The following is a 55,083-nucleotide window of genomic DNA, read 5'->3' on the forward strand; positions in this document are numbered from 1 at the left end:
CCCCCGTTGCTTTTGAAACCCCGCATGTTGCACCCTTTGCCCGTCACCCTTTTCACAGGCACCCTGCCCAAAGACAGCCCATGAAGTTTTCGTCGATCACCCTCCAGCGCTGGATGCTGCTGACCGCTCTGGCGGGCATCGGCATGCTGGTTTTTGGCTTTTACTTGCAGCATGTGGTCGGCTTGAACCCTTGTCCCATGTGCATCGTGCAGCGCTATGCCCTGATCGGTGTGGTGGTGCTGGGCCTGATCGGCTGGCGTTTGCAGGGCAAGGGCCTGGCCTTGGTGGCGCTGCTGCTGGCGCTGGACGCTGGTTTTGGCGGTTTCACCGCGGCGCGCCAAAGCTGGCTGCAGTGGTACCCGCCTGAAATCGTGACCTGCGGCCGCGACTTTTACGGCATGGTCGAAAACTTTCCCCTTAACCGCGCCATTCCCATGATCTTCAAGGGCAGTGGCGATTGCACCAAAGTCGACTGGACCTTTTTGGGTGGCTCAATCGCCAACTGGTCTTTCGTGGTATTTGTGGTTTTCGGGCTGCTGGGTGTGTGGGTCGCGTTCAAGTCGCTCAAGCCACGTCTTTGAGCGGCCGTGTCGGGCTCAAGCTTTCGGCTCAGAGTTTTTTCACCAGCACCTTGCTCTTGCGGTCCCAGTTGTATTTGCGCTTGCGGGCTTCGGGCAGCCAGTCCGGGTCGACTTGATCAAACCCCCGTTTGATGAACCAGTGCATGGTGCGCGTGGTTAGCACGAAGATGCTTTTCAGGCCCATGGCACGGGCCCGTTGCTCGATGCGCTTGAGCACTTTTTCGCCATCGCCCTGACCTTGAGACTGGGGTGATACCGTCAGTGCCGCCATCTCGGCGGTCTTGGCTTCGGGGTAGGGGTACAGCGCTGCGCAGGCAAAGATCACGCCGTCGTGGTCGATGATGGTGTAGTGGTCAATGTCGCGCTCGATTTCGGTGCGGTCACGCTTGACCAGTGTGCCGTCTTGCTCGAAGGGCTCGATCAGTTGCAAGATGCCGCCCACGTCGTCTGCGGTGGCTTCGCGCAGCTCTTCGAGCTTTTCATCAACCACCATGGTGCCGATGCCGTCGTGCACATAAATTTCCAACAGCAACGCGCCATCCACTGCAAACGACAGGATGTGTGAGCGCTCCACGCCCTCTTCGCAGGCCTTCACGCAATGCTGCAGGTAAAAAGCCAAATCGGTCGGCTGCGTCGGGTTGGGGGATGCGGCCAAAATCTGCTTGGCCGTGGCCAAAGGCAGCTCGGTGTCGATCGGGTTGTCGTCGCTGGCCGGTTCATGGGGGTTGATGCGAATGCCCGGAATTTCGGTCAAAAAGATCAGCTTGTCGGCTTGCAACTCGGCGGCCACGCTGGTGGCCACTTCTTCCATGGCCAGGTTGAAAGCCTCGCCCGTGGGCGAAAAGCCAAACGGCGACAGCAGCACCATTGCGCCCATGTCGAGCGTGCGCATGATGCCGTTCACATCCACTTTGCGCACTAGGCCCGAGTGCTGAAAATCCACGCCGTCCACGATGCCCACCGGGCGTGCCGTGATGAAGTTGCCGGAAATCACCCGCACCGTCGAGCCCGCCATGGGCGTGTTGGGCAGGCCCTGGCTGAAAGCCGCTTCGATCTCGTAGCGCAGCTGGCCGGCGGCCTCTTGGGCACAGTCCAGGGCCACGCTGTCGGTGATGCGAATGCCATGCGAGTATTGCGGCGTGTGGCCTTTGGCGGCCAGTTGCTCGTTCACCTGGGGCCGAAAACCGTGCACCAGCACGATCTTGACGCCCATGCTCTGGATCAGTGCCAGATCTTGTGCCAAGTTGTGCAGCTTGCCCGCCGCAATGGCCTCGCCCGCAATGCCCACGACAAAGGTTTTGCCCCGGTGCATATGGATGTAAGGCGCCACCGACCGGAACCAGGGCACGAAAGTGAAGTTGAAGACTGTTGGCATGGGCGGTGGTGTCAAGGCTTGAGCAAATGAAGTTGGCCGGGCGGCAGCAGACGCGTAAAGTCGCGGTCGAATGTGCAGAGTGTCTCACCGGATTGCATCACCATGGCCGCAATCCAGGCGTCGGTGATCAAGTTCCCACTGGCTTGTTGCGTCAGACACACTTGGCGCAGGTTGGCCCAAGTGGCCCCATGGGGCTGGAACTGCAAACCAGGGCAACTGAGCAAGCTGTCCACAAAGTCGATCAGGTCTTGCAGCGGATCGATTTCCCGAAAAATTTTGGGGTTCGTGGTGATGCGCAAAAAACCGGTCACCACGGTGCCCAGCAGCATCAGGCTGGCGCGACCGCTGGCGGCTTGAATCACCGCATCGTCCAGCCAGGCGCGGGCAGGCAAGTGATGGGGGTGGTCGGGCCTGAACGCCGCCACCAGCACGTTCACGTCAGGCGTCATGACAGTTTTTGCACATTCATGCCCGCGTCCATCGCGTCGTACAGAGATTGGTTGCTGCTCGGGTCAATGCCCGGTTGCAGGCCACCACGGGCTTTGGAAACTGGCAACTTGGGAATCACGATGGGTGCCGTCGGCATGTCTTGCCGCACATAAGTTGACAGCAGCTCGCGCACCTTGGCGCTCAGCGAGGTGCCTTCCTGGATCGCCTTGATGCGCGCTTGTTTGACAAGGTTTTCGTCCAACGAAATGGTCAAATTGGTCATGATGAAACTCCCCGGAAAAGTTCACGTGAATGAGTGTAGCACGTGAATGTGTGACGTGGGATAATCGGGCGGTGACTGAGCCAGCAACACCCACCCCCCTCCAAATCGAGTTCCCCGAAGGCCTGCCGGTCTCTGCCCGCCGGGGTGAAATCATGGCCGCCATGGACCAGCACCAGGTCATCATCGTGTGCGGTGAAACCGGCTCGGGCAAGACCACGCAGCTGCCCAAAATCGCGCTTTCGCTCGGTCGTGGGCGGCTGAACGCCAAGCCTGGCGAGCGCGCCCGCATGATTGGTCACACCCAACCGCGCCGCATTGCCGCCAGCTCGGTGGCCAAGCGCATTGCCGAAGAATTGAAGACCCCGCTGGGCGAGGTGGTCGGCTTCAAGGTGCGCTTTCAGGACCGTTTGAGCAAAAACGCTTCGGTCAAGCTGATGACTGACGGCATTTTGCTGGCCGAAACCCAGACCGATCCGCTGCTGCAGGCCTACGACACCATCATCATCGACGAGGCGCACGAACGCAGCCTGAACATCGACTTTTTGCTGGGCTACCTCCGCCAAATTTTGCCGCGCCGCCCTGACCTCAAGATTGTGGTGACCTCGGCCACGATCGACGCCGACCGCTTTGCCAAGCACTTTGCCTCCCGCCACGGCCCGGCCCCGGTCATCATGGTCTCGGGCCGCACCTTTCCGGTGGAGCAGCGCTACCGCCCGTTTGAAGAATCGCGTGAATACGGCCTGAATGACGCCATTGCCGATGGTGTGGACGAGCTTTGGCTGGGCGGGGCGGGGGGCGACATCCTGATCTTTTTGCCCGGTGAACGCGAAATCCGCGAAGCCGCCGACCACCTGCGCAAACACCTGTCGCACCAGCCGCTGACACGCAACGCCGAAGTGCTGCCGCTGTTTGCCCGCCTGTCGCAGGCCGAGCAAGACCAGATTTTTGAAGCATCGAATGGCCGCCGCATCGTGCTGGCCACCAACGTGGCCGAAACCTCGCTCACAGTGCCTGGCATTCGCTACGTGATCGACGCCGGCACCGCCCGCGTCAAGCGCTACAGCCTGCGCAGCAAGGTCGAGCAGCTCATGGTCGAGCCGATCAGCCAGGCTGCTGCCAACCAGCGCGCAGGCCGCTGCGGCCGGGTGGCCGACGGCATTTGCATTCGCCTGTACGACGACAAGGACTTTGCGGGCCGCCCGCGCTTCACCGACCCGGAAATCTTGCGTTCCTCGCTGGCTGGCGTGATCTTGCGCATGAAGTCGCTGCACCTGGGTGTGGTCGAAGACTTTCCGTTCATCGAAGCGCCCTCCAAACGCGCCATCACTGACGGCTACCAGCTGCTGGCCGAGCTGGGCGCGGTAGACGACGACAACGAGCTCACGCCGATCGGCAAAGAGCTGGCCCGCTTGCCGCTCGACCCGCGTGTGGGCCGCATGATTTTGGAAGCGCGGCACCGCGAAGCGCTGGACGAAGTGCTCATCATCGCCAGTGCCATGTCGGTGCAGGATGTGCGCGACCGCCCCATGGACTTGCAGGCCCAGGCCGACCAGCAGCACGCCAAGTTTGACGACGACAAAAGTGAATTCACCGGCCACCTGAAGCTGTGGAAATGGCTTCACGATGCCCGTGGCGGCCATGATGCGGCCCACAAACTCAGCAACCGCCAATACGAACAACTGCTGCGCCAAAACTTTGTCAACATTCGCCGCGTGCGCGAGTGGCGCGACACGCACACCCAACTGCTCACGGTGGTGGCCGAGCACCGCTGGCGCATCAACACCCAGCCTGCGAGTTACGAGCAACTGCACCTGTCCATGCTGGCGGGCCTGCTGGGCAACGTGGGCTACAAGCTTGAGGACGAAGACGTCTATCTGGGCGCACGCGGCATCAAGTTTTACAAGCACCCTGGCGCACACCTGTCCAAAAAGCCGGGCCGCTGGATCGTGGTGGCCGAACTGGTGGAAACCACACGCCTGTTTGGCCGGGGCATTGCCGCCATCGAGCCGCAGTGGCTGGAGCAAGTTGGCGCGCACCTTTTAAAGAAGCAGCTGCTCGACCCGCATTGGGAAAAGAAAACGGCCGAAGTGGTGGCGCTGGAGCGGGCCACGCTGTATGGCCTGGTGGTCTACAGCGGGCGGCGCACGCCCTACAGCCGGGTGGACATGCACGGCGCGCGTGAGATCTTCATTCGCGAAGCGCTGGTGGGCGATCAGTGGGAGACCAAGCTGCCTTTTTTGGCGGCCAACCACAAGATGATCGCCAAAGTCGAAGAGCTGGAGCACAAGTCGCGCAGGCAAGACGTGCTGGTGGACGACGAGCTGATTTATGCCTTTTACGACCAGCAGATTCCGCCCGATGTGTGCAGCGGTCGCCTGCTGGAAAACTGGTACCGCAACGAGAGTGTCAAGCAACCGCGCCTGTTGTTGCTGACCCGCGAAGAACTGATGCGCCACGAAGCCGCAGGCATCACCACGCTGGCCTTTCCCAAGCAAATCCGTTTGGGCGGCACCGACTGCAGCGCCACTTATTTGCACCAACCGGGCGACGCCCGCGATGGCGTCACCGTGACGGTGCCGCTGTTTGTGTTGAACCAAGTCAGCGAAGACCGTTGCGAATGGCTGGTGCCCGGCTTGCTCAAAGACAAGATCCAGGCTTTGCTAAAAAGTCTGCCGCAGCGCCCGCGCAGCCGTTTTGTGCCGCTGCCCGAATCGGCCACGCGCATGGCCACCGAGCTGTCGGTGCCCGAGCTGTTTGGCGCCGGCGCATTGACCGATGTGCTGCTCAAAAAAGTGCGTGACGAAACCAGCCTCGACATCAAGCGAGGGGACTTCAAACACGAGATGCTCAGCCCGCATTTGTTCATGAACCTGTGCGTGGTGGATGAACACGGCCGCCAACTGGGCATGGGCCGCAACCTGGGTGCCCTGAAGGGCGAGCTGGGCGCCAAAGCCCGCGGCGCCTTCCAGGCGCTGGCGCAGCTGAAGGTGGCTGCAGCGCCCCCGTCTGCTGCTGTCGCAGCCAGCGCTTCGACCAACGCGCCAACTGTCGTACCAGACGCCAATCGCAACAACGCCGCCCCAGCCAAAGCCGCTGCCGCCCCAAAACCCTTGGCTCTGCAGCGCTACACCAGCTGGACTTTTGGCGAACTGCCCGAGCTGATGGAAATCAGCAAAGGTGGCCAGACCTTGATCGGTTTTCCGGCCTTGGTGGACATGGGCGACGCCGTCAGCATCGAGGTGTTTGACGAACCCGATGTGGCGGCCAGCAAAAACCGCGCGGGCCTCCGCCGCCTGTTTGCGCTGCAGATCAAGGACGCGCTCAAGTACCTTGAGAAAAACATCCCCGATGTGCAAAAAATGGCCGTGACCTACATGCTCGTCGGGCGGTTGTCTGACGGGACAGGCGGTGGCACCGCCGACGAGCTGAAAAACCAGATCATCGACGTGGCACTCGACCGTGCCTTTTTGCTCGACCCGCTGCCTAACGACGAGATCACTTTCAAGCGCCGCATCGAAGAAGGCCGGGGCCGCCTGACTTTGATCGCCAACGAAGTGGCCCGGCTGGCGGGCGCCATCTTGCTGGAATTTGGCACGGCCACCCGCAAGATCAAAGACACCAAAAACGCACCTGAAGCCACCGCAGACTGTACCCAGCAACTGCAACGCCTGATGCCCAAAAACTTCTTGGCCGCCACCCCGTGGCTGCAGCTGCAGCACTGCGCCCGCTACCTCAAAGCCGTGACCCTGCGCCTGGATAAATACCGCGCCGATCCCACCCGCGACGCCCTGCGCATGGCCGAACTCAAGCCGCAAGAACAACGCTATTGGCGTCTGGTGGCCGAACGCAAAGGCGCCCAAGACGCCCGCATGCTGGAGTTCCGCTGGCTATTGGAAGAACTGCGCGTAAGCTTCTTTGCGCAAGAACTGCGCACGCCGCAGCCGGTCAGCATCAAGCGGCTGGAGAAGGCTTGGGGGCAGTTGAATTATTGAGTGATGGGACACTGTGTCGGCGCCGGTCCAACGTGGTCCACGGGGGTGCGGCGTCAACAAACTCAGCTCTGCATCGGCTTTGCCACCAGCTTCACCCCCAGCGCCGTGCAAACGCGTGCAATCGTGTCAAAGCGCGGATGCGATGTGGGCCGCAGAGCTTTATAAAGCGCTTCTCGGGTCAGGCCCGAGGCGCGGGCCACTTCGGTCATGCCGCGTGCACGGGCGATGGTGCCCAGTGCGTGGGTCAGCTCGCCGGGGTCATTTTCTTCCAGCACCAGCGTCAGGTAGTTGGCCACATCCTCGTCGGTCTTGATGTATTCGGCCATGTCGAAGTCGGGCAGGTCGGCAGCTTTGATTTTTTTGGTCATGGTCAATCACTCCGTGAGGGTTAGGCTCAATGCAATGGCGCGGGCGATGTCGTCAGATTGTGTGGACTTGTCTCCACCACCCAGCATCACGATCAATACGCCGCCTTGCTTCACGTAATACATGCGCCAGCCAGGGCCAAAAAATTCGCGCATTTCACTAACGCCTTCCCCCACAGGGGCCACATCGCCCAGCAGGCCACGTTGGACTTTTTCAAGCCTACGGGCCAATCGGATGCGTGTCATGTCGTCCCTGCGGCTGGCCAGCCACTCATCAAACTCGGGCATGCGTTTAATCGTGTACATAATGATTGTAATCAGTTGTTCACACTTCGCAAGTGTATTGGGTATTCAATTGCTTCTAGCAGGGATCTAGGCGTGGGCCATATTGATGTAGCTATTAAATACTATTTTTAATTAATTCAATTAAAAATAGATTTTTTTGGAGTGAGTCATGGCGTTGGTTCTGAACACCAGTGCGTCTACCTTGCGCAAACGGGAGATCGGCGAAAAGCGTCTCAGTGGCCTATCGGTTATGCCCATGGCTGGGTCGTCATGAAACCCGCCGTGAACCGCTGTGGTGCCCCACTCAGGCAAACTACCCACCTTCGTTCACCTTCCCAGCCGCTGATCGACCTTTTGTCGACCGTTGGGGCGCCTCAATTCCCCTGGAACCACAGCATGGAAATCAAAGTCAATTTTCTCGACAAACTGCGCCTGGAGGCCAAGTTTGACGACTTCACCGTGCTGGCCGATCAGCCCATTCGCTACAAGGGCGATGGCTCGGCGCCGGGGCCCTTTGATTATTTTTTGGCGTCCTCGGCTTTGTGTGCAGCGTATTTTGTGAAGCTGTATTGCGAGACGCGCGGCATTGCCACCGAGCACATCCGCCTGTCGCAAAACAATATCGTGGACCCTGACAACCGTTACCTGCAGACCATCAAGATTCAGGTGGAGTTGCCGGCCGACATGTCCGACAAAGACCGCCAAGGCATCTTGCGGTCCATCGACCGCTGCACGGTCAAAAAAGCCATTCAAGCCGGGCCGGTGTTTGTGGTGGAGGCGGTGGACAACCTGGATGCCGATGCGCAGGCCTTGCTCACCCTCAACCCCGATGCGCAAGCGCAGACCCGCATCGCGGGCAAGGACTTGCCGCTTGAGCAGACCATCGCCAACATGACGGCGGTGTTGGCTAACTTGGGCATCAAGATCGAGATCGCGTCTTGGCGCAACCTGGTGCCCAACGTCTGGTCGCTGCACATCCGCGACGCGCATTCACCGATGTGCTTCACCAACGGCAAGGGCTCGAGCAAAGAGAGCGCCTTGGCCTCGGCGCTGGGTGAATACATCGAGCGGCTGAACAACAACCATTTTTACGCGGGCGTGTTTTTTGGCGAAGACATCGCGCAAGCCGACTTCGTACACGACCCCCGGGAGCGTTGGTTCCAGCCGGGCAAGCGCGACGCGCTGCCCAAAGGCTTGTTGGACGCGCACTGCTTGAGCATTTACAACCCCGATGGCGAGCTGCGCGCCTCGCACCTGTTCGACACTAACTCGGGCAACACCCAGCGCGGAATTTGTGCGCTGCCCTATGTGCGCCAGTCCGACGGTGAGGTGGTGTACTTCCCCTCCAACCTGGTAGAAAACCTGTTTGTGAGCAACGGCATGAGCGCGGGCAACACCTTGGTTGAAGCGCAGGTGCAGTGCCTGTCCGAAATTTTTGAGCGGGCCGTCAAGCGCGAGATTCTGGAAGGCGAAATGGCCTTGCCCGATGTGCCACCAGCTGTGTTGGCCCAATACCCCGGTATCGTGGCTGGCATCGAGGCTTTGGAGGCGCAGGGCTTCCCGGTCTTGGTCAAAGACGCATCGCTGGGCGGTGTGTACCCGGTGATGTGCGTGACCCTGATGAACCCACGCACGGGCGGTGTGTTCGCCTCCTTTGGCGCCCACCCCAGGCTGGAGGTGGCACTGGAGCGCAGCCTGACCGAGCTGCTGCAGGGGCGCAGTTTTGAGGGCTTGAACGACTTGCCCGCGCCCACCTTCATCAGCAACGCCGTGACCGAGCCCAACAACTTTGTGGAGCACTTTATCGACTCCAGCGGCATCGTGTCGTGGCGGTTTTTCAGCGCCCAGGCCGACCACGAATTTGTGGAGTGGGACTTTGCCGGACAAGGCGAAGACGCCACCGCGCAAGAGGCCGCTACGCTGTTCGGCATCTTGCAGGCCATGGGCAAAGAGGCCTATGTGACAGTGCACGACCAACTGGGCGCCACCGCTTGCCGCATCTTGGTGCCAGGCTATTCCGAGGTGTACCCGGTCGACGACCTGATTTGGGACAACACCAACAAAGCGCTCTTGTTCCGCGCCGATGTGCTCAACCTGCACCGTTTGGACGACGAGGCTTTAGAGGCTTTGTTGGACCGATTGGAGAACAACGAGCTCGACGACTACCTCGACATCGCCACGCTGATCGGCATCGAGTTTGACGACAACACGGTGTGGGGCCAGTTGACGGTGATGGAGCTGAAGCTTTTGATCCACCTGGCTTTGCAGCAGCTGGAAGAGGCCCACGAACTGGTGGGCGCTTTCTTGCAATACAACGACAACACGGTGGAGCGCCGCTTGTTTTACCAAGCCTTGAACGTGGTGCTCGAGGTGACGCTGGGCGAGGATTTGGCCTTGGCGGATTACGCCGTCAACTTTCGGCGCATGTTCGGCGATGAGCGCATGGACGCGGCTATGGGCTCGGTGGACGGCAGCGTGCGTTTTCATGGCCTCACGCCCACCAGCCTCAAGCTGGAAACCCTGGACCGGCATCAGCGCTTGCTTGACAGTTACAAAAAACTGCACTCGGCGCGGGCGGGTGTGGCCGCGAAGCGGGCCTTGGTTTGAACCTGCCAAGCTGGCAGCGGCCAGTCGGGTTAAAACCTCACTGTCATGCGCTCACCATTTGCCCGATGCGCCGCCACCGCCAAACCCGCCGCCGCCCCCCTTGAAACCACCACCGGGCCCACCCCCCAGACCACCGCGCCCGCCAAAACGGGCGCGCAGCATTCCGGCAATGCCGACCCAGGTGGTCAGTAGGGTGATAAAGGCCGCCGTCAATGCCAAGGACAGGATGCCCAGCATGAACCAGGTGAAAGCGCCGACGATGGCAGCGGTCATGACCGCGCCGGGAAATCGCCCCAGCACGGCTCGCAACACAAAGCCGAGCAGTGCGCCCGCCACAATGATCCAGGTGATGTCACTGAAAGGGTCAGCAGACTGGCCCACGGAGGGTGCGGGCAGGGGCTCACCATCGACCACGCCCATCATGCGCTGCACCCCTGCCGCGATGCCGCCTGCAAAGTTTTGCTGCCGAAAACTGGGCGTGATGACTTCTTCGATGATGCGTTTGCTGGTGGCATCGGTCAGCGCGCCTTCCAGCCCGTAGCCCACCTCAATGCGCACGGCCCGGTCGTTTTTAGCCACCACCAAAATCGCACCGTCGTCCACTTTTTTGCGGCCCAGTTTCCATTGTTCGGCCACGCGCAGTGCGTATTGCTCGATGGTTTCGGGCTGTGTGCTGGGCACGAGCAACACCGCCAGTTGGCTGCCTTTGCGGGCTTCAAATGCGGCCAATTCTTGCTCGATGTTTTTTTGCTGCTCTTCGCTCAGAGTGTTGGTCTGGTCAATGACATGGCCGGTCAAGGGCGGCACAGCCACTGGTTGCGGCACAGCTTGTGCCAACTTGGGTGGGGGTGGGGGCGGGGTCTGCGCGCTGCAAAGCGGCCCACCCAGCAATGCGCTGAGCAGTAACAAACCGTGAGCGGCCTGCCGCCAATAGATCACTTTGGTGCACCTAGGGCAGGTGCCATGGGTTTGGTCGCAGGCCCAAATTCAACGACAGGGGGTTTCGAAATGGCTTGTTCGTTTTCTACCGTGAAGTTGGGCTTTTCCTTGTAGCCCAGCGCCCAGGCGGTCAGGTTGGAGGGGAAAGAATGCACCGTCACGTTGTAATTTTTCACCGCTGTGATGTAACGGTTGCGTGCCACGGCAATGCGATTTTCTGTGCCTTCGAGTTGGGCTTGCAGGTCAATGAATCCCTGGTTGGCGCGCAGGGCGGGGTAGTTTTCTGCCACCACCAGTAAGCGAGACAATGAGCCCGACAGGTCTTTTTGGGCCTGCTGAAATTTCTGGAAGGCTTGCGGGTCGTTCACCAATTCGGGCGTGGCCTGAATCGACGTGGCTTTGGCCCGCGCCTCCACAACGGCTTGCAGGGTGTTTCGCTCAAAGTCGGCCTGACCTTGCACCACGTTCACCAGATTGGGAATCAAGTCGGCACGGCGTTGGTATTGGCTGAGCACCTCGGACCAACTGGCCTTGATCTGCTCGCTGCCACTTTGAAAGCGGTTGTAGCCACAACCCGTCAGGCTCAGGGTGGCGGCCACCAAAAGCAGGGCGATCCATCGGTGCAATGCAGATGTCATGACTGATCTTTCGGGGTGAGTAACAGGCTTTCAATAACTGGCCCTCGATCAGGGTATGCAATTCAAAGTCAAAACACTGTGCGCTAACAGACATGCTCAGGGATACGATCAGGGACACGCTCAAGAATACTGTCAAGACCACGCGCAGGGACATGGTCAGTTGGAGCACAGACACGAGGGGCTTGCGTTTGAACAATGGCGCTTTCCATAGCACTTGAGTTCAAGCCATGAAAACAGACAAACAACTGCAAAAAGACGTGATGGCCGAGCTGTCATGGGAGCCTTCCATCAATGCGGCACACATCGGGGTCGAGGTCGAGCAAGGCGTGGTGACGCTGTCCGGGCATGTCGACAACCTCACCCAGAAGTGGACGGCCGAGCGTGTGGTCAAACGTGTCGGAGGTGTGCGTGCCGTAGCGTTTGACCTGGCGGTGAATCTGGCCGACTCTGACAAACGCAACGACACCGACATTGCCCTGTCAGCCATCAACACCTTGGATTACGCCAGCTCGATCCCCAAGGGGATGATTCACGTCACTGTTGAGGATGGTGTGGTGACCATGCGCGGAGAGGTCTCCTGGGATTTCGAACGTCAGGCTGCCGAGTCCATGCTTCGGGGGCTGCACGGGGTGCGCAATGTGATCAACCTGGTCTCGATCAAACCCAGGGTGAGCCTGACCGCTGTCAAAGCTGAAATCGAGGCCGCCCTCAAGCGCCGTGCTTACCTGGACGCACAAGAGATCAATGTCACGGTAGAGGGCGACGCCATCACCCTCGGTGGCAAAGTGCACAGCTGGACCGAAAAGAACCTGGCCATCCATTCCGCATGGAGCACACCGGGCGTGCGTTCGGTGATCGACAAGACAGTGATTGTTTGAGCGCCCTGTTGGCTGAGGCTTCGGCCAACAGCGGGGCTGGTTCGCTTCTAAGTGGGAGGTTTAGTTTGTTAATCGTGCAGGCTTGACCAGCTCGATTTCGAACTTGGCTTCATACGGTGGCACATGGCACTCCACGATATCGTCTGGGGCCACAGCCAACTGCACCCCCACCACATCGGCATGCACGGGCAAACGGGTGGTGCATCGGTTTGCCAAGCACACCAGCTTGATGCAGGCAGGTTTTTTTTGCAATAAATATGGCAAGACCTTCAGCACCGAATGGCCGGTGTACAACACATCGTCGACCAACAAAACGGTGTGGCCCGTCAAGTCCAGTGCGGCATGTTGCGCTTGCTCGGTCAGCAGGGTGTCGGGGTGCAGTAAGCGCAAGTCGTCTGCATAGCGTTTAACGAGCAGGTCCAGCCGAAGTGGAGGTTTGAGGCCATGCAAACGCACCATGCGCTCCGTCAGCATGTCGCCCAAGGGTGCGCCTCGCCGCAACACGCCGACTACGGCCACAGGCTTGTCGCCAGGGAGCAATGCCATCGTTTGCCTGGCCATGTTGTCCATCACCACATTCAACTCGGCGGTGTTGTAAAGGCAGATCCTTGATTCGGTGGAGGTGTTCATGCGCGCAGGCCCTTTGAGCATGGGGTGTTGAGGTGCCGCGACATCGGGCACTTGGTCTTTTTACAAAAATTCTTGCCGTGCTTGTTTGATCTGTGTCGTGAAAAAGGCTGGTTGAGCTGGCGTGGTGAGAGCAGGGCTGATGCCCAAGTGACCTGGGTCAGTTCGTTGTCACTTTAGGATCGGGGCATCGAAAGGCGTTTGATGTCCCAAGCTCTGTCTGCATCGTTTAGGCGTTTGGCCTTGTCGAACCTTCTGGCCCAGTTGGCTGAGCAACTGAGCCTGGCCGCAGTGCCCATCGTGGCTGTGCTGCTGCTGAAGGCCGGGCCGGGCGAGATCGGATTTCTCGCGGCCATTCAGTCACTGCCGTTTTTGCTGTTGTCCATGCCTTTGGGTTTGTTGGCCGATCGCACCTCGCGCACGCGCTTGATGGCATGGGCAGAGGCTCTGCGCGCACTGGCCTTGCTGTTGTTGTTGGCACTCATCCTCTCAGGCCATGTGTCGATCACGGCCTTGGCGGTCATTGGTTTTTTGGCGGCGGTGGGCACGGTGGCTTTCAGCGTGGCGGCACCTTCGCTCGTGCCTGCGTTGGTGCAGGTCGATGGTTTGGCGCAGGCCAACGGCCGACTGGAGCTGGCGCGCAGTGCGGCGTTTGCCGCAGGGCCAGCCCTGGCTGGGGCCTTGATCGCTTGGACCGGCGCGTCAGCGGCGTTTGTCTTGTCGGGCATGCTGTCGGTGGCGGCGGTACTTTGTTTGCGGGGTATCCGTGAGCCTGTGCGTGCGGCGATGCCCGCGCGCCATCCTTTGCTGGAGCTGCAGGATGGGGCCAGATGGGTATGGCAAAGTGATTTGCTGCGGCCCATCGTGTATTGCTCAATCGCCTGGAACATCTCGTGGTTCATGCTGCAGGCAGCCTATGTGCCGTATGCGATCAATGAGCTGGGGCTGGACGCCAGTGGCGTGGGCGTCACGCTGGCCTGCTATGGCGTGGGCATGATCGTGGGGGCCTTGCTGGCGCCGCGGGTGGTGGGCTGGTTGCCGTTTGGCCAGGCGATTTTGCTGGGGCCGTATTGCTCGGTGTTGGCATCGTTCACGATGGCCATGACCTTGTTCTGGCCACACGGCTGGCTGGCCGCGCTGTCGTACTTTTTGTTCGGTGCGGGGCCGATCATTTGGACCATCACATCGACCACCTTGCGCCAGACCGTCACGCCACGCGCCATGATCGGGCGGGTCACGTCCATCAACATCGTGGTCAGCACAGGTGCCCGTCCGCTGGGTGCAGCGCTGGGCGGCGTGTTGGGGGTGAACTTTCCGGCCTCGGTCAGCCTGTGGTGTGTGGTGTTGGGCTTTTGCCTGCAGGCGTTGTTTATTGGCGCGTCCAAGGTGCGCACCCTCAAGCGCCTGCCCGATCCGCTGCCAGACTGAGCTGCGGGGGCAGCGCAGACCCGGCGATCAGCGCGGCAGCGTCATCAAGGGGATGTCTTTGGCCACCGCCAGTTTGTCCAGCTGCGCTCGTGTTTGGCTGGCTAAAAAGGCCTCAATGGCTTGGCGGGTGCTTGGCTTGAAAAGGTCTTTGACCGGATGCGAAAGCTGGACGCCAGCGGCTTCGCACAGGCTGGCGGCAAAGTGTGGCTCGAGTGCAGCCACAGCCACGCGGCCGTTTTTGCAGGCGTACATGCGGTAACCCGCGTGCGCGCCGCCCACCGCACCTTCGGGTGTGGTCATGCGCAGCTGGCGGGGCAGTGCCAGCCAGGCAGCGGCATCCGACAAGGCCACCTCGTGGCGTGAGCCTTTGCCCGTGGTCTTGAGCGAGATCAGCGCCTTGAGTGTGGCTTCGCTGGCCATGAGCGCGCCGCCCATGTCGGCAAACAAACTCGGGGGCAAGTCCATGCCGGTGACCAGGCCCACCTCGGCCTGGTAGGTCAGATCATGGCCAGGAATTTCGGCCAGCGCACCTGGGGCGCCCACCACTTCGATCAGGCTGAGCGCGGGGTATGGCTTGTGCAGGGCTTTCCAGTTCAGGCCGAGTTTGGTCAGGGCCGATGGCCGAAAAGAGGTCAGCAAAATGTCGGTGGTGGGCAGCAGTTTGTGCAGGGCCGCCTGGCCAGCTGCTGTCTTGAGGTCCAGGGTTTTGTGCTTGATGCCTTGGTGCATCAAGTCGTAACCGCTGGGCGTGTAATGCTGCATCGGGTCGCCGCTGGGCGGGTTGATCTTGGTGCAGCTAGCGCCCATCTGTGCCAGTCGCATCAGGGCCGCAGGGCCGGGCAGGTTCAGGGCCAGGCTGACGATGCGCACACCGCGCAGGGGTTTGGAGGGTGACATGCAAGGGCCTTTGAGTCAGGACGTCACCGCGCTGTGCCGTGACGTTTCAAACCGCATTATGGGCAAGGCCCTGACGCCGCTCTGTCGCCAGGGTGGCGGGGGAGGGGTGTCGAGGTGGATGGGTCTGATGGCTTCGTCGAGGAAGCGCTTCATTCACCAAAATTCAGCGGCAAGCCCACATAGTTTTCGGCCATGGTGCGCGAGCCCGCTTCGCTGTGGATCAGGTAGTCCAGTTCAGCGTCCTGAAATTTCTGACCGATGTCGCCGTTCTCAGGAAAGTGGTGCATCAAGCTGGTGAACCACCAGCTGAAGCGTTCGGCACGCCAGATGCGGCGCAGGCAGCGTTCTGAATAGTTGTCGATGCCGGCTTCGGTTTTGTTTTGGTAAAACTCGATCAAAGCGTTGGACAGGTATTTCACATCGGTCGCCGCCAGGTTCAGGCCTTTGGCGCCAGTGGGTGGCACGATGTGGGCGGCGTCACCGGCCAGGAACATGCGGCCAAAGCGCATGGGCTCGGTGACAAAGCTGCGCAGTGGGGCAATGCTTTTCTCGATGCTCGGCCCCGTCACCAGATGTTCGCGGGCTTCGGGGTCCAGCCGATGGCGCAACTCAGCCCAGAAGGCATCGTCAGACCATTGCTCGACTTTGTCGGTCAATGGCACTTGCAGGTAATAGCGGCTGCGTGTGGCGCTGCGCTGCGAGCACAGGGCAAAGCCCCGGGTGCTGTTGGCGTAAATCAGTTCGTGGTGCACGGGCGGTGTGTCTGACAAAACGCCGAGCCAGCCGAAGGGGTAGACCTTTTCATATTCCTTGATCGCACTTTGCGGGGCACTTGCGCGGCACACGCCATGAAAGCCGTCGCAGCCTGCAATGAAATCACAATCGATGGTGTGCTGCTGGCCATCTTTTTCATAGCTGACGCGGGGCTTGGCGGTGTCAAACCCATGCACTTGCACGTTGTGGGCTTCGTAGACCGTTGGCAAGCCCGCCGCTTGGCGTGCGTCCATCAGGTCGCGGGTCACCTCCGTCTGGCCATAGACCATGACGTTTTTCCCACCTGTGAGTTGGTTCATGTCGATGCGGTGGCGTGCGCCCTTGAACAGCAGGTCAAAGCCGCCGTGGACCAGGCCTTCCTTGTGCATGCGTCCACCCACTCCGGCTTCGTCGAGCAAGTCCATGCTGACTTGTTCGAGCACGCCTGCACGTATGCGCGAGAGCACGTAATCGCCACTTTGGCGCTCCACGATGACGGCATCAATGCCCGCTTTGTGCAGCAGTTGCCCGAGCAACAGGCCTGAGGGGCCAGCGCCAACTATGGCGACCTGGGTGCGGGTGGTGGTCATGGGCGGGTTCCTGGTTGCGTTCATTTTCAATACTGCAAGCTTAGGCGCGTAGCTTTAAACGTGGCAAAAGTTTGTTCGAGTTTGTGCGATTGATCAATAACTTGTGCGATCATCGCGCAAATTGATGCAGCTTGAAAGATCCGACCATGCCCATTGCCAAAGCAGATTTCATTGAAGGCCTGGCCAAAGGCTTAGCTGTGCTGGAGGCTTTTGACACCGATCGCCAACGGCTGAACGCCACCCTGGCTGCTCAGCGCACCGGCATCACCCGCGCTGCGGCTCGGCGGCATTTGCTGACGCTGGCCGAGCTGGGTTATCTGGAGACCGATGGCAGCCATTACTGGTTGTCGGCCAGGGTGCTGCGATTTGCCGGCAGTTACATGGCGACCTCGCGGCTACCGCGTTCGTTGCAGCCCACCCTCAACCGCCTTGCGCAGCAAACGCAGGCAGCTTTCAGCGCCGTGGTGCTGGACGGAGGGGAGGGCGTGATCGTGGCGCGCAGTGCGGGCTCAGCCGATCCGGTGCGGCATCTGGCGTATGGCTTGCACCTGGGAGCACGTTTGCCCGCGCACACCACCTCCACAGGGCGGGTGCTTTTGGCCAATTTGCCCAAGGCCGAATTCAACACTTGGCTCAAGGGGCGCACGTTGGCCCGTATCACGCCGCAGACCGAAGTGGGCACCGGCAAATTCAAGGCCTTGATTGATCAGGTGCGGCGCGACGACCACTGCCTGGCCCGCGATGCACACGAGTTGGGCATCCACGCCCTGGCTGTGCCCTTGCGCAACATGCAAGGCCAAACACTGGCTGCGCTGAATGTGGTGGGCAGTGCCGATCAATTGTCCGATGCGGCCGTGCAGCGCAAGTGGTTGCCCTTGCTGCTGGATGCCGCACGCGAGTTGCGGCCTTTGTTGTGAACTGGTAAAGCCGCTTCAAGTTTGCATGCGCAAATTGAACTGCCTGACACCCAATTCGTCCATTTGTCGCTGCTCGTGTCCCTGATGGCCAGTCCAAATTCCCCCACCCGTGGCCACCCCAAATTCCCCCAGGCAGCGCAGCCAGATTATGACGTTTCCAGATTGACGACCAAGCGTGCCGCCGCCTCCTTGAGCCTGTAGCTCTTGCCCTCAAACTCCAGCATCACGCAGCGGTGCATCAACCTGTCAAGAATCGTGCTGGCCATGGTCATATCCCCCAGATATTTGCCCCAGTCCTGCACCACCCTGTTGGATGTCACTACTAAGGCGCGGCGCAGCTTGTAGCGCTGGTGCACGATGGCCTGCAACACCTCTGCCGCCTCCGCCGTGATACGCCTGGCCAGAAACAAATCGTCCACGATCAGCAAATCCGGCTTCACCCACTCTCGCAGCATGCACGCCCTGTCCTGGCTGCCCGCCAGCGCATACCGCGCAAACTCGGTGTCCGCTTCCAAATACCGCACCTCATAGCCCTGCAGCGTCGCCTGGTATGCCAGCGCCTTGGCCACATGGCTCTTGCCTGTGCCCGGTTTGCCCACGATCAAGGCGTTGGCCCCCTCGGTGATGAACTTCAAGGTGTGCAACTCAAAGCACGCGGCGCGGGGTATCTTGGGGTTAAAGCGCCAGTCCAAGTCCGCCAATGAGGCCCGCTCATCGAGCCCCGAGCGCTTGTATCGGCGATCCAGCAGCACCGACCTGCGCCGCTCCAACTCGTCTTGCAGCAAGGCGGCAAAGGTCTCCAGGAACGGCTCCTGGCTGGCCTAGGCCTGCATGGCCCGGGTGGTCAGCGTTTGCTGCATGCCCGACAAGCGCAGCTGGCGCAAAGCGTTGTCGATCTCGGTCATGTTCATGCCTGACCTCCTGCTGTGTCATCCATGGCTTTGGCCACCACCGCGCTGGCGACCAGGGCCGCGTGGGTGAATAAATCCGCATACTCCTCGGCCTGGCGAATGAGCTCATGCTGCTGGGCCAGAGAGTCTTCGTGGACAAGGCCACAGGTAACACCACCACCACCGCCACCGCCACCACCACCGGCATGGTTATTGGTTGATGCCTCGTGCATGGCCGCCATGGCGTCTGCAAACAAACGCTCGGCCAAGGCCTTGACATGTTTGTAGCTGTAGACCCCTTGCTCCAAGGCCTGGGCGCAGGCGCTGTCAACGCAGACCGCCGGGTAGCGTTTGGTCAAACCCACGATGCCCCAGAGCTTTCTTTGGCCCACCCGACCCTCGGCTGTAAACATCAGCTCACACAGTCGGCTGGCATGCTCTCCAATTTGCCCTGCTTGGCGCAAGATTTGTCGTGTCTCGCGCGACGGGTTGAACACCCGCTCGTCTACGGGCAACACCACAGAGCCTGGCCGCTCGGCTTTGGCATGGGTGCGTAGTAAAGCGCCTTGCAGATCTCGGATCTCGATACGCCGCTCAAAGATGCGCACCAGCACTTTGGAGCCTATGGCCGCAGGGCGTGCGGCGTAGCTGCTGTGATCGACCCGCACGCAACTGTCATCGCACACGGTACGGGCCTGCTGACTGAAGTACTGCATGCCCAGCAGGGGCAGGGGCAAGAGGTGCGCGCGTTCGGCCTCGAACATGGCCTGCACCTGTTGGCGCTCAGTTCCGTGGATGCGTTTAGAGGCCCAATTTGTTTCCCAATGCTCTAGGAACTCGTTCTGTGCCTCAATTGTTTCAAAGCGCTTGCCCTTCAAGGCGGTGGCCTGGGTGTGGCCGATGGCGTGCTCGACTGTGCCCTTGCGGTTAGGGTCGCGCACGCGGGCCGGGTCGGCCAGGACGCCGTAGTGCGCCAAGGTGGCTGCGTACACGGGGTTCAACTCAGGCTCGTACAGGTCGGGCTTGAGCATGCCCTCCTTGAGATTGTCTAAAACGACGTACTGGGTGCAGCCGCCAAAGTAGCGAAACGCCTGCTCGTGCAACTGAGCCCAAACGTGTTGGCCGGACTTCCAGACCACTCGGCGGAAACTGCGCCGGGAGTGGCGCAATGTGGCGACAAACAAGCGGGGCTTCTTGTAGCGCTCGGTGCCTGGCACCAGCGTGGGTGCCCCTTCACCGTAATCGACCTGCATCTCTTCGCCAGGCACAAAGGACAGGCGGTCAAACTGTTCGGGCTCTTTGTGGCGCAGCTTGGCGGCAAAGCGTTTGACGGAGTTGTAGGCGGCGGTGAAACCGTGCGAGTCGACCAAGTCCTGGTAGATGGCTGTGGCGTTGCGGCGAAGGCGCAGTTGGGCCTCAATGAACTCACGGTGGACTTCGCACAGGCTGGTAGAAATGGACGCGGGAGCCGGTGGCCAGGGTGGGGGAGTTTGAGTGGCTACAAGCCCAGCATCGGTATTGGGGTCCGGGTCTGAGCCGGCAGCCACCCCGGGGGAATTTGAAATCTCGGCCAGCCAGCGGGTGCGATAACTTCGCACGGTTTTGCGGTCGATGCCGGTGATGCGGGCGATCTCGCGCCGGGGGGTGTTGCGCTCTAGCAGGGTGTAGACGGTAGCGCGTTGGTTGGGTTTCAAGACATTCACTCCTTGGCCTTCCTTCGAGGAGGGCCAGAACATGCGTCCTGCCAACAGGTGCCGACGGTGTCGGCTTTGAACCCCTGTCCCCGATCAATTCAGGTGGGGGATTTTGAAGTGGCCATAAGTGGGGGAATTTGGGTGGCCATCAGGGCTCGTGTTGTTGCTGGTCACGCCGGACAGCCTGCAGGTCTTGCTCTTCCAGGGCGCGCATTTTCTGCAATTCAATTTCAGCGAGAACGCGTTTTTTGCGAAAACTCACCACCAGAGTTTCAGCCCTGCTGATGTCTAGCACCACACGTTGCTGCAGGTTGAGCAGCTGGGCCATGAATTGACGCTGGTTCATGCTGGCTTGCATGCCCTGGAACTCGCTCTGGGGTTGTTGTTCTTTCAGGCGGTATTCGTCGTTGTTGCCGCCGACCGAAAACTGACCATCGGGGTGCGGGCCGAATCGTGGTCGGTTTGCAGGGTGCGCTGGATTTCGAGCGTGGTGGCGAATTGGCGAAAACCTGAACGAGCTCTATGCGTACATAACCCGCAGGCTTTTCCACATCAATGCCCACAATGATTTGACTGCGCTCGAAGAAGTCAAAACCCTGATCAAGGACATCTCGCAGGCTTGGCAAACCCTGCCCAGTTTGCTGTCTGAAACCAGCCGCAGGGCGCATTACGCCAACTGACCGGGAGGCTGGGCTGTGTGGTCTGCCCGACAGGGATCGAACCTGTGACCCACAGCTTAGAAGGCTGTTGCTCTATCCAACTGAGCTACGGGCAGATGCGAGAAACAAAAAAGGCCCTGAGGGGCCTTTTTCATGGGTGCGTTCCAGAGAACTTTTTTGCTTGGAAACCCTGATGCGAACCTTGAGGGTAATGGTCGGAGCGGCGGGATTCGAACTCGCGACCCTCTGCTCCCAAAGCAGATGCGCTACCAGGCTGCGCTACGCTCCGACAATCAATATTCTAACCCTCAAACCGATGCTTTTCTGGCTGAGTGGAAAAAAGTCTGTTGCCCCTTTTCAGCGTTTTTTGTACTGACCAGCACCAAATAGAGCTTGTCGGGCTTTGTCGTCGGTCAAAGGCTTTCGGGCATCGGCCAGTACCAGCAGGGCTTTTTGAACAGCAGGGCGTTCGCCCATCCGGTCGAACCAGATTTTCAGGTTGGGGTAGTCTGCCCAGTCAATACCCTGGTTTTGCCAACTGCGCAACCAAGGGAAGATGGCCATGTCGGCAATCGAGTAGTCACCCCCTGCAATCCATTGACGAGCCTTGAGTTGCCTGTCTAAAACGCCGTACAGCCGTTTCGCTTCGTTGGTGTAACGGGTGACGGCGTAGTCGATTTTTTCGGGCGCATAGATCCGGAAGTGGTGGGCTTGACCCAGCATTGGGCCAAGGCCGCCCATCTGAAACATGAGCCATTGCAGCACCTCATATTTGGCGCGGTCGGATTCAGGCAAAAAACGCCCGGTTTTGGCCGCCAGGTAAAGCATGATCGCGCCCGACTCGAACAGTGAAATCGGTTGCCCATCGGGCCCTTCGGAGTCGACCAGTGCCGGAACCTTGTTGTTGGGACTGATTTTGAGAAACTTTGGTTTGAATTGATCGCCTTGGCCAATGTTCACGGCATGCACCTTGTAGGGCAGACCGCACTCCTCCAGGAGGATGTGGATTTTGTGACCGTTGGGGGTGGGCCAGGTGTACAGGTCGATCATGGCGTGCGTTTCTATGGTTGGGGCTGGGTGGTAAAGCATCTAAAAAAACGGCCTGCGTTGAGCAGGCCGTTTTGATGGGGCATGGGGCTTTAGCTGCCGCGTGTGACGGGCATGTTGACTTCGCCCGGAATGGCCAGTTGCTTGGCCAGTTCCAGTTTGGCCAGCGAGTTGCGGTGCACTTCGTCCGGACCATCGGCCAGACGCAAGGTGCGCTGATGCGCGTAAGCATAAGCCAGCGGGAAGTCTTGCGATACGCCGCCGCCGCCATGCGCCTGGATGGCCCAGTCGATGATTTGGCAGGCCATGTTGGGGGCCACGATCTTGATCATGGCAATCTCGGCCTTGGCCACTTTGTTGCCCGCAGTGTCCATCATGTAAGCGGCTTTGAGCGTCAGCAAGCGGGCTTGCTCGATCATGCAACGCGACTCGGCGATGCGCTCTTGCCAGACTGTTTGGCGAGCCACTTCACGGCCAAAAGCCACGCGGGTGTTGAGGCGATGGCACATCAATTCCAGCGCGCGCTCGGCGATGCCGATGGTGCGCATGCAGTGGTGAATGCGGCCAGGGCCAAGGCGACCTTGTGCAATTTCAAAGCCGCGACCTTCGCCGAGCAAAATGTTTTCGGCTGGAACGCGCACATTCTTGAGCACAACTTCCATGTGGCCGTGCGGGGCATCATCGTAGCCAAACACCGACAGCGCACGCACGACGGTAATGCCAGGCGCATTGGCGGGCACCACGATCATGGATTGCTGTTGGTGGCGACCGGCATCGGGATTGGTCTTGCCCATCACGATGTACACCAAGCAGCGTGGGTCACCGGCACCAGACGACCACCACTTGCGGCCGTTGATGACGTAGTCACTGCTTTCACGCCGAATTTCACACTCGATGTTGGTGGCATCTGACGAGGCCACATCGGGCTCGGTCATCAGGAATGCCGAGCGGATTTCGCCGCGCAGCAGGGGCTCCAGCCACTCGTCTTTCAGTTGTTCGCTGGCGTAACGCTCGAGCGTTTCCATGTTGCCGGTGTCAGGCGCCGAGCAGTTGAAAATTTCTGCTGCAAACGGCACTCGGCCCATGATTTCGCACAGGGGGGCGTATTCGAGGTTGGACAATCCCTGTGGTGCACGCGTTGACTTGGGCAAAAACAGGTTCCAAAGTCCGGCAGCTCTGGCCTTGGGTTTGAGCTCTTCGACAATTTTGGTCGGGACCCAGGCGTTGCCCTTGGCACGGTTTTCGGCAATTTCCTCAAAGAACCTCGCTTCGTTGGGATAAATGTGTTCGTCCATGAAAGCCAGCAAGCGGGCCTGCATGTCTTTGACCTTGGGGGTGTATTCAAAATCCATGGTCTGTCTCCTTGAGTTGAGGGTGATATTCTTGAGGGGGAAAAGGGGTCAGGCTTTGCAGGCAAAGCGCCAGGCCAGTTCGGCCATGGGCTTGGCACCAGCGCCCGATGTTTTCGCCTGGTCGCTGGATGCTGTGCCGTCTTCGACACGTTTGGCGATGCCTTGCAAAATGGCCGCAATGCGGAACATGTTGTAGGCGAGGTAAAAGTTCCAGTCTTTGGCCAATGCCTCGGGTGTGGTGAAGCCTGTGCGTTCGCAATAGCGGGCGATGTATTGCGCCTCGGATGGAATGCCCAAAGCCACCAAATTCAGCCCGCCAATGCCTCGGAAGGTGCCCGGACTGATGTGCCAGGCCATGCAGTGGTAGCTGAAGTCGGCCAGTGGGTGGCCCAAAGTGGACAACTCCCAGTCGAGCACGGCCAGCACGCGTGCTTCAGTCGGGTGGAACATGAGGTTGTCCAAGCGGTAGTCGCCATGCACGATGCTCACCAAAGAGTCGTCTTTTGCGCTGTCCGGAATGTTTTGCGGCAGCCACGAGATCAACTGGTCCATCTCCGGGATCGGCTGTGTCATGGAGGCTACATATTGCTTGCTCCAGCGGCCGATCTGGCGTTCGATGTAATTGCCGGGTTTGCCGAAGCTGGCCAAGCCACACTCGGCAAAATTGACTTTGTGCAACGCAGCCAGCACCCGGTTCATCTCGTCATAGATGGCGTCGCGCTCAGCCTGACGCATGCCGGGCAAGGATTGGTCCCAAAGGACGCGGCCTTGCACAAACTCCATGACGTAAAAGGCGCGGCCAATGATGGATTCGTCTTCGCACAACACATGCATTTCGGCCACAGGCACATCGGTGCCGTGCAGGCCCTTCATGACGGCAAATTCGCGCTCAATGGCGTGGGCTGAAGGCAGCAGTTTGGCCACTGGGCCGGGCTTGGCCCGCATCACGTATTGACGCGATGGGGTGATGAGTTTGTAGGTGGGGTTGGACTGCCCGCCCTTGAACATTTCCACGCTCAATGGGCCGGAAAATCCAGGCAATCTGGTGTTGAGCCAGTTTTCCAGGGCAGAAATGTCGAAGGCGTGGGTGCCGGTGACAGGCCGAGTCCCCACGAAATGGTCAAAAGCACTCATGAGGTCACCCGAAGGATTTTTTTGCCCGCTGTCGTCAGCGGGGATGGCTGTAGGCGGTGGCGTGTCAGTGGTCGGCGTTCACTATGAGCAGCAACGAATCGCGGTCCAGCACCACCAGGCCACCGGGCTCGATGCGGATGATTTGTTCGCGCTCCATTTGCTTGAGTTCCTGGTTGACCCGCTGGCGCGAAGCCCCCAGCAGTTGCGCCAACTCTTCTTGCGCCAATTGCAAGCTGATGCGTATCGCTTTGGCATCCGACAAACTCGGCACACCATAACTGCGCAACAAGTGGTTCAGCTGTTTGGCCAGTCGCGCACGCAAGGGCAGCGTGTTGAGGTCTTCCACCAAGCCGTAAAGTTGCCGAATCCGACGGGACTGCAGGCGCAGCATGGCTTCGTAAAACTCGACATGCTGTGACAGAATTTTCTTGAAGTCGGCTTTGGCCACATTCAAGGTGGTGGTGTCCCCGTGTGCATAGCAATCGTGCGTGCGCCTGTCTCCGTCGAAGATCGACACATCGCCGAACCAGATGCCTGGCTCCACGTAGGTCAGCGTGATCTGTTTGCCCGACACCGAGGTCGAGCTCACGCGCACGGCGCCCTTGGCACAGGCGATCCATTGCTCGGGCGGATCCCCCCGAGCAGCGAGCATATCGCCGTCCTTGTGACGTTTGACGTAAGCGCATCGAAGTATGTCGTGACGAAGTGAAGGGGAAAGGGTTGAGAACCAGCGACCACCATTGATCGCTTCTCTTTCCTCCATTGTCAGAATCGGTTCGTCCATGCTCTGTCCTTTGAGTGACTGGTGATCGGATTTTTGTCGCCTGGGGGACCAGTCGGCTTATTCGTATTGGGGTTTTTGCTTGTTCAAAAACGCGGCAATGCCAACGCCAGCGTTGTTGTGGTGCAGGTTTTTAACAAATTGATCGCGCTCACGTGCCAGCTGGGCATTCAGCGTGCTGCCATCGGCGTCCGACAACAATTCCTTGATGCTGGCCAGCGCGTTGGGCGCCCGGGCGTTGAGTTGCTCACACAATTGCAAAGCTTGCTGCAGAGCTTGTCCGGCATCAGCGAGGCGGTTGACCACGCCCAATTGCTGTAAGCGTTCTGCCCCGATGCGCTCACCGCACATCAGCAACTCGGTGGCCAGTTGGCGCGGCACCGAGCGTGAAAGGCTCCAGCTGGCGCCCCCGTCGGGGGACAGCGCGATGCTGCTGTAGGCCATGACGAACACGCTGTTGCGAGCGGCCACGATCATGTCGCAGGCCAGCGCCAGCGAAAAACCAGCACCGGCCGCAGGCCCTTCCACGGCGGCGATCACGGGCTTTGGAAAGGTGCGGATCGCTTCGATCCAGTTGTGCAGGCCTTCAATGCTTTGCGCCTGGTGCTCAGGGGGCAGTTGACGGTTGTTTTGCAAGCGTTGCAAGTTGCCGCCTGCGCTGAAAATGCTGTTCGCACCGGTGATGACCACGCTGCGCACATCCGGACTGGACTCGGCCACGCTCAAGGCTTCGACCCCTGCAGCGTACATTTCTGGGCCTAAGGCGTTGCGAAACTCGGGGTTGCTCAAGGTCAGGATCAGGGTCTGGCCTTCGCTGGTGCTGATCAGTTGTGCAGTCATTTATTCAATCAGTTGGGGACAGAGCTGAAGATCTGTCCCACAAAGTCATTAAATCGGAACAGAGCTGAAGATCTGTCCCACAAAGTCATCAAATCGGGACAGCGCTGAAGATCTGTCCCGCAAAGTCATCATTCTTCGGTGTGCATCAAGGACAAGCCAATCGCCCCACGGCGGCGCAACCAAGGGCTGGGGCGGTAACGCATGTCGCCATACACCGTCTGCAGGTTGAACAGAACCTCGAGCACGTTGGTGGGGCCATAGTGGTTGCCCATGGCCAATGGGCCCAGCGGGTAGGCCAGGCCCAGGGTGACTGCAGTTTCCAGGTCTTCTGGTGAGCAAATGCGTTGCTGGCAAATGTCGGATGCGATGTTGACGATGGTGGCGACCACGCGTTGGGTGACAAAGCCACCGCTGTCGCGGATCACTGAGACGGCTTTGCCATCGCGCGCAAACAGGGCATGTGCGGCGTCCCGCATGTCGCTTCGGGTGGCCGGGTTGGTGGCCAGCACGCGTCGCTTGGTGGCAGCATCGTCAATCAGCATGTCGATGCCCACGGTGCGTGCCGGGTCCAGCCGTTCGACCACGGCCACGGTGGTGATGTCAAAGCCCAGCGGGGCGACGAGGGTGAGCGCATGGGGGGAGGGCGATGCACCGCTTTCGATGTGTGCACCCAGCTCTTTGAGCAGTTGCAACAGATCCATGCGGCGCGCGGCGCGTGGCGAGACCCACACAGGCGGCATGTTGTCCACCACGGGCACTGCCGGTTCGGCAGGCAACTGGGCCACGCCATCGGTGTATTTGTAAAAGCCTTCGCCGACTTTTTTGCCCACGATCCCACCTGCTAATCGCTGCGCGGTGATCACATTGGGACGGTAGCGCGGTTCTTCGTAATATTGGTGGTAAATCGCTTCGATGACATGGTGCGAAACATCCAGTGCCGTCAGGTCAAACAGCTCGAAAGGGCCAAGCTTGAATCCGACCTGATCGCGCAGGATGCGGTCGATGGTGGCGAAATCGGCAATGCCCTCGCTCACGATGCGCAGGGCTTCCGTGCCATAGCCGCGACCGGCATGGTTGACGATGAAGCCCGGCGTGTCTTGCGCCTGCACAGGGGTGTGGCCCATCTGGCGGGCAAAGTCTGACAAACGCTGGCAAACCGCGGCCTCGGTTTTGAGTCCGGCGATGACCTCAACCACTTTCATCAGGGGCACAGGGTTGAAAAAGTGGTAACCCGCAAATTGCTGAGGGCGCTGAAGCGCTGCTGCAATCGCGGTGACCGAGAGCGAAGACGTGTTGGTCACCAGCACAGCTGTGGGGGCCAGGATTTTTTCCAGATCCGTGAACAGGCTTTTCTTGACGTCGAGCTTTTCCACAATGGCTTCGACCACCAATTCACAGTCAGCCAGGTCTTGCATGCTGGAAGCACCCAGTAAACGGCTTTTGTGACCTGACACGGCTTCGGCAGTCAGTCGGCCTTTTTCCTGCAATTTGTCCCATTGCAGAAAGACAGCATCGTGCGCTTTCTGGATGGCTTCAGCCTGGGTGTCATAAAGCCAGACTTGGCTGCCCGCTTGGGCTGCAATTTGGGCGATGCCCCGGCCCATGGCGCCGGCGCCAATGATGGCCACTTTGGAAAATGCGAGAGTCATATTGCGTCAAACAAATGGGGAATAAATGGCAAGTCAACCAATCGGTGCAGGATTGGCTTTGGCCGGTCTAAGAGCGCCTCGCCCCTGAAAGATCAAGAATGATTATCGCCTCAGTTCGTGCGTGCAAGTGGGCGCCGAAAGCGGGCGAGTAGCGCAGACGCAGTGCTTATTCGGGGGTGTGAGGAGCATATGGCGGTGCATAAAGCGACTGGTTGTGAGCACGCTCAGCGCCGAACCTGCAGGGCGCCCGGGTTGACGATGTTGGTGGGAGTTCCTTTGATGAAGTTCACCACGTTGTCAAAAGCAGCACTGAAGTAAAGTTCGTAGCTGTTCTTTTCGACGTACCCGATGTGGGGCGTGCAGATGCAGTTTTCCAGGCGCAGCAGCGCAGAGCCTTGCAAAATGGGTTCGGATTCGAACACGTCAATGGCCGCCAAACCGGGCCGGCCACGGTTCAGGGCGCCAATCAAGGCATTGGGCTCGATCAATTCAGCGCGGGACGTGTTCACGAACAGCGCCGACGGCTTCATGCGGCCCAGGTCTTCGGTGGTGACGATGCCCAGGGTGGTGTCGCTGAAGCGCAGATGAAGCGATAACACATCGGATTGTTCAAAAAATGAGGCCCGACTGGGGGCAGTTCGGTAGCCACTCTGGCTGGCTTTGGTGCGAGATTCATCGCTGCCCCAAACCACGACATCCATGCCAAAGGCCTTGCCGTACCCCGCCACCAACTGCCCAATTTTTCCGAACCCCCAGATGCCCAGGGTTTTGCCGTGGAGGACGGTGCCCAAGCCAAAGTTGGTGGGCATGGAGCCCGCCTTCAATCCCGATTGCTGCCAAGCACCGTGCTTGAGGTTGCCAATGTACTGCGGCAGTCGCCTAACGGAAGCCATGATCAAGGCCCAGGTCAGTTCGGCAGGCGCTATGGGCGAGCCCACACCCTCTGCGACAGCCACACCACGTTCTGTGCACGCCGCCAAATCGATGTGACCGCCCACGCGGCCCGTTTGGGCAATCAGTTTCAAGCGAGGGAGTTTTTCGATCACAGCACGCGTCAGATGGGTGCGTTCACGGATCAAAACGATGATGTCTGCGTCCTTCAAACGCACAGACAACTGGCCAATGCCTTTCACGGTATTGGTATAAACCTTGGCCGGAAAATTCTCGAGTTTGGCTGCGCAGTCGAGTTTACGCACAGCGTCTTGGTAGTCGTCAAGGATCACAATGTTCATTCCTCCATTGTGCCTTGGCGCGGCGACCAAGCGGGGTCGCCGGGGCTGCATTTCAGATCAAATTCGGACTTGGGCGGCCTCAAGTGCCGCCAGTCGGTCCAGTTCGGCGCAGACATCGGCCATGCGGCCTGAAATGACCATGCGCCCAGCCCCTTGGGTGCGTTGACCGTTTTCGCTGACCCGCAAGACGCGCAAGGCGGGCTTGGCAGAAGCAGCCTGGAAACGGTGCGGTGGGGTGATGGTTTTTTGACCCAAGGCTGCGCAAGCTGGCCTGCGCGTGGCCCAGATTGGGCGCAAGTAGGCGTTAGAGCGTTGCGCTTTGGCGACCGGAGTCAACGTGCGAGTGGCACGGGTGAAGCCTTGAAAAAGACCTGAAAGAGCGAGCAGAGCGATTCCCATGTGAAACCTTTCAAAAGCATGGAGGTTGGACACAGGCAGGATTGCTGAAAAGGCTTGTTGCATCAGGGCTGACAAAAATGATTCCGTCAGCGCCCGCCACCTGGTGCAACAAGCAGGTGCGTTACATCAAAAGCGTGTTGCGGATCAGTCCCACGGCCAGGCCTTCGATGTCAAAAGGCTCGTCTGGGTTGACCACAATGGTTTGGTAATCGGGGTTTTCGGGCAGCAATTCGATGCCAGTGGCTGTTTTGCGCAGGCGTTTGACCGTGACCTCATCCCCGAGTCGGGCCACAACGATTTGACCATTGCGAACTTCTTTGGTCGATTTCACGGCCAGCAGGTCGCCATCCATGATGCCCGCATCGCGCATGGACATGCCCCGAACGCGCAGCAGATAGTCAGGTTGCTCGGTGAACAAGGTGCTTTCGACTTGGTAGGTCCGGTCGACGTGTTCCTGCGCCAAAATAGGCGAGCCTGCGGCAACGCGGCCAATCAAGGGCAGACTCAATTGGCCCAAGCCTGGCAGGGTGAGGCTTAACATATCAGACGGGGTACGCAGACTGCTGCGGTGGCTGCCTTTGAGCCGGATGCCACGTGAGGTGCCACTGACCAGTTCGATCGCGCCTTTGCGGGCCAGGGCTTTGAGGTGCTCTTCGGCGGCGTTGGCTGACTTGAACCCCAGCACGTTGGCAATTTCGGCACGTGTGGGTGGCGCACCGGTGTTGGCGATGGTGTTCTGGATCAACTCCAGAATCTCTTGCTGACGGGCGGTGAGTTTGGGGCTGTCGGTCATGAGGGTTTCCTTTAAAAGGACGGGTGAACTGTTTTTTCATCCAGTGACTGTATTTTTAACCAGTTTTCTGGCTTGCGCAAGGGTTTGAGATGAAAGAAGTTGAAAAAATAGTGGTTTTGGGCACAGGGGGCACGATTGCGGGGACGGCTGCTCAGGCTTCTGACCATGTGGGCTACACCTCTGCACAGTTGGGCGTAGAACAGTTGCTGGCGGTGCTGCCCGGCTTGCCTCGGGTGTTGTCCGGCCGAAGCCTGGTGATGGAACAGGTGGCCCAACTGGACAGCAAGGACATGGATGTGGCCACTTGGCAAGCGCTGGCTGAACGGTGTGCGCATTGGCTGTCTCAGCCGGATGTGCACAGTGTGGTGGTGACCCATGGCACCGACACCCTTGAGGAAACTGCCTGGTTTTTACAAGCGGTTTTGCAGCCTGCCAAGTCCCTGGTTCTGACCTGCGCCATGCGTCCGGCCACGGCCTTGGGCGCCGATGGGCCCCAAAATTTGATGGACGCCTTGGCTGTGGCTGGCGATGCACCCCGTGCAGGGACCTGGGTGGTGTGCGCAGGCAATATCCACAGTGCCCGGCAGGTGCAAAAGGTACACCCTTATCGCCTAGATGCCTTCAGTTCCGGTGACGCCGGTCCGGTGGGTTGGGTCGAAGACGGGCGTGTACGCTGGTCGGCATGGGCTGAGGCGCCGAGGCCAGAAGCGCTAAGGCCAGCGGCTTCATGTCTTGCACTGGTTCTGCAAACTCCGAGTGCCCAATGGCCTCGGGTAGAGGTGTTGCTGAGCCATGCGTGCGCCAGCCGTCAAATGGTGGACGCGTTGGTGCAATCCGGCGTGCAGGGTTTGGTGGTCGCTGGGACGGGCAATGGCAGCTTGCATTCGGCTCTGGAAGCCGGTTTGCAGGAGGCTGTCAGGCAAGGGGTTCAGGTCCGCCTCAGCACCCGGTGCATGACTGGTCAGATCGTGGGCACAGCATTGCCTTGGCCGGACGTCGAAGGGCTCAGTCCGGTCAAGGCGCGCATCAGCTTGTTACTCAGCTTGATGGGTGCTCGTGACGGGGGTCTGAATCAGGGGTAATGAGTGCGGGAGCTTCAGGGGCTGATTATTCAGACAGTGCCGCAAAAGCGCGGGTGGTGATGTCTTCCACGCTGCCGGTGCCGCTGATGGCACGGTACTTGGGTGCAGTGCCTGCATCGGCTTTGGCCCAGTTGGCGTAGTAGTCCACCAAGGGGCGGGTCTGGGCGCTGTAAACATCCAGACGTTTTTTCACGGTTTCTTCTTGGTCATCGGCCCGTTGTACCAGCGGTTCACCGGTCACATCGTCCACGCCTTGCACTTTGGGTGGGTTGAACTTGACGTGGTAAGTGCGGCCCGAAGCGGGATGCGAGCGGCGGCCACTCATGCGTTCGATGATGGCGTCAAAAGGCACATCGATTTCAAGCACGTAGTCGAGCTTGACACCTGCGGCCTTCATCGCATCGGCTTGGGGAATGGTGCGCGGAAAACCGTCAAACAGGAACCCGTTGGCGCAATCGGCTTGGGCGATCCGTTCTTTGACCAGGTTGATGATCAGGTCATCGCTGACCAGACCACCTGATTCCATCACAGCTTTGGCTTGCAGACCCAGCGGTGTACCGGCCTTGACGGCGGCACGCAGCATGTCACCGGTAGAGATTTGAGGGATGTTGTATTTCTGGCAAATGAAAGTGGCTTGTGTGCCCTTGCCGGCACCAGGTGCGCCCAACAAAATCAGTCTCATGGGAAGGTCCTTATCGTTTGAATTCGTTTCAGTCAGACAGGCCTGACGCGTTCTTTTAAGATTATCACGCCAGCCTCAAAGTTGGCTTACGGTGTAAACCCCGGTTCTTAGCTCAGCAGTTGACGCACGCGCTCCAGGTCTTCAGGCGTGTCCACACCGGGTCCGGGCACCTCCGGGGTCACGTGAACGGCAATCTGGTGGCCGTGCCACAAGGCGCGCAATTGTTCCAGAGATTCCATCGTTTCAATGGGCGCGGGTGGCAAGCCCGGGAACAAAGCCAAAAAACCGACCCGGTAGCCATAAATGCCGATGTGGCGCAGCGGGGCGGGCGTGGGCAAGGCCGTGAAGCCTGCGGGCGTCTGGCCATCACGCCACCATGGAATGGGTGCACGGCTGAAGTAAAGCGCCATTTGGCGTGCGTCCATCACCACCTTGACCACGTTGGGGTTGCAAAACTCGGTCAGCGAGGTGATGGCATGGGCCGCCGTACTCATGCTGGCTTCGGGACGCTCGCTCAGCAAACGCGCCACTTCGTTGATGAGCGTTGGCGGCATCAAGGGCTCGTCCCCTTGCACATTGACCACCATGGCGTCGTCGGCCAAGCCCAGCAACTGGCAGGCCTCGGCCAGCCGATCGCTGCCGCTGACGTGGTCTTGCCGCGTCAAAAGAGCCTGAATGCCATGTTCCTTGCAGGCTTGCACAATGCGTGAATCATCGGCTGCCACCACCACCTGGCTGGCTTGGGACTGCAGGGCGCGCTGCGCCACGCGCACCACCATGGGCAGTCCGGCGATGTCGGCCAGGGGTTTGTTGGGCAGGCGGCTGGAGGCCATGCGCGCTGGGATCACCACCGTGAAGCCCTGCGGCTTTGTGGATTGACTCATGGGGTGTGACTCAGAGGGCTGGGCGCAAGGCCGCGAGTTTTTCGACTTCCTCGTCGGTCAGGGTGCGGGCTTCGTTTTCCAGCAGGATCGGAATGCCGTTGCGCACTGGATAAGCCAGGCGTGCGCTGCGCGACAGCAGTTCTTGCTGTTCCCGGTCAAAGTCGAGCGGGCCTTTGGTGACTGGGCAAACCAGTAATTCAAGCAATTTGGTGTCCATGGTGCCCATGATACCGGGCTGAAAGCCTGTGGGCATGCAGACCGGCCGTCTTTTGGCGTCAGTGTGGAACCAGCTGCCTGACCCGGCTGTCCAGTGCGGTCCAAAAGGCGGTTTCCGGCGTGATGACCAAAGGCACGGCCAAGGCGCCTGGTTCGTGGGGCCAGAGTTTGGCCGCGTCTTTTTCGGTGCACAGCCAGGTGCCATCGGGTTTCGGATGGGTTTTTCCTGTTGATTTTGCAACTGGCCAATCCAGGTAGTCGTGGTGGTCTGGCAGGGCGGTGGTGCTGACCAAAGTCAGGTCTGATTGGCGCAGCATCTCGAAAAATGCTTCAGGACGCGCCAGCCCTGCGACCGCGTGCAAGGGCTGGTTTTTCAGCGTGCTCAGCGGCACGTGCTGACCGTCCGCGCTCAAGGCGTAGTCAGCCAGTTGGCGTGTGGCGCGATACCCCTCAACAGGGTCTGCACCCGAAGCGCTGGGGCCTGTGTTCAGCACCCAGTCGACTGGCCGTGGCCAAGGCTCGCGCAAGGGCCCTGCGGGCAACAACCAGCCATTGCCAATGCCGCGTTCGTCCATCACACAAATTTCGATGTCACGCGCCAAGGCCAGGTGCTGCAAACCATCGTCACAAATCAGGATCTGCACATCGGGGTGTGCCTGCAGCAAGCCCAGCGCCGCATCGGCTCTGGCCTGGGCCACCCAAACCGGCACGCCGGTGGCTTGGTGAATCAGCAAGGGCTCGTCACCCACATCCAGGGCTGGGCTGTCATGCACCACGGCGCGGGCGTCCCGGGTCTGGCGCCCGTGGCCGCGCGAGATCACGCCGACGATAAACCCCTTGGCCAGCAAGTGTTTGGCCAAGGCGATGGTGACCGGTGTCTTGCCGGCGCCGCCCGCCACCACGTTGCCCACCACGATCACCAGGGCTGGAACACGTCGGATTTTGAAAAGGCCCGTGGCGAAGGCCATTCGCCGCACGGCCATGAGTGCGCCATAGACAACCGCCAGTGGGCGCAAGGCCCAGGCCAGGGGGCCGCGCTGCAGCCAGACTTGGGGCAGGTGTTGGTGAAGCCAGAACGAAAGCCGCATGCAGGTCAAAAGCTGGGGGCTTGGGCCGCCTGTGCAGCAAAGCTGATTTTGGACAAGCCGCTGCGGCGTGCCGCCTCGAGGGCGTTGATCACGCTCTGGTGCGCGGCCGAGGCGTCCGCACTGATGACCAGCATCGTGTCTTGCTGGGCCAGTGGGGTCAGCACGGCCACCAGCGCAGCGACCGAGCTGCCGCCGATCGGAGATTTGTTGACGGCATAGTCACCGCGTGAGGTGATCGTCAGGACGATTTGACGTGGACGCTGACTGGAGGCACTGGCATCGGCCACAGGCAAATTCAGATGGATCTCGGTCAGGCGAGACCAGGTGGTGGTCAGCATCAAGAAAATCAGCACGACCAGCAACACATCGATGAACGGGACCAGATTGATCTCGGGTTCTGGGGTCGGGGTGCTGGGTCTGAAGTTCACGTGCAACCTTTAAACGTGTTCACGGCGCATACGCAGCAGATGCCGGGCAAAGGCCTCGGCAGCGACTTCCATGGCCAGTACATGACGGTCCACCACGGCGCGAAAGTAGCGCCAAAACATCAGCGAAGGGATGGCCACGATCAAGCCGAATGCCGTGTTGTACAGCGCCACGGAGATGCCTTGTGCCAGCAGCGCTGGCTGGTTATTGGCCGCGGTATGGGCCCCAAAAATGTCGATCATGCCGACCACGGTCCCCAGTAAACCCAGCAAAGGGGCGGCAGATGCGATGGTCGCCAAGCTTGGCAAGTAGCGCTCCAACTGCTGAGCTGACTGGCGACCGGCCATTTGCATGCTGGACTGGAGATCTTCGCTGGAGGCTTTGGGGTTGTCTTGCAAACAGCGCAGTCCGCTGGCCAGAACGGGACCCATGGCCCCGGCCTGCTCCAGCGTCAGGATCATCTCCTGCGTGGGCATGCCGCGCTGTGTGGCCTCGATGGTTTGGGCAAGGATGTTGGCGGGCATGACCTTGGCGTCTTGCAACTGAACCCAGCGCTCCAGGATCAAGGCCAAGGCCAGAATGGAGCAAAGGATCAAAGGCCAAATGGGCCAACCGGCGGCTTGTATGATGCTCAGCAAGAAAATACCTTCCAGTTTTTGGGTCTTGAACGGACTTGATTATCGGTGAATGCCCAGACCCAACGAAGTGCATGGACCTGAGGCACCTCAACCCCCTTTATTTCTGTGGATAACTTTGTGAAGAACTTTGGCCGCTGCGCTGTTTCGCATACTCAGGTATATAAAAATATCTGAATATTTTACCCATCATTTTTAAATTCATGAATAAAATCAACGACTTGGAAATTTTCTTCATGGTTCGGTGCCTAACATTGGCCAAAAATCGAGCTGGGCTGCCCTTGTGGAGTACTTGCGGCCCTTTGACGTGGCTTTGACGCCTGAAAACCTCTTGAAACGCTGATGAAGCCTGCACCCGATGCCCTCCAATGACGATTTAAAGCCCCGCGCGTGGACAGTCTCTGCCTTGTGCCGCGCCGTGGCTGACACGCTGGACGCCCAATTCAACCCGGTCACTGTTCGTGGGGAAATTTCAGGGTTTTCGCGGGCTGCCAGCGGCCATTGTTATTTTTCTATCAAGGATGACACCGGGCAAATACGTTGCGCCATGTTTCGCAGGGCGGCCAGCTTGATGGACTTTGCCCCCCGCGATGGTGAATTGGTGGAAGTACGGGGGCGCTTGGGCGTGTACGAAGCTCGGGGCGACTTGCAAATGGTGGTTGAGTCGATGGCGCGGGCAGGGCAGGGTGTGCTGTTTGAGCAGTTTGTGCGCTTGAAGGCCAAGCTCGAGGCTGAGGGCCTGTTTGATCCCGCCCTCAAACGTGCTTTGCCTGCCGAGCCCAGAGCCATTGGCGTGGTCACTTCGCTGGGCGCAGCCGCCTGGCACGATGTGGTCACGGCCTTGCAGCGGCGCGTGCCCCATATTCCGGTGCTCATGGTGCCGGCCCTGGTGCAAGGCGCTGGGGCTGCTGCTACGCTGGTTCAAGCCTTGCAAAACATGTATGCCCTCACGGCAGAAGACAACCCGCTCAGCCCGCCTGTGGACGTGATCTTGCTGGTGCGCGGTGGCGGGTCGATGGAGGACCTGTGGGCTTTCAACGACGAAAACCTCGCCCGTTGCATCGCGCAAAGCCCCGTGCCGCTCATTTGCGGTTTGGGCCACGAGACCGACTTCACCATTGCCGATTTTGTGGCCGATGTGCGCGCCCCTACGCCCACCGCCGCCGCCGAGATGGCGGCGACCGCGCGGGGTGTCGGCCTCGAAGCCCTGTCCGTGCTGGAAGACCGGCTGACCCGGGGTTTGCAACGCCAGCAAGACCGGCAAGCCCAGCGCCTGGACAGCGTGGCGGCGCGGCTGGGTGTTGGCCTGGCCCGTCAGCAAGACCGCCAGTCCCAGCGGCTGAGTGCGGTTGCCGCCCGCCTGAGCCGCCCACAAGCCCTGTTGGGTCAGCACAGCCAGTGGCTGGACCGGCTGGCGAACGGTCTGCAAGCGGGTGCTCAAACCAGGCTGACCGAGGCGGGGCACAGGCTGGAGCGTCTGAGTGACCGACTGCGCTTCAACCAAGGCCAGCAGGTGCAGCAACGCGCTCAGCGTCTGGAGCGAGCCGCTTTGCGTTTGTCGTCGGTTGACCCGCACCGCGTGCTGGAGCGAGGTTATGCCTGGCTCAGCGATGAAAGTGGCCAGGCTCTGACCCACGCCACCCAGTTTCAGCCAGGCCAATTGGTCCGGGCGACCTTGGCCGACGGGGATGTGCCGTTGAAGGTTCTGGGCTGAGCAGGCCCCTGCGGTGGAATGCGGGTAGGCCGTCACGGGCTGGGCCCTGGGCACCTCATGAGGGCGTACCCAAAATCGGTGCCCAGGGCCCAGCCCATGACGGCGGTGGGTGGCTTGGACCTGGTGCTTGTGTTTTTTCAGTGACCTGCTGCGCCAAAGGGCGATCGCTCAACCCCTAAAATGCAGCGCTGAACCTTCAACTTGCAACAACAAAAGGACACCCTCATGGAACACACCTTGCCCGCACTGCCTTATGCCATCGACGCTTTGGCCCCTCACTACAGCCAAGAAACCTTGGAGTTTCACCACGGCAAGCACCACAACGCCTATGTGGTGAACCTGAACAACCTGCAAAAAGGCACGGAATTCGAGAGCCTGACGCTCGAAGAGATCATCAAGAAGTCCAGCGGTGGTGTCTACAACAACTCTGCCCAAATTTGGAACCACACCTTCTTTTGGAATTGCATGAAGCCCAACGGTGGTGGTGAGCCCACAGGTGCTTTGGCTACCGCCATCAACGCCAAGTTCGGCAGCTACGCCGCTTTCAAGGAAGCCTTCGTGAAGAGCGCTGTGGGCAATTTCGGTTCTGGCTGGACATGGCTGGTCAAGAAAGCCGACGGCTCGGTTGACATCGTCAACATGGGCGCCGCGGGTACCCCCCTGACCACTGGCGACACAGCCTTGCTGACCGTCGACGTGTGGGAACACGCTTACTACATTGACTACCGCAACATGCGTCCAAAGTTTGTCGAGACTTTCCTCGACAAGCTGGTGAACTGGTCGTTCGCCGAGAAAAACTTTGCCTGATCGAAGCTTTCCCCAAGTCAAAAAGCCCGCTGATGCGGGCTTTTTTATGGCAGTCGCACGAATGAGTGCTGAGGTGGCAAATCAGCGAATCATCATCCCGCCATCCGCCACGATGGTCTGGCCCGTCACGTACTGGCCTGCTGGGCTGGCCAAAAACACCGCGATGCCGCCAATGTCGTCCGGCTCGCCCATGCGGCGCAATGGGGCCTGGCTGTTGTACTTGGCGCTCAGCACCGGGTCTTCGTGCAGGGCCTTGGCAAAGTCGGTCTTGATCAGACCCGGCGCAATGCAATTGACCCGAATATTGTCTGGGCCCCATTCCACCGCCAGGTTGCGCGCCAGCTGCATGTCGGCCGCCTTAGACAGGTTGTAGGCGCCGATCACCGCCGAGCCGTGTAGCCCGCCGATCGACGACACCAGCACAATCGCCCCATTTTTTTGGGCCTTCATATCCGGGTAGACCATGTTGCACAGCCAGGTGTTGGACAACACGTTGTTGCGCATGACCTTGTCGAACACCTCATCGCTCATGCCTGTGGTCGGGCCGTAATAGGGGTTGGTCGCCGCGTTGCAGACCAGGATGTCGATGCCACCCCAGGCCGCATGGGTCTGAGCAATCAGCGCTTCAAGCTGGGCCTTGTTGGAGATGCTGGCGGCTATTGCCATCGCTTCGCCACCTTCGGCTTGAATCTCCTTGACCACCGCCTCGCAGGCGTCCAGCTTGCGGCTGGACACCACCACCTTGGCCCCCGCCTTGGCCAACTGGAGCGCGATGGAGCGGCCAATGCCCCGGCTGGAGCCGGTGACAACGGCCACTTGGCCTTTTAAATTGAACAAGGACATGACGAAGCCTCCTGATTGCATGTGCTTGGCAGTCTGCCCGAGACCGATGCAGGCGTCTGTCTTGCGGGCGTCAGGCAGGCGGCATCGCAGGGAGGGGATGGGTCACAATCGTTCCGAACGAGTGAACTTGGGAGGTGTGTGTGGAACAAGTGGATGCAGTGGTGATCGGAGCCGGCGTGATCGGTCTCGCCGTGGGGCGCGCGCTGGCGCTGGCGGGCCGTGAGGTGATGGTGCTTGAATCGGAAAACGCCATCGGCACCGGCACCAGTTCGCGCAACAGCGAGGTGATTCACGCAGGCATTTATTACGCTGCAGGTTCTCTCAAGGCGCGTTTGTGCGTGCAAGGCAAAGCCCTGCTTTACGCCTATTGCGCCGAGCGCGGTGTGGGGCACCAGCGCCTGGGCAAGCTGATCGTGGCCACCCGGCCCGAGCAGGTGCCCACGCTGGACAGCATTCTGGCCAAGGCGGCGGCCAACGGCGTGCACGACCTGCAAAAACTCAGCGCCGCCGAGGCCAAAGCGCTAGAACCTGCACTGGCCTGCGAAGCGGCACTGCTCTCGCCCAGTACGGGCGTGGTGGACAGCCATGGCCTCATGCTCGCCTTGCAAGGCGACATGGAAAACGCTGGTGGTTTGCTGGCGCTGGTCTCGCCGGTGCAGCACATTGGCCTCAAGCACGGTACCGTCACGCACCCGATCCGCGTGACCACCCAAGACGGCACCGAGCTGGCTTGCAAAGTGCTTGTCAATGCCGCAGGCCTGAACGCCGTAGCGCTAGCGCGGGCCATGGACGGACTGGACAATAGCGGGCTGCCGCAAGCACATTACGCCAAAGGCAACTACTTCACGCTGGCGGGCAAGGCCCCGTTTTCGCGCTTGATCTACCCCGTGCCCGAAGCGGCCGGGCTGGGCGTGCACCTGACGCTCGACCTGGGCGGTCAGGCCAAGTTCGGTCCTGATGTGCAGTGGGTGGACGAGCCCGCTGACCTGCAAGTTGAACCGCGCCGGGGCGATGCCTTTTATGCCGAGGTGCGCAAGTACTGGCCTGAGCTGGCGGACGGGGCTTTGCAGTCCGGCTACGCGGGCATGCGCCCCAAGATCAATGCCCCCCATGAAGCCGCAGCCGACTTCATGATCCAGGGCCCTGCTGACCACGGCGTGCCTGGTCTGGTTAATTTGCTGGGCATCGAATCACCAGGCCTGACCAGTTCGCTGGCCATTGCGGCCCATGTCAACCACCTGCTCCAAGAGACTGTCTGATGCACCCCTTTGATGAAGCCACGGCCTTGCAGGCCACAGCCCCCGGCCATTACGCCGGCGCCACCCACCCCGCCTACGCCAACATGGTGGGGCCTTTTGGCGGCACCACGGCAGCGCAGTTGCTCAATGCGGCGCTGCAGCACCCGGACAAACTGGGACAGCCGATTGCCTTGACGGTGAACTTTGCAGCGCCCGTGCAAGACGGCCCCATTGCGTTCATGGCGCGTGCCGTGCGCACCAACCGGTCCACCCAGCACTGGGCGATCGAAGCCAGCCAGGGTGACTCGGTGGTGGCGATGGCCACGGCCGTCTTTGCTGAAAGGCGCAGCACCTGGTCGGACACCGAGGCCGTGCCCCCGCCAGACATGCCACCCGCCGAAGCTTTGCAGCGGATGTTGCCCGGCCCTGACATGCCCGCATGGCCGCACCGCTATGACATGCGCTTTGCGCAAGGCGAATTCCCCGACCAGTTCGATGAGCAGGAGCAGCCACATTCACGTTCAAATTTGTGGGTGCGCGACGAGCCCGTGCGACCGCTGGATTTCGCTTCACTGGCCGCCATCAGCGACAGTTTTTTCCCGCGCATTTACATCCGCCGCCGCCGTCGTGCCTTGATTGGCACCGTTTCGATGACCACTTATTTCCACGCAGACCAGGCCATGCTGTCAGGCGTCGGCACTGCCCATGTGATGGCTACGGCCCGCGCACTCAATTACCGTAACGGCTACTTTGACCAAAGCGGTGAATTCTGGAGCGCCGAGGGCCAGTTGCTGGCCAGCGCCCATCAGGTGGTTTATTACAAGGAGTGAGCGCCTCAGCGCTTCATCTGCTGCAGTGCGCTCGCCACTTCGGTGACCAATGCGGGGCCTTTGTAGATGAGGCCCGTGTAAAGCTGCACCACGTCGGCGCCGGCCTCGATTTTGGCAATGGCGTCGTGGCCGCTCAGGATGCCGCCCACACCGATGATGGGAAAGTCTTTGCCCAGTGCAGCACGCAACTGACGGATCACGCGGTTGCTGCCTTCCAGCACCGGTGCGCCGGAGAGGCCACCCATTTCTTCGGCGTGTAACAGGCCGCTGACGGCATCGCGGGCCAGCGTGGTGTTGGTGGCGATCACGCCGTCCATGCCGTGTTTTTGCAGCGTTGCTGCGATCACGCCCACTTGGGTTTCGTCCAGGTCGGGCGCGATCTTCAGGAACATCGGCACATGCCGCCCATGTTCAGCCGCCAGCGCCTCTCGCCGCGCCACCAGGGCCGCCAGCAGGCCATCGAGCGCTTCGTCGCTTTGCAGGGCGCGCAGGTTCTTGGTGTTGGGGCTGGAGATGTTCACGGTCACGTAGTCGGCATGGGGGTAAACGCCTGCCAACGCGGTCAAATAATCGTCGGTGGCGTTTTCAATCGGTGTGGCGGCGTTCTTGCCGATGTTCAGGCCCAGCAAGCGACCGTTCTGGCGAAACTTGGAGCGTTTGACGTTGGCAATGAAGGCATCCAGCCCGTCGTTGTTGAAGCCCAGGCGGTTGATGAGGGCTTGCGCCTCGGGCAAGCGAAACATGCGCGGCTTGGGGTTACCTGGTTGCGCCTTGGGGGTGACCGTGCCCACTTCGACAAAACCAAAGCCCATGGCGCCCAGGCCGTCGATGCAGCGGGCGTTTTTGTCCAGACCCGCCGCCATGCCCACGCGGTTGGGGAATTGCAGACCCGCCAGCGTGATGGGATGGGCCACAAAGGGCTGGCGGTAGACGCGGTCCAGCGGGGTGTTCTGGGTTCGGGCGAGCCCCTCAATGGTCAGGTCGTGGGCCTCTTCGGGGTCCATCCTGAACAAAAACGAGCGGGCGAGGGCGTAAGGGATCAGGGACATTGGATAATTCCGGCCTGTAAGAGATGTCGAGGTGGCTTTGAAAACGTTGGCCCTGATTGTCTCAAACCCCAAAGCCCTTTCATTTCTTCACCCCCATAAGCCCGCATGACACAAGACGAACTCAAAGCCCTGGTGGGCCAAGCTGCCCTGAAATACGTTGTTCCCGGCGAAATCGTCGGCGTGGGCACGGGTTCCACGGTCAATAAATTCATCGATGCGCTGGCTACCATGAAAGACCAGATCAAGGGCGCGGTGTCCAGCTCCGAGGCCTCAACAGCGCGGCTGAAGGCCCTGGGTATTGCGGTCTTTGACAGCAACGATGTCGACAGCCTGTCGGTCTACATCGATGGTGCCGACGAAATCGACCACCAAGGCCACATGGTCAAGGGCGGTGGCGCGGCGCTCACCCGCGAAAAGATTGTGGCGGCCCAGTCCAGGCAGTTTGTCTGCATTGCCGATGAAAGCAAGCTGGTCGATGTGTTGGGGGCCTTTGCCTTGCCGGTGGAGGTGATCCCGATGGCAACCGCCCGCGTCATGCGCCAGTTTGCGGCCATGGGGGGAAGCGCAGCCGTGCGACTCAAAGATGGCCAGCCCCTGGTCACCGACAACGGTCAATTCATCTTGGATGTGAAGGGCCTGAAGATCACCGACCCCGTGGCGTTTGAAACCGAAGTCAGCCAGTGGCCTGGCGTGGTCACTGTGGGGGTTTTTGCCCACCAGAAGGCGCAAGTCTGTTTGCTCGGCACCTCTGAAGGGGTGAAGACTTTGACCTTTTGAAGTCAGCTAAGCCGCTTGCGCAACTCGGTCTTGAGCACTTTGCCGTAATTGTTCTTGGGCAGGCTGGCCACGATTTCGTAACGTTTGGGGCGCTTGAAGCGGGCAATCTCTTGCAGGCAAAGGGCGTCGAGCATGGCGGTGTCGAGCGCATGGCCTGTTTGCGGCACCACAAAGGCCACCACCACTTCACCCCATTCCGGGTCTGGCGCACCCACCACCGCCACTTCGGCCACGCCCGCTGCGTGCAGCAGCACTTCCTCGATCTCCCGGGGATAGATGTTGGAGCCACCGCTGATGATCATGTCTTTGCTGCGGTCTTTCAGGGTCAAAAAACCGTCAGCGTCCAGGCAGCCCATGTCGCCTGTGAACAGCCAGCCGCTCTGGATGGCGCTGGCCGTGGCTTCAGGGTTGCGCCAATACCCGGCCATGACGCTGTCGCCCTGGATCAGCACTTCACCCACCTCGCCCGTTGCCAAGTCTTGTCCTTGTGCATCGGTCACCCGGATACGCACGGGAGTTTGGGCCACGCCGACCGAGGCCAGCCGTTCCAGGTGAAGCGGGTGGGCGGTGTCTTGCAGGTGGTGCCGGGACAGCGCCGTGCCCACCATGGGGCTTTCGCCTTGGCCGTAAATTTGTACAAAGCACGGCCCCATCACGCGCAGTGCCCGCTGTATGTCGGCGGCATACATGGGTGCGCCGCCGTAGACCACGGTCTTGAAGGCTTGGCTGCAAGTCTTTATTGAAAGACCCGTGGCCTCGGCGTGGTCCACCAGCCGCTTCACGATGGTGGGCGCTGCAAACATCGACAGTGGCCCGATTTGCTCACCCAGCGAAAACAGCTCTGCCGGATCGAACCCGCCTGAAGGTGGCACCATGTGCCGGGCCCCTGCCATGAGGTGGGGAATGGCGTACATGCCTGCGCCGTGTGACATGGGGGCCGCATAGGCGATGGTGTCTTGCGGGCCGATGGCGTCCACATCGCAGAAATAAGCCAGCCCCATGGTCATGAGGTTGCGGTGGGTGATCATCACGCCTTTGGGCCTGCCGGTCGTGCCACTGGTGTAAAACAGCCAGGCCAGATCGTCGGCATGGCGTTCTGCAATGGGGGTTGCAGCAACGGATGCAGAACCCTCTGGCGGCAGTGACCACAAGGCATCGGCTTCGGCGCTGTCCAGGTCGATGATCCGCGCCAGCCCATTGAGCTGGTCATCGGTGTTGCTGGTGATGTCGGCGGTCACGAAGGCCCAGCGGGCCTGGGCGTTGTCCACGATCCATTGGGCTTCGCGCAGGTGCAGTTTGGCATTGATGGGCACCACCACCAGCCCGGCCCACCAGGCGGCAAACACCACCTCCAGCGTGCGCACATGGTTGCGCATGAACAGTGCCACCCGGTCCCCCGGCTGCAGGCCTGCAGCTTGAAACTGGCGGGCCAGGTGCTGGCAGCGCTGCGCCCACTGGCCATGCGTGGCCACCACCTGCGTGCCGCTCAGGATGGCGGGACGCTCCGGGGCGATGCGGGCTTGTCTTTGCAACAAATGGGCGAGGTTCAATGGGGGTTCCTGCAAAACAGTGGGCCATTGTGAGCTTGAAGCACCTGCACAGGCTGTCTCGCCCAGGTCTTATCGGCGCTGCCTTGTGAATGGCGCCTTACTGGCGGCGCATCAGCAAGCGCAAATCTGGGCCGATCCGGTCCACTGCATGAAAGGCCAGTTTCACCGAGCCGCTGAGATCGGTCAGCGCGGGCAGCTTGGCCATGCCCTGGCCGGGGCCAAGCAGTTGCGGGGCGACATACAGCAACAACTCGTCCATCAGGCCTTCCCGGATGAACGAGCCATTGAGCTTGTGACCTGCCTCCAGATGCAGTTCGTTGATTTCGCGCCGGGCCAGATCAACCAGCATGGCCGCCAGATCGACCTTACCTTGGGGGCCAGCCATGTCGATCACGGTGGCGCCTTTGGTTTCAAGGGCTTGCCGCTTGCCATCGAGGCCTGTGGCTGCGGTGTAAATCCAGATCTTGCGGGCCAGATCGGCTGTGCCCAGGGTTTCAAACAGGCGGGCATCCAGTGGGGTCTCCAGCCGGCTGTCCACAATGACCAGATGGGGTTGGCGCGGCACATCATGGCCACGCACATCCAGCCGCGGGTTGTCTTCCAGCACGGTGCCTATGCCCGTCAACACGGCGCAGGCACGAGCGCGCCAGGCGTGGCCATCACTGCGGGCAGGTTCGCTGGTGATCCATTGGCTTTGCCCGTTTTGCAGGGCAGTTTGTCCATCCAGCGAAGCAGCGATTTTCATGCGCACCCAGGGTCGGCCACGTTCCATGCGGCTGAAAAAACCGATGTTCAGTTCGCGGGCCTGAAGGGCGATGTCGTGTTTCGGGTCGAGCGTTTCGGTGTGCACGCCTGCGGCTTGCAAGCGTTGCAGGCCTTGGCCCGACACTTTAGGGTTGGGGTCGGTCAGGGCGGAGACCACCCGGCCAATGCCTGCGGCAGTCAGTGCATCGCAACATGGCCCGGTTCGGCCGTGGTGGGCGCAGGGCTCCATCGTGACCCAGGCGGTGGTGCCTTTCAGACCGTGTCCGCGCGCTTGCGCATCGCGCAACGCCATGATCTCAGCATGGGGCCCACCAGCGCGTTGGGTGTGGCCCTGGCCCAGCACCTGGCCATCAGCGGCCGTGATGACACAGCCCACGCGGGGGTTAGGCGAGGTCAGCCACAAGCCCTCATTGGCCAGCGCCAGCGCGCGGTGCATGGGGTGATCCGGGGCAAAGCTGAAAGGGGGCGGCAAGGGAGTAGACATCACGGCAGGAATAGTCGTCAACAGATCAGGGCAAGGATACGCCAAGCCAGGTGGGCACCTGGTCGCGGCTGCTGTACAAAATGAGTTGACCCATGCTTTGCGTTGCGCCGGTGCCAAGGGCAGCGGCCCCGCTTTGGCCAGACTGTGCCCGACCCAGAGCGGGCCATTGCACCTGGACCTCGATGTCGACCAGCGGCAGGTCAACGCGCTGGCTCAACTGGCTTTGCAGGGTGTAGGTCGTGCCCTGAACCGTCACCTCTTGCTTCATCACGCATAAGGTGCGGCCCGATTGATGGCATTCCATCGCGTCGACCCCCAGAGCGTGGGCTACCCCTTGTTGCCTTGTATCGCCTGCCGCTTGCAAGGTGTGCAAAGTCAGTCGTGTGGCGCCCGCCAGACCGATGCCCAGCACCGCTGAGGCCACCAGGGCCTCGATCAGGGCCATGCCTTGAACGCGATGTTTTGGCGCGAGCCGTCGGGAGGGTCTGCCCATGAGCGGCTTCATCGCTCTCCCTCACGCCAGCTCCCGGCCACAGCTTGCACTTGGGTGGCGTCCATGCCTGCTGGCCAAGCCAGTTGGTAAGCCGGTTTTGTGAATACGCGTGCCTGAATGTGGCTGCCGCTTTGCAGGTCTAGCAAGCCCGACTCGACCACGAGCTGGCCTTCGATGCGGCCGGCTCGCCAAGCCCGCGCTTTCTCGTCCTGGCATTGGGTTTGCAGCACCACCGTGCCAAAAATCTGCACGCCACTGGCCAGGCTGGGGCAGCGCTGGCCGCAGGCCATGGCCGAAAACACCAGCAGCACGGGCGCATCGGCCTGGCCCAGACTTTGCGTCCAGGTGGCGGCGCTGTCGACCCAATAAATACTGCGCGGTGGCTGGCTTTGGGCATGCAAACCATTGCGCTCTTGTGCGTCTGACCAGGCTTTGAGCTGTTCGGGGGTGATGTCTCCGAGCACATTTTTCCAGGCGGCTGGCTCACAAGGTGCACGAGGCAACGATGTGGCGGGCCCCGTCAAGCTGCCACCGCCTGGCAGGTGTTCGGGCAACAAGGCCAGGCACTGGCTTTGTTCTTTGGCAGAAATCAGAACATCGTCATCCAGGTTCGCCAGCCAGAAGCTTTGCACGGCGTGGCCGACGGGCGTGCCACTGCAGGATTGCCCGTTGTGACTGAGAGGGCAGACCGTCACCGCAGCAACGGCTGCAGGCGATGTGCAGCCATTGAGCACCAAGGCCGCTGTGCTGGCGCCGCTGGGGGCCGGTGCCAGTGTGGGTAAGAAAACACTGGCCCGCACATGCCCTCGGCTATTTTGGCCCGTCAGGCTGGCGTTGGCATGCAACTCGGTCACATGCGGCGATGTCACCAGATCGCGCACGGCCACGACCTGTGAAACGGCCTTGCTCATGCCTGGGTGTGCAGGCGGTGACAGCAGGCTGCATTGCCACCGCGGCCCTGTGTAGCCTGCAGGGCAAGGCGTGTTGCTGGCGTTTTGCCAAAAAGTGGAGGTCTGCTGGCTGGCGGTGTATTGCCGCGCCAGTTCAGCCCGTGACCAGGCCAATGCGGCTTCGGCAGACAAGCGTGATTGGGTGGCATGGCCTTGCTGGTTGCTGGCCAGACGGTCCAGCAGCACGCTGCGGGCACTGTAAAAGCTGGCCAGGCTCGCCAGCATGACCAGGGTGATGGCCACCAGCAAGGTGATGGCGCCACTTTGCGCAAGCGGTGCAGATGGTTTCATGGTGCCAAACCGCAAGCCGCTGGCCAGGGCAGGGCGGGGACATCATTGCGCAGGGACACCGTGTGCGACAAGCTCAACTCTCGCGAGGCATCGTGGGGCCATTGGGCGCTCAGTTTGACCGTGACCCACCTTTGTGCCCAGCGCCCACGCCTTTCGCAGTGCAGATCCCACTGCATGTCCACCATCTTCAGGCTGCCTGCATCGGTCAGATCGCTCCAGACCTCTGGTGTGCAGGATGTTCGCACCTGAAGCTCCTGGTCCTTCAAGCGAAAGCCCGAACACTCGTTGTTGTCGAGCAGCCCATTTTGGTCGCGGTCACGGCTGAAGTCGATGCGGTTTCCCTGGATTTTGATGTCTCTGGCACCACCGCAAAAGGCATCCTGGCAATCTGCAGTTGACCTGTTTTTCCAGGCCTGACCCACGGCTTGGGCTTGACGCAGCTCCCGCGCCAAAGTGTCCAGGGCAGAGCGCAAGTCCTGGTGCAAGTGGCTGTCTTGCAAGGCCCAGCGGTGCCCTTGCAAGTGCTGAGCGAGCATTTTTGCGCCAGCTGCCAGAACAAGCAGGCCGATGCCCATGCCCACCATCAGGCCCATCAGAGTCTCTCCCCTCTGGATCAATTTGGCGCCGCTATATGCGGCGCATGAGGCTGGAAGGTTCATCAGAGCAGACTTATGGGGGGCTTATTGGCGCCAGCATCGGCCAGGGTCTGCAGTCAAGTCGCTGCCACTGCTGAGAATCACGCTGGCGGTGTGCAGCAGTTGCAAGCGCATGGGTTGGCATGTGCTGTCCTTGGCTTGCGTGTCCACCGGGCTGGCGGTCAAGACGTAGCCATCGGCCGATGCGTCGTCGATGGCGATCTGGTAGTGCCCGGCGGGCGAGCGGTCGGAGGTCCAGCCCAAACTGGCCAGGTCGCTCGCATGGCTGTCGTGGGTGCCGCGCCATCGGGCCTGCGCCAGTTGCAATTGCTGCAAAGCGCTTTGCGCATCGGTGCGCCTGGCCTGGCGCTGTTGTGTGGTGTAGGCGGGCAGGGCCACGGCGGCCAGCAAGGCCATCAGGGCCAGACTGATCAGCAGTTCGCTCAATGTCCAGCCCTTGGGGCGGGGCCGAGCCACAGCCTTTTTCTTCGCAGTGAGAGCCGCCATGCCCGTGTCCTTTGAAAATGAATGAGACCTTGCATTGTGAATACTTAATAATGACTTGTACAGGCCGAATTTCCGGGGCAAGCGGGACGTTCGGCGCGCTGCACAAAGCCATTCAAGAATCCTTCAGGAGGAGGTGAACACATGCGACCATCTCGGCAAAAGAATGCAAGGGGGCAACGCCAGAACAGGCATTTATCCACGCCTAGGTACCGGCCCAAAGGGTTCACCTTGTTGGAGGCGCTGGTGGTGCTGGCGCTGCTGGCCGCACTCGTGGCTTTGGCTGCGCCCAGCCTGTCCGGCTTGCGTCAAAAGCACCAGATGCAAAGCCAGGCCGAGCAAATGCTGAGCAGCCTCATGCTTGCGCGCTCTGAGGCTTTGCAACGGCAGCAACGCGTCACGCTGTGCGTGCTTGGCGTGGGGGGGGGCTGTGCAACAGATGGGAGTTGGGCACAAGGCTGGATGGTGTTTGTCGATGGCAATGACAACGCTGTGCGGGATTCAACAGAAGCCATCTTGCTGGTTCATCCAGCTTTGCCTGCGTTTTTGAAATTTCAGGGCAACACCACCGTGAATCGCTACGTCTCTTTCGGCCCCGAAGGTCGCAGCCAGAGCACCTCAGGGGCGTTTCAGGCGGGCACCCTGACTTTGTGCGCACCAGGCCAAGCTGCGACCTGGCGCTTGGTGATCAACGCGGTGGGCAAGCCCAGATTGGCGTCAGCGGTTTTGCCATCCGATGTGGCCTGCTGAGCCCGACAACCCGGGGCACGCCAAGCCAGCCCAAGGAGGGTTTGATCAGCTTTGGACTTCGTCAACCAGGGTCTTGAAATCGTCGATGTCTTCGAAATTGCGGTACACGCTGGCGAATCGCACATAAGCCACTTTGTCGAGTTTTTTCAGCTCGCGCATGACCATCTCACCAATGCGGTGCGAGGCGACCTCACGAACGGCCAGATTCAGCAGTTTTTCCTCAATCCGCTCAATGGCCCCGTCGACCTGCTCCGTGCTGACAGGGCGCTTGCGCAGCGCTAAGTTGAGGCTGCCGCGCAATTTTTCACGTTGGTACTCGATGCGCCTGCCGTCTTTTTTGACGATGGCCGGAAAGTTGACTTCCGGTTTTTCGTAGGTGGTGAAGCGTTTTTCACACGCGCCACATTGACGGCGACGACGGATGAAATCCCCGTCCTCAGCCAACCGGGTTTCCACAACCTGGGTTTCGAGGTGACCGCAAAACGGGCATTTCATCGCGCGGACCGATCAGCCGTAAACCGGAAAACGGCTGGTCAGGAGGTGCACTTTGGCGCGCACCGCGGCCAAGTTGGCTTCGTCCAGCGGGTTGTCCAGCACGTCAGCGATCAAGTGCGCCGTGGCACGGGCTTCTTCGTCCATGAAGCCCCGGGTGGTCATGGCGGGGGTGCCAATGCGCACGCCGCTGGTCACGAATGGCTTTTCAGGGTCATTCGGAATGGTGTTTTTGTTGATCGTCATGTGAGCGTTGCCCAAAGCGGTCTCTGCCACTTTGCCCGTGATGCCCTTGGCACGCAGGTCCACCAGCATGACGTGGCTTTGGGTGCCGCCACTGACAATGCGCAGGCCGCGCTCAGTCAAGGTCTGGGCAATGATTTGCGCATTTTTGATGACCTGGGCCTGGTAGGTTTTGAACCCAGGTTGCAGCGCTTCCTTGAAAGCCACGGCCTTGGCGGCGATCACGTGCATCAGTGGCCCCCCTTGCAGGCCAGGGAAGATGGCACTGTTGATGGCTTTTTCGTGTTCAGCCTTCATCAAGATGATGCCGCCCCGAGGGCCGCGCAAGCTCTTGTGGGTGGTCGAAGTCACCACGTCGGCATGCGGCACAGGATTGGGGTAGACGCCCGCAGCGATCAATCCGGCGTAGTGGGCCATGTCCACCAAAAAGATGGCGCCGACTTCCTTGGCCACTTTGGCAAACCGGGCAAAGTCGATGTGCAGAGAATAGGCCGAGGCACCGGCAATGATCAGCTTGGGTTTGGTTTCACGCGCTTTGGCTTCCATCGCGTCGTAGTCGATTGCTTCGTTGGCATCCAGGCCATAAGACACCACCTTGAACCACTTGCCTGAAATGTTGAGCGGCATGCCGTGGGTCAGGTGACCCCCTTCGGCCAGGCTCATGCCCATGATGGTGTCACCGGGTTTCAAAAAAGCCAAAAACACGGCCTCGTTGGCCGACGCGCCGCAGTGCGGTTGCACGTTGGCAGCTTCAGCGCCAAAGAGTTCCTTGACGCGGTCAATGGCCAATTGTTCGGCCACGTCCACATGCTCGCAACCCCCGTAGTAGCGCTTGCCAGGGTAGCCTTCGGCGTATTTGTTGGTCAGTTGCGAGCCTTGCGCAGCCATCACGGCGGGCGAGGCATAGTTTTCGCTGGCAATCAGCTCGATGTGGTGTTCCTGGCGCGCATTTTCGGCCTGGATGGCCGCAAACAACTCGGGATCGGTTTGTTCAATCAGAACATGACGGTGGTACATGGCAGTCCTTCAATTGATGGAACCTTGTCAGGGACGCGTGAAAAAAAGTCTTTGACAAGGGCTGCCCAGGCGAACGGCTGAAAACCCGGGTCTGGGCGTGTTGGGCCAGTTCCGGGCTGTGCGCTTCCCAGTGGTTCGGGGGTGACTTTGTGCCACCGCGCTCCACGTCAGAGTGGTCCCACCTTGTTGTACAAGAAGGGGCTCCTATCGCCAGTCGCGCACGCTGCAAGTGTAACTTAGCTCAGTCTGTCAGCGCGTTGGCCAGGCTTAAAGTGGGGCATGCTTGCCTTGGTTGGCGAGGGCGGCAGTGTTTTGCTTTTCGGTGACTTTTTCCAGCAGTTTTTGCTCGCTCAGAATCCGATCCACATACTGTGCCTCGGTGGTTTGTCCCGAAGAGGCGCCATAAAGTGACAAGGCCTCCTCAAGTGTCTCGGTTTGCTGGACCAGGGCCTGCAAATGCCGCACCCCCACGCGCAAGTTGGTCAGGGGGTCGAAGGCCGACAGCATGCCGCCAAATTGGTCGAGTGCCTCTGAATGGGCTTTGAGTTCGAGTTGCATCAGTCCTGCTGTGCCTGGGCTGGCCGAGGCAAACGGGTTGAACCGGGACTCGATGGCCATGATGGCCAGTATCAAGCTGGGGGCCAACTGCGCTCGCTCGCCCAGAGTCCAGGCCTCGGCGACCATGGCCCCCATGGGCTCGGCCGAGACACGGTACTTGCGACTGAGCCAACGTGTCACGGCCAATTGTTCGTCGGTGAGGTTTTTGAGACTTTTTGCAGTGGACCGTGCGGCTGCGTTCCCTGCGGAGGGCGTATCGATGCTGTCACTTTGCCGAATTTGGAGCCAACCCAGCACCACTTCGCTGGCAGATGCTTGCAGGTTGGGGCGCGCCAAAAAAGTCATGCTCACCAACACCACCGCCAAGCCGAACAAGGCCAAGCTGTGGCGGGTGATTTCTACAAAACCTTCACGGACATCGGTCGCCCAGACTTGCAGGCACAAAACCAAGCGGGACATGTTCGATGTCGCTGTCATGTCGCTTCCTTTCATGGCCGATGCTGTGAGGGGAGTCACATGGCATTTGTGTGGGGGGGGTGGTGTGCGGTTTGCGGCACTTCCAGCGGCGGGTGCAGATGCGCCCAGGATGGCGAAGGTGCCGGGTTTTCCCTAGGCGTGCATTTTCAAATTCTAGGAATATTTAATATCTAGTCAAGACTAAAAATATTGAAAATGATTCATAAAAGAAATATAGAACAGTTTGTGCGCTTCAAATCACAACAGATTGCTGCGTATTCTGTTCAAGGGGCTGGGTCTGAGCAAATCCCGGCGAAAATACGCAGTTGTTGTCAGCCGCTCTGCCTTGTATGCACGAACGTCCGGCTGCAAAACTGATGCCGTATTTGGCATGGACTGTGTTTTAAAGTTTTTTACCGTGACTTCATCTTCTAAGCCCCTCGACCTCGCCGCCCTTGACCAATTAACTGCGGGTGCCTTTCATGCCGCGTCAACCGGTGAGCGCACGGCCCGTTTGCGCGAATGGCTTTTGACCGAGCCCTCTGCCGACGTGTTGGCTGAGGTTTATCGCGAAATGTCCTCCCGTGACAAAGGTGCGGCCAAACTGCTGAAGGAAAAACTCGACGAGCTCCGCCGTGTTCACGGCCAAGAAGCATTGGCGGGTGATTGGGCTCAAAAAGCAGAGCGCCTGCTGCAGGCGCCTCGCCTGAACATTGCAGATGCCATGGCTTGGCAACGCGATGCCGCCAAAGCCGGCGCGCCTTTGTCGCGCGAGCCGCTGGCCAGCTTGAAGGTCCGTTTGGCCGAAGTCGTCAAAGGCGTTGAGGATTTGCAGCACCAAGTCATGGTGCAGCGCGAAGCCGCCGTCTTGCTGGCGCAGCGCATCGAAGTGCTTTCTACCAAGCCGATGGCGGAGGCCCAGGTCGGTCTCGCAGGTGTGCAAGCCGATGTGGACCAATGGCAAGCCCAAGCCAATCAGCTCAAGGCCAACGCGGTCTGGCCCAGTGTGGACTTGAAATTCCCGAACCAATTGGATGCGGCACTGCAACAGTTGCAAGCCGTCTGGCAAGGTTTTTTTGGCGCATGGACGCTGGCGCAACAAGCCCAGGCCGATGCCTCGGTCGCCTTGCCATTGGTGCCTGTTTGGGCTGAAGAAATTCGCCGTTTGCGTGGCGAAGTTGTGGCACATGCCCAGCCTGCTGCCACAGATGCGGGCGCCACCGAAACCGCCAAAGAGGTCAAGCCGGCCAAACCCAAGATGGACGCAGCGCAACGTCAGGCCTTGCGCGATGAAGCCAACAAAGCGGTGACCGAAGTACTCGAAGCGCTGGAAAAACAAATCACCGAAAGTCAGGGTGCAAACCTGGCCGATGCTGCTGTCGGCTTGCGTGCTGTGCTCAAGACCCACGGCAAGAACCTGGACAGCGCCCTTGACGAACGCGTGCACAACGCGCTGACGGCCGCAGGCGACACCGAAGGCTGGCAGCGCTGGCGCTCCGACCAGGTCCGGCAAGACCTGGTCGCTCAGGCCGAAGCCTTGCTGGACGCCGAAAAAGCCCCCACGGTGGGCGGGCGAAAAATGCAGGACAAACTGCGCCAGTTGCGTGACCACTGGAAGCAAACCGACCAAGGGGGCTTGCCCAACCATGCCTTGTGGAAGCGCTTCGATTCAGCTTGCAACGACGCCTACAAAACCGTTCTGGCTTGGCTGGAGCAGATGAAAAAAGAATCTGCTGACCACCGTGCCCAGCGCGTGGCCTTGATGGAGGAAGTCAAGGCGTGGACGGCGGCCAATGCCGACAACGAAGACTGGCGCAGCCAGTTGCGTGCGTTGCACCAGTTCGCAGACCGCTGGCGCAATGCAGGCCACTTGAGCGAAAAATCATTTGCAGAAATGCAGTCACAGTGGAAGACAAACTTCAAAGCGGCAGCCGCGCGACTGGAAGCCGCCCAAAAAGCCAGTGTTGAGCGCCGCCAGGCATTGATCGACGAAGCCCGTGAAGTAGCCGCTGCGCCGGCCTTGCGCGTGGATGCCGTGAAGGCACTGCAGCAACGCTGGCAGGTAGAAGCTCAGGCGGTACCGCTTGACCGCAAGACCGAACAAAAACTGTGGGAAGTGTTCCGCGCGCCGCTGGACGAGGCGTTCCAGCGCAAAGGCACTGACCGTCAGCTCTCATCGGCACCGCTCAGTGCACGTGACCGTGCGGTGATTGATGCGTCCAAATTGCTGGATGCGGCAAATGCCGGTGGTGATGCCGCCAAGATTCGCGCCGCGATGGGGGCACTGGATGCCGCATTGCGCGGACAAGCCGAAGCGGTGGCAGATAAGCCGGTTGTTCAAGCCCAAGTGCACGCTCAGGCGCCCGAACCGATGCCCCAGCTTTCTGAGCCAACGCCAGAGGCTCCGACCGAAGCGGCAGAGGGCGTTGCTGATACAGCGGCCAATCCGCCAGAAATCAGCGAAGGCCAAGCCGAGGCGGCAGAAACTGCCGCCGACAACGGCGAGGCGGTTGAGCCGATGGTCCCCGTTGAGGCAGCGGCCCCTGTGGTGGTGCCCAAGCCCGTCAAACCTGTGGTGGCGGTGCGTGGCGATGACCGTCCGGGTCAGAAAAAGACAGAAGGCGCTGTTGCCGGGCGCCGTGATGGACGCCCTGGTGAGCGTTCGGGTGATCGCCCGGGTCGCCCGGGAGATCGGGGCCAACCACGTGGGGGTGACCGCGCTGGAGACCGCTTCCCGCATGGCGACTTCGACCGTGGCGATCGCGGACCGCGTTTGGGCGATGCGGCTTTTCGTGCCCAGCGCGAGGCGTTGGAACGCGCCGAAATGTCGCTGCGCAAATTGGCGTCCCAAGCCCATGGCGAAACCCTGACGCGTTTGATGACGGCTTGGCAAGAACGCCAGGTCGAGGCTTTGCCCAGCGCGCAAGAACTTGGTCGGGCCATCAATGCCTCGACCCGGCAGGCTTGGGCCCAAGCCGTCGGTGCAGCGCCCCAAACGCAAGCTCCAACGGCCTTGCTGCGCCTCGAGATGGCTGCCGAAGTCCCGACACCGGCCGATAACCTGAACGAGCGCCGTGCCCTTCAATTGCAGTTGTTGACACAACGCAACCAACCCGGTCCCCGTGAAACATGGGGCCAGGATGTGGCGCAAGTCTTGTCCGGACCGCACGAGCCGACCACTGCACGCCGCTTGCAAAACGTCTTGAAGAACCTGTTGCGGGGCTGATTCAGGCGCGCATCAGGCGCTTGGCTGCAAATTGATTCGCGCCATGCCGCCAGTGCTTTTTAGCCTAAGCACCTGCGCCCTAAAGGGCCGATGGTCCAGAGACCAGTCGCTCAAGACATGTCGTTGCGCCTGTCCCAGCGCGTGGTCGGCTGGCCGGTGCGTATGGCCGTGCACCAGACAATCAGCTTGGGCTTGTGCCAGCCAGAAAAGACTCATGTCCAGGTCCGCATCAGCAAAGCTCATGCCTTCGTGCTTTTGCGACTCACTCAGCGCACGCAAACTGCGGGCAAATTCCTGACGCTCGGTCAAAGGTTTGGCCAAAAAAGTTTGCTGCCATTCGGGGT

53 protein-coding genes, 2 tRNA genes, 1 pseudogene and 1 riboswitch (1 of these 57 only partly in view) are annotated in these 55,083 nt (G+C 60.3%); of the genes and pseudogenes, 14 read left to right on the plus strand and 42 right to left on the minus strand.

The genetic code is table 11. The annotated features are described in order from the left end of the window. Nucleotides 1-80 precede the first annotated feature (80 nt). Complete coding sequence (locus ACIQ3A_RS02225; protein WP_396430196.1) at nucleotides 81-581, plus strand: disulfide bond formation protein B; 501 nt, start codon at nucleotides 81-83, stop codon at nucleotides 579-581. 28 nt (nucleotides 582-609) lie between these two features. Here the strand turns inward: ACIQ3A_RS02225 and argA are convergent, their stop codons facing one another. The 3 genes from argA to ACIQ3A_RS02240 are packed head-to-tail and all read right to left on the minus strand — an operon-like array spanning nucleotide 610 to nucleotide 2,668. Beyond that, nucleotides 610-1,956 (minus strand): amino-acid N-acetyltransferase, encoded by a 1,347-nt coding sequence (gene argA, locus ACIQ3A_RS02230; RefSeq protein WP_396430131.1) that lies wholly within the window; start codon nucleotides 1,954-1,956, stop codon nucleotides 610-612. Between the two features lie 11 nt (nucleotides 1,957-1,967). Further along, nucleotides 1,968-2,405, minus strand: coding sequence for a TA system VapC family ribonuclease toxin (locus ACIQ3A_RS02235; RefSeq protein ID WP_396430132.1), 438 nt, complete (start codon nucleotides 2,403-2,405; stop codon nucleotides 1,968-1,970). Continuing rightward, the gene (locus ACIQ3A_RS02240) at nucleotides 2,402-2,668 is read right to left on the minus strand and encodes a DUF6364 family protein (protein ID WP_396430133.1); all 267 of its coding nucleotides are present in this window, start codon (nucleotides 2,666-2,668) and stop codon (nucleotides 2,402-2,404) included. The genes ACIQ3A_RS02235 and ACIQ3A_RS02240 overlap by 4 nt, the downstream gene beginning before the upstream one ends. Nucleotides 2,669-2,820: 152 nt before the next feature. Between ACIQ3A_RS02240 and hrpA the strand changes: the two genes are divergently transcribed. Then, on the plus strand, nucleotides 2,821-6,660 hold the full coding sequence (hrpA, locus tag ACIQ3A_RS02245; RefSeq protein WP_396430197.1) for an ATP-dependent RNA helicase HrpA: 3,840 nt from the start codon (nucleotides 2,821-2,823) through the stop codon (nucleotides 6,658-6,660). Between the two features lie 62 nt (nucleotides 6,661-6,722). On the opposite strand, the gene ACIQ3A_RS02250 is transcribed toward hrpA, so the two are convergent. Next, nucleotides 6,723-7,028, minus strand: a complete 306-nt coding sequence (locus tag ACIQ3A_RS02250; RefSeq protein WP_396430134.1) for an addiction module antidote protein — start codon at nucleotides 7,026-7,028, stop codon at nucleotides 6,723-6,725. Between the two features lie 6 nt (nucleotides 7,029-7,034). Further along, complete coding sequence (locus ACIQ3A_RS02255; protein WP_396430135.1) at nucleotides 7,035-7,331, minus strand: type II toxin-antitoxin system RelE/ParE family toxin; 297 nt, start codon at nucleotides 7,329-7,331, stop codon at nucleotides 7,035-7,037. A 375-nt stretch (nucleotides 7,332-7,706) separates the two neighbouring features. On the opposite strand from ACIQ3A_RS02255, the gene ACIQ3A_RS02260 reads away from it, so the two are divergent. Then, nucleotides 7,707-9,917: an OsmC domain/YcaO domain-containing protein gene (locus ACIQ3A_RS02260; RefSeq protein WP_396430136.1), complete on the plus strand. Its 2,211-nt coding sequence runs from the start codon at nucleotides 7,707-7,709 to the stop codon at nucleotides 9,915-9,917. 51 nt (nucleotides 9,918-9,968) lie between these two features. Here the strand turns inward: ACIQ3A_RS02260 and ACIQ3A_RS02265 are convergent, their stop codons facing one another. Together ACIQ3A_RS02265 and ACIQ3A_RS02270 are read right to left on the minus strand one after the other, a co-directional pair. Further along, the gene (locus ACIQ3A_RS02265; RefSeq protein WP_396430137.1) at nucleotides 9,969-10,856 is read right to left on the minus strand and encodes a TPM domain-containing protein; all 888 of its coding nucleotides are present in this window, start codon (nucleotides 10,854-10,856) and stop codon (nucleotides 9,969-9,971) included. Then, on the minus strand, nucleotides 10,853-11,494 hold the full coding sequence (locus tag ACIQ3A_RS02270; RefSeq protein ID WP_396430138.1) for a LemA family protein: 642 nt from the start codon (nucleotides 11,492-11,494) through the stop codon (nucleotides 10,853-10,855). The genes ACIQ3A_RS02265 and ACIQ3A_RS02270 overlap by 4 nt, the downstream gene beginning before the upstream one ends. A gap of 227 nt (nucleotides 11,495-11,721) precedes the next feature. Here ACIQ3A_RS02270 and ACIQ3A_RS02275 point away from each other — a divergent pair, with 227 nt between their 5' ends. Beyond that, on the plus strand, nucleotides 11,722-12,372 hold the full coding sequence (locus ACIQ3A_RS02275; RefSeq protein ID WP_396430139.1) for a BON domain-containing protein: 651 nt from the start codon (nucleotides 11,722-11,724) through the stop codon (nucleotides 12,370-12,372). A 60-nt stretch (nucleotides 12,373-12,432) separates the two neighbouring features. On the opposite strand, the gene ACIQ3A_RS02280 is transcribed toward ACIQ3A_RS02275, so the two are convergent. Beyond that, nucleotides 12,433-13,002: a phosphoribosyltransferase family protein gene (locus ACIQ3A_RS02280; protein ID WP_396430140.1), complete on the minus strand. Its 570-nt coding sequence runs from the start codon at nucleotides 13,000-13,002 to the stop codon at nucleotides 12,433-12,435. A gap of 201 nt (nucleotides 13,003-13,203) precedes the next feature. On the opposite strand from ACIQ3A_RS02280, the gene ACIQ3A_RS02285 reads away from it, so the two are divergent. Continuing rightward, entirely contained in the window at nucleotides 13,204-14,427 is a 1,224-nt protein-coding gene (locus ACIQ3A_RS02285; RefSeq protein ID WP_396430141.1) for an MFS transporter, read from the plus strand. Nucleotides 14,428-14,454: 27 nt separating this feature from the next. Here the strand turns inward: ACIQ3A_RS02285 and ACIQ3A_RS02290 are convergent, their stop codons facing one another. Beyond that, on the minus strand, nucleotides 14,455-15,324 hold the full coding sequence (locus ACIQ3A_RS02290; protein ID WP_396430142.1) for a CoA transferase: 870 nt from the start codon (nucleotides 15,322-15,324) through the stop codon (nucleotides 14,455-14,457). Between the two features lie 149 nt (nucleotides 15,325-15,473). Next, the gene (gene pobA, locus ACIQ3A_RS02295) at nucleotides 15,474-16,667 is read right to left on the minus strand and encodes a 4-hydroxybenzoate 3-monooxygenase (RefSeq protein ID WP_396430144.1); all 1,194 of its coding nucleotides are present in this window, start codon (nucleotides 16,665-16,667) and stop codon (nucleotides 15,474-15,476) included. Nucleotides 16,668-16,813: 146 nt separating this feature from the next. Here pobA and ACIQ3A_RS02300 point away from each other — a divergent pair, with 146 nt between their 5' ends. Beyond that, nucleotides 16,814-17,584 carry an IclR family transcriptional regulator C-terminal domain-containing protein gene (locus ACIQ3A_RS02300; RefSeq protein ID WP_396430145.1) on the plus strand — a complete coding sequence of 257 codons (771 nt, stop codon included), beginning with the start codon at nucleotides 16,814-16,816 and terminating at the stop codon, nucleotides 17,582-17,584. A 146-nt stretch (nucleotides 17,585-17,730) separates the two neighbouring features. Here the strand turns inward: ACIQ3A_RS02300 and istB are convergent. From istB to lexA, 14 genes and pseudogenes are all read right to left on the minus strand, one after another. Continuing rightward, nucleotides 17,731-18,495 (minus strand): annotated as a pseudogene (gene istB / locus ACIQ3A_RS02305) (IS21-like element helper ATPase IstB). Beyond that, on the minus strand, nucleotides 18,492-20,177 hold the full coding sequence (istA, locus tag ACIQ3A_RS02310) for an IS21 family transposase (protein WP_396430146.1): 1,686 nt from the start codon (nucleotides 20,175-20,177) through the stop codon (nucleotides 18,492-18,494). Before istA ends, istB begins: the two are co-directional and overlap by 4 nt. 139 nt (nucleotides 20,178-20,316) lie before the next feature. Continuing rightward, nucleotides 20,317-20,514: a hypothetical protein gene (locus tag ACIQ3A_RS02315; protein ID WP_396430147.1), complete on the minus strand. Its 198-nt coding sequence runs from the start codon at nucleotides 20,512-20,514 to the stop codon at nucleotides 20,317-20,319. Between the two features lie 352 nt (nucleotides 20,515-20,866). Next, nucleotides 20,867-20,943 (minus strand) — tRNA-Arg (locus tag ACIQ3A_RS02320). 96 nt (nucleotides 20,944-21,039) lie between these two features. Continuing rightward, a tRNA-Pro gene (locus ACIQ3A_RS02325) sits at nucleotides 21,040-21,116 on the minus strand. Between the two features lie 68 nt (nucleotides 21,117-21,184). After that, nucleotides 21,185-21,877: a glutathione S-transferase N-terminal domain-containing protein gene (locus ACIQ3A_RS02330; protein ID WP_396430148.1), complete on the minus strand. Its 693-nt coding sequence runs from the start codon at nucleotides 21,875-21,877 to the stop codon at nucleotides 21,185-21,187. Nucleotides 21,878-21,966: 89 nt separating this feature from the next. Further along, nucleotides 21,967-23,226 carry an acyl-CoA dehydrogenase family protein gene (locus tag ACIQ3A_RS02335; protein ID WP_396430149.1) on the minus strand — a complete coding sequence of 420 codons (1,260 nt, stop codon included), beginning with the start codon at nucleotides 23,224-23,226 and terminating at the stop codon, nucleotides 21,967-21,969. A gap of 48 nt (nucleotides 23,227-23,274) precedes the next feature. Next, nucleotides 23,275-24,360, minus strand: a complete 1,086-nt coding sequence (locus ACIQ3A_RS02340; RefSeq protein WP_396430150.1) for a phosphotransferase — start codon at nucleotides 24,358-24,360, stop codon at nucleotides 23,275-23,277. 64 nt (nucleotides 24,361-24,424) lie between these two features. Next, nucleotides 24,425-25,144: a Crp/Fnr family transcriptional regulator gene (locus ACIQ3A_RS02345; RefSeq protein ID WP_108406630.1), complete on the minus strand. Its 720-nt coding sequence runs from the start codon at nucleotides 25,142-25,144 to the stop codon at nucleotides 24,425-24,427. Between the two features lie 57 nt (nucleotides 25,145-25,201). After that, entirely contained in the window at nucleotides 25,202-25,981 is a 780-nt protein-coding gene (locus ACIQ3A_RS02350) for an oxepin-CoA hydrolase, alternative type (RefSeq protein ID WP_396430151.1), read from the minus strand. A 128-nt stretch (nucleotides 25,982-26,109) separates the two neighbouring features. Further along, entirely contained in the window at nucleotides 26,110-27,630 is a 1,521-nt protein-coding gene (locus ACIQ3A_RS02355) for a 3-hydroxyacyl-CoA dehydrogenase (protein WP_396430152.1), read from the minus strand. 224 nt (nucleotides 27,631-27,854) lie between these two features. After that, nucleotides 27,855-28,862, minus strand: a complete 1,008-nt coding sequence (locus tag ACIQ3A_RS02360) for a D-2-hydroxyacid dehydrogenase family protein (RefSeq protein WP_396430153.1) — start codon at nucleotides 28,860-28,862, stop codon at nucleotides 27,855-27,857. A 57-nt stretch (nucleotides 28,863-28,919) separates the two neighbouring features. After that, nucleotides 28,920-29,261, minus strand: coding sequence for a hypothetical protein (locus ACIQ3A_RS02365; RefSeq protein ID WP_396430154.1), 342 nt, complete (start codon nucleotides 29,259-29,261; stop codon nucleotides 28,920-28,922). A gap of 121 nt (nucleotides 29,262-29,382) precedes the next feature. Beyond that, nucleotides 29,383-30,054, minus strand: a complete 672-nt coding sequence (lexA, locus tag ACIQ3A_RS02370; RefSeq protein WP_396430155.1) for a transcriptional repressor LexA — start codon at nucleotides 30,052-30,054, stop codon at nucleotides 29,383-29,385. A gap of 89 nt (nucleotides 30,055-30,143) precedes the next feature. On the opposite strand from lexA, the gene ACIQ3A_RS02375 reads away from it, so the two are divergent. Next, nucleotides 30,144-31,136 carry an asparaginase gene (locus ACIQ3A_RS02375; protein ID WP_396430156.1) on the plus strand — a complete coding sequence of 331 codons (993 nt, stop codon included), beginning with the start codon at nucleotides 30,144-30,146 and terminating at the stop codon, nucleotides 31,134-31,136. 25 nt (nucleotides 31,137-31,161) lie between these two features. On the opposite strand, the gene adk is transcribed toward ACIQ3A_RS02375, so the two are convergent. The 6 genes from adk to ACIQ3A_RS02405 form a co-directional block, all read right to left on the minus strand. After that, nucleotides 31,162-31,818 (minus strand): adenylate kinase, encoded by a 657-nt coding sequence (gene adk, locus ACIQ3A_RS02380; protein ID WP_396430157.1) that lies wholly within the window; start codon nucleotides 31,816-31,818, stop codon nucleotides 31,162-31,164. A 107-nt stretch (nucleotides 31,819-31,925) separates the two neighbouring features. Next, nucleotides 31,926-32,702 carry a 3-deoxy-manno-octulosonate cytidylyltransferase gene (gene kdsB / locus ACIQ3A_RS02385; RefSeq protein ID WP_396430158.1) on the minus strand — a complete coding sequence of 259 codons (777 nt, stop codon included), beginning with the start codon at nucleotides 32,700-32,702 and terminating at the stop codon, nucleotides 31,926-31,928. Between the two features lie 10 nt (nucleotides 32,703-32,712). Then, a complete protein-coding gene (locus ACIQ3A_RS02390) occupies nucleotides 32,713-32,919 on the minus strand; it encodes a Trm112 family protein (protein WP_396430159.1) in 207 nt (68 codons plus the stop codon). A 58-nt stretch (nucleotides 32,920-32,977) separates the two neighbouring features. After that, nucleotides 32,978-34,006, minus strand: a complete 1,029-nt coding sequence (lpxK, locus tag ACIQ3A_RS02395) for a tetraacyldisaccharide 4'-kinase (protein WP_396430160.1) — start codon at nucleotides 34,004-34,006, stop codon at nucleotides 32,978-32,980. A 5-nt stretch (nucleotides 34,007-34,011) separates the two neighbouring features. After that, a complete protein-coding gene (locus ACIQ3A_RS02400) occupies nucleotides 34,012-34,434 on the minus strand; it encodes an ExbD/TolR family protein (RefSeq protein ID WP_396430161.1) in 423 nt (140 codons plus the stop codon). Nucleotides 34,435-34,443: 9 nt separating this feature from the next. After that, a complete protein-coding gene (locus ACIQ3A_RS02405) occupies nucleotides 34,444-35,070 on the minus strand; it encodes a MotA/TolQ/ExbB proton channel family protein (RefSeq protein ID WP_396430162.1) in 627 nt (208 codons plus the stop codon). 355 nt (nucleotides 35,071-35,425) lie between these two features. On the opposite strand from ACIQ3A_RS02405, the gene xseA reads away from it, so the two are divergent. Both xseA and ACIQ3A_RS02415 read left to right on the plus strand, forming a co-directional pair. Next, a complete protein-coding gene (gene xseA / locus ACIQ3A_RS02410) occupies nucleotides 35,426-36,781 on the plus strand; it encodes an exodeoxyribonuclease VII large subunit (RefSeq protein ID WP_396430163.1) in 1,356 nt (451 codons plus the stop codon). A gap of 225 nt (nucleotides 36,782-37,006) precedes the next feature. After that, a complete protein-coding gene (locus tag ACIQ3A_RS02415) occupies nucleotides 37,007-37,588 on the plus strand; it encodes a superoxide dismutase (protein ID WP_396430164.1) in 582 nt (193 codons plus the stop codon). Nucleotides 37,589-37,669: 81 nt separating this feature from the next. Here the strand turns inward: ACIQ3A_RS02415 and ACIQ3A_RS02420 are convergent, their stop codons facing one another. Continuing rightward, a complete protein-coding gene (locus ACIQ3A_RS02420; protein ID WP_396430165.1) occupies nucleotides 37,670-38,431 on the minus strand; it encodes an SDR family NAD(P)-dependent oxidoreductase in 762 nt (253 codons plus the stop codon). Between the two features lie 140 nt (nucleotides 38,432-38,571). Between ACIQ3A_RS02420 and ACIQ3A_RS02425 the strand changes: the two genes are divergently transcribed. Together ACIQ3A_RS02425 and ACIQ3A_RS02430 are read left to right on the plus strand one after the other, a co-directional pair. Next, nucleotides 38,572-39,690, plus strand: coding sequence for an NAD(P)/FAD-dependent oxidoreductase (locus ACIQ3A_RS02425; RefSeq protein ID WP_396430166.1), 1,119 nt, complete (start codon nucleotides 38,572-38,574; stop codon nucleotides 39,688-39,690). Continuing rightward, on the plus strand, nucleotides 39,690-40,499 hold the full coding sequence (locus ACIQ3A_RS02430) for an acyl-CoA thioesterase (protein ID WP_396430167.1): 810 nt from the start codon (nucleotides 39,690-39,692) through the stop codon (nucleotides 40,497-40,499). The genes ACIQ3A_RS02425 and ACIQ3A_RS02430 overlap by 1 nt, the downstream gene beginning before the upstream one ends. Nucleotides 40,500-40,504: 5 nt before the next feature. On the opposite strand, the gene ACIQ3A_RS02435 is transcribed toward ACIQ3A_RS02430, so the two are convergent. Next, nucleotides 40,505-41,548: a quinone-dependent dihydroorotate dehydrogenase gene (locus ACIQ3A_RS02435; RefSeq protein WP_396430168.1), complete on the minus strand. Its 1,044-nt coding sequence runs from the start codon at nucleotides 41,546-41,548 to the stop codon at nucleotides 40,505-40,507. 105 nt (nucleotides 41,549-41,653) lie between these two features. Between ACIQ3A_RS02435 and rpiA the strand changes: the two genes are divergently transcribed. After that, complete coding sequence (gene rpiA / locus ACIQ3A_RS02440) at nucleotides 41,654-42,325, plus strand: ribose-5-phosphate isomerase RpiA (protein ID WP_396430169.1); 672 nt, start codon at nucleotides 41,654-41,656, stop codon at nucleotides 42,323-42,325. Between the two features lie 2 nt (nucleotides 42,326-42,327). Here rpiA and ACIQ3A_RS02445 read toward each other — a convergent pair whose 3' ends face one another. From ACIQ3A_RS02445 to ACIQ3A_RS02470, 6 genes are all read right to left on the minus strand, one after another. Then, nucleotides 42,328-43,875 (minus strand): class I adenylate-forming enzyme family protein, encoded by a 1,548-nt coding sequence (locus tag ACIQ3A_RS02445; RefSeq protein WP_396430170.1) that lies wholly within the window; start codon nucleotides 43,873-43,875, stop codon nucleotides 42,328-42,330. Between the two features lie 97 nt (nucleotides 43,876-43,972). Then, complete coding sequence (gene ribD / locus ACIQ3A_RS02450; RefSeq protein ID WP_396430171.1) at nucleotides 43,973-45,124, minus strand: bifunctional diaminohydroxyphosphoribosylaminopyrimidine deaminase/5-amino-6-(5-phosphoribosylamino)uracil reductase RibD; 1,152 nt, start codon at nucleotides 45,122-45,124, stop codon at nucleotides 43,973-43,975. 25 nt (nucleotides 45,125-45,149) lie between these two features. Further along, nucleotides 45,150-45,629, minus strand: a complete 480-nt coding sequence (locus ACIQ3A_RS02455; RefSeq protein WP_396430172.1) for a prepilin-type N-terminal cleavage/methylation domain-containing protein — start codon at nucleotides 45,627-45,629, stop codon at nucleotides 45,150-45,152. After that, a complete protein-coding gene (locus tag ACIQ3A_RS02460; protein ID WP_396430173.1) occupies nucleotides 45,626-46,858 on the minus strand; it encodes a hypothetical protein in 1,233 nt (410 codons plus the stop codon). The genes ACIQ3A_RS02455 and ACIQ3A_RS02460 overlap by 4 nt, the downstream gene beginning before the upstream one ends. After that, nucleotides 46,855-47,451 carry a PilW family protein gene (locus ACIQ3A_RS02465; RefSeq protein ID WP_396430174.1) on the minus strand — a complete coding sequence of 199 codons (597 nt, stop codon included), beginning with the start codon at nucleotides 47,449-47,451 and terminating at the stop codon, nucleotides 46,855-46,857. Before ACIQ3A_RS02465 ends, ACIQ3A_RS02460 begins: the two co-directional genes overlap by 4 nt. 87 nt (nucleotides 47,452-47,538) lie before the next feature. Further along, nucleotides 47,539-48,000: a type IV pilin protein gene (locus ACIQ3A_RS02470; RefSeq protein WP_396430175.1), complete on the minus strand. Its 462-nt coding sequence runs from the start codon at nucleotides 47,998-48,000 to the stop codon at nucleotides 47,539-47,541. A 141-nt stretch (nucleotides 48,001-48,141) separates the two neighbouring features. Here ACIQ3A_RS02470 and ACIQ3A_RS02475 point away from each other — a divergent pair, with 141 nt between their 5' ends. Further along, nucleotides 48,142-48,747, plus strand: coding sequence for a GspH/FimT family protein (locus ACIQ3A_RS02475; RefSeq protein WP_396430176.1), 606 nt, complete (start codon nucleotides 48,142-48,144; stop codon nucleotides 48,745-48,747). Nucleotides 48,748-48,792: 45 nt separating this feature from the next. Here the strand turns inward: ACIQ3A_RS02475 and nrdR are convergent, their stop codons facing one another. The 3 genes from nrdR to ACIQ3A_RS02490 form a co-directional block, all read right to left on the minus strand. Beyond that, on the minus strand, nucleotides 48,793-49,242 hold the full coding sequence (gene nrdR / locus ACIQ3A_RS02480) for a transcriptional regulator NrdR (protein WP_396430177.1): 450 nt from the start codon (nucleotides 49,240-49,242) through the stop codon (nucleotides 48,793-48,795). A gap of 12 nt (nucleotides 49,243-49,254) precedes the next feature. Next, nucleotides 49,255-50,499: a serine hydroxymethyltransferase gene (glyA, locus tag ACIQ3A_RS02485; protein ID WP_396430178.1), complete on the minus strand. Its 1,245-nt coding sequence runs from the start codon at nucleotides 50,497-50,499 to the stop codon at nucleotides 49,255-49,257. Between the two features lie 56 nt (nucleotides 50,500-50,555). Continuing rightward, a riboswitch (ZMP/ZTP riboswitch) is annotated at nucleotides 50,556-50,727 on the minus strand. Nucleotides 50,728-50,766: 39 nt separating this feature from the next. Then, a complete protein-coding gene (locus ACIQ3A_RS02490) occupies nucleotides 50,767-51,534 on the minus strand; it encodes a transglycosylase SLT domain-containing protein (protein WP_396430179.1) in 768 nt (255 codons plus the stop codon). A gap of 370 nt (nucleotides 51,535-51,904) precedes the next feature. Here ACIQ3A_RS02490 and ACIQ3A_RS02495 point away from each other — a divergent pair, with 370 nt between their 5' ends. Further along, nucleotides 51,905-54,739 (plus strand): DUF349 domain-containing protein, encoded by a 2,835-nt coding sequence (locus tag ACIQ3A_RS02495; RefSeq protein ID WP_396430180.1) that lies wholly within the window; start codon nucleotides 51,905-51,907, stop codon nucleotides 54,737-54,739. A gap of 12 nt (nucleotides 54,740-54,751) precedes the next feature. Here the strand turns inward: ACIQ3A_RS02495 and ACIQ3A_RS02500 are convergent, their stop codons facing one another. Continuing rightward, nucleotides 54,752-55,083, minus strand: partial view of a UDP-2,3-diacylglucosamine diphosphatase gene (locus ACIQ3A_RS02500; protein ID WP_396430181.1) — the end only. 460 nt of this gene lie beyond the right edge of the window; only the last 332 of its 792 coding nucleotides appear in the window; its start codon lies beyond the right edge, outside the window; it ends in the stop codon at nucleotides 54,752-54,754.

It is taken from the genome of Limnohabitans sp. (assembly GCF_044361985.1).
Lineage (GTDB): Bacteria > Pseudomonadota > Gammaproteobacteria > Burkholderiales > Burkholderiaceae_C > Limnohabitans_A.

Coding starts and splice junctions, on each gene's coding strand:
- ACIQ3A_RS02255 (WP_396430135.1), bottom strand. CDS start 7,331: ATGTACACGATTAAACGCATGCCCGAGTTTGATGAGTGGCTGGCCAGC.
- ACIQ3A_RS02330 (WP_396430148.1), bottom strand. CDS start 21,877: ATGATCGACCTGTACACCTGGCCCACCCCCAACGGTCACAAAATCCAC.
- ACIQ3A_RS02250 (WP_396430134.1), bottom strand. CDS start 7,028: ATGACCAAAAAAATCAAAGCTGCCGACCTGCCCGACTTCGACATGGCC.
- ACIQ3A_RS02490 (WP_396430179.1), bottom strand. CDS start 51,534: ATGACAGCGACATCGAACATGTCCCGCTTGGTTTTGTGCCTGCAAGTC.
- ribD (WP_396430171.1), bottom strand. CDS start 45,124: ATGTCTACTCCCTTGCCGCCCCCTTTCAGCTTTGCCCCGGATCACCCC.
- ACIQ3A_RS02475 (WP_396430176.1), top strand. CDS start 48,142: ATGCGACCATCTCGGCAAAAGAATGCAAGGGGGCAACGCCAGAACAGG.
- ACIQ3A_RS02350 (WP_396430151.1), bottom strand. CDS start 25,981: ATGACTGCACAACTGATCAGCACCAGCGAAGGCCAGACCCTGATCCTG.
- ACIQ3A_RS02415 (WP_396430164.1), top strand. CDS start 37,007: ATGGAACACACCTTGCCCGCACTGCCTTATGCCATCGACGCTTTGGCC.
- ACIQ3A_RS02240 (WP_396430133.1), bottom strand. CDS start 2,668: ATGACCAATTTGACCATTTCGTTGGACGAAAACCTTGTCAAACAAGCG.
- kdsB (WP_396430158.1), bottom strand. CDS start 32,702: ATGAGTCAATCCACAAAGCCGCAGGGCTTCACGGTGGTGATCCCAGCG.
- ACIQ3A_RS02300 (WP_396430145.1), top strand. CDS start 16,814: ATGCCCATTGCCAAAGCAGATTTCATTGAAGGCCTGGCCAAAGGCTTA.
- ACIQ3A_RS02465 (WP_396430174.1), bottom strand. CDS start 47,451: ATGGGCCTGATGGTGGGCATGGGCATCGGCCTGCTTGTTCTGGCAGCT.
- ACIQ3A_RS02260 (WP_396430136.1), top strand. CDS start 7,707: ATGGAAATCAAAGTCAATTTTCTCGACAAACTGCGCCTGGAGGCCAAG.
- ACIQ3A_RS02375 (WP_396430156.1), top strand. CDS start 30,144: ATGAAAGAAGTTGAAAAAATAGTGGTTTTGGGCACAGGGGGCACGATT.
- ACIQ3A_RS02390 (WP_396430159.1), bottom strand. CDS start 32,919: ATGGACACCAAATTGCTTGAATTACTGGTTTGCCCAGTCACCAAAGGC.
- lexA (WP_396430155.1), bottom strand. CDS start 30,054: ATGACCGACAGCCCCAAACTCACCGCCCGTCAGCAAGAGATTCTGGAG.
- ACIQ3A_RS02470 (WP_396430175.1), bottom strand. CDS start 48,000: ATGGCGGCTCTCACTGCGAAGAAAAAGGCTGTGGCTCGGCCCCGCCCC.
- rpiA (WP_396430169.1), top strand. CDS start 41,654: ATGACACAAGACGAACTCAAAGCCCTGGTGGGCCAAGCTGCCCTGAAA.
- ACIQ3A_RS02290 (WP_396430142.1), bottom strand. CDS start 15,324: ATGTCACCCTCCAAACCCCTGCGCGGTGTGCGCATCGTCAGCCTGGCC.
- ACIQ3A_RS02225 (WP_396430196.1), top strand. CDS start 81: ATGAAGTTTTCGTCGATCACCCTCCAGCGCTGGATGCTGCTGACCGCT.
- ACIQ3A_RS02430 (WP_396430167.1), top strand. CDS start 39,690: ATGCACCCCTTTGATGAAGCCACGGCCTTGCAGGCCACAGCCCCCGGC.
- argA (WP_396430131.1), bottom strand. CDS start 1,956: ATGCCAACAGTCTTCAACTTCACTTTCGTGCCCTGGTTCCGGTCGGTG.
- lpxK (WP_396430160.1), bottom strand. CDS start 34,006: ATGCGGCTTTCGTTCTGGCTTCACCAACACCTGCCCCAAGTCTGGCTG.
- pobA (WP_396430144.1), bottom strand. CDS start 16,667: ATGACCACCACCCGCACCCAGGTCGCCATAGTTGGCGCTGGCCCCTCA.
- ACIQ3A_RS02280 (WP_396430140.1), bottom strand. CDS start 13,002: ATGAACACCTCCACCGAATCAAGGATCTGCCTTTACAACACCGCCGAG.
- ACIQ3A_RS02285 (WP_396430141.1), top strand. CDS start 13,204: ATGTCCCAAGCTCTGTCTGCATCGTTTAGGCGTTTGGCCTTGTCGAAC.
- ACIQ3A_RS02435 (WP_396430168.1), bottom strand. CDS start 41,548: ATGTCCCTGATCCCTTACGCCCTCGCCCGCTCGTTTTTGTTCAGGATG.
- glyA (WP_396430178.1), bottom strand. CDS start 50,499: ATGTACCACCGTCATGTTCTGATTGAACAAACCGATCCCGAGTTGTTT.
- ACIQ3A_RS02495 (WP_396430180.1), top strand. CDS start 51,905: ATGGACTGTGTTTTAAAGTTTTTTACCGTGACTTCATCTTCTAAGCCC.
- ACIQ3A_RS02360 (WP_396430153.1), bottom strand. CDS start 28,862: ATGAACATTGTGATCCTTGACGACTACCAAGACGCTGTGCGTAAACTC.
- xseA (WP_396430163.1), top strand. CDS start 35,426: ATGCCCTCCAATGACGATTTAAAGCCCCGCGCGTGGACAGTCTCTGCC.
- ACIQ3A_RS02460 (WP_396430173.1), bottom strand. CDS start 46,858: ATGAAACCATCTGCACCGCTTGCGCAAAGTGGCGCCATCACCTTGCTG.
- ACIQ3A_RS02455 (WP_396430172.1), bottom strand. CDS start 45,629: ATGAAGCCGCTCATGGGCAGACCCTCCCGACGGCTCGCGCCAAAACAT.
- ACIQ3A_RS02315 (WP_396430147.1), bottom strand. CDS start 20,514: ATGAACCAGCGTCAATTCATGGCCCAGCTGCTCAACCTGCAGCAACGT.
- ACIQ3A_RS02355 (WP_396430152.1), bottom strand. CDS start 27,630: ATGACTCTCGCATTTTCCAAAGTGGCCATCATTGGCGCCGGCGCCATG.
- ACIQ3A_RS02335 (WP_396430149.1), bottom strand. CDS start 23,226: ATGGATTTTGAATACACCCCCAAGGTCAAAGACATGCAGGCCCGCTTG.
- nrdR (WP_396430177.1), bottom strand. CDS start 49,242: ATGAAATGCCCGTTTTGCGGTCACCTCGAAACCCAGGTTGTGGAAACC.
- ACIQ3A_RS02345 (WP_108406630.1), bottom strand. CDS start 25,144: ATGGACGAACCGATTCTGACAATGGAGGAAAGAGAAGCGATCAATGGT.
- adk (WP_396430157.1), bottom strand. CDS start 31,818: ATGAGACTGATTTTGTTGGGCGCACCTGGTGCCGGCAAGGGCACACAA.
- hrpA (WP_396430197.1), top strand. CDS start 2,821: ATGGCCGCCATGGACCAGCACCAGGTCATCATCGTGTGCGGTGAAACC.
- ACIQ3A_RS02275 (WP_396430139.1), top strand. CDS start 11,722: ATGAAAACAGACAAACAACTGCAAAAAGACGTGATGGCCGAGCTGTCA.
- ACIQ3A_RS02270 (WP_396430138.1), bottom strand. CDS start 11,494: ATGACATCTGCATTGCACCGATGGATCGCCCTGCTTTTGGTGGCCGCC.
- ACIQ3A_RS02235 (WP_396430132.1), bottom strand. CDS start 2,405: ATGACGCCTGACGTGAACGTGCTGGTGGCGGCGTTCAGGCCCGACCAC.
- ACIQ3A_RS02365 (WP_396430154.1), bottom strand. CDS start 29,261: ATGGGAATCGCTCTGCTCGCTCTTTCAGGTCTTTTTCAAGGCTTCACC.
- ACIQ3A_RS02340 (WP_396430150.1), bottom strand. CDS start 24,360: ATGAGTGCTTTTGACCATTTCGTGGGGACTCGGCCTGTCACCGGCACC.
- ACIQ3A_RS02420 (WP_396430165.1), bottom strand. CDS start 38,431: ATGTCCTTGTTCAATTTAAAAGGCCAAGTGGCCGTTGTCACCGGCTCC.